The sequence below is a fragment of the Caulobacter sp. DWR2-3-1b2 genome (assembly GCF_049896345.1).
Taxonomy (GTDB): Bacteria; Pseudomonadota; Alphaproteobacteria; order Caulobacterales; family Caulobacteraceae; genus Caulobacter.
Map to the genome: position 1 here is coordinate 115,344 of NZ_JAFCUC010000002.1, position 55,030 is coordinate 170,373.

Below are 55,030 nucleotides of genomic sequence, written 5' to 3' on the forward strand. Positions count from 1 at the left end.
CCTCCAGATTGTGCGGCGCGACAGCGACGATGATCTCGCCCATCGGAGAGAACGGGCGGAGGTCTAGAGCGGGGACGAGCGACATAGGCACAGGTTAACGCGGAGCCTTCCCTCGCACACGGTCCGCATGGCCGACGGCGACAGATGAACGGGGATGTTTTGTGTATGTTCTGCGCTCGGCTTACGACAGGCCCGGACGCATGAGAAAGGCGCGGAGATCGCTCTCCGCGCCTTATGGATTGACCCTAGGTCAGCCTACCAGCTGTAGCTGAGGCGGCCATAGACCAGTCGCCCGTTGAAGCCATAGGGCGAGAAGTTGCTGTAGGGCCCCGCACCGCTGGTGTTGAGATTGGGCGGCACTTGGTTGGTGTAGGAGTCGAACAGATTGTCGGCGCCCACCGAGGCCGTCAACCCGATCGGGAAGGTGTAACGGGCTTCGGCGTCGATGACGCCGCTCTTGCCGGTGTGCCAGTCGGTGCTGCCGTCATTGGCGGTGCCGGGGGCCAGCACGTCACCATAGAAGGTCGAGCGCAGGGTCGCTCCCCACTGGTTCTTGCTCCAGTCGCCCTGCAGGGTGACCTTCTGGCGCGGCGTGCCCTTTTCGAAGCGCAGGGTGGCTTGGCGGGCGAACAGCGATTGCGGCTTGGCCAGGGTGGTGGTGACCGGCGTCTTGTCGACGCTGAAGTCGTTGAGATTGCCCGCCAGGGTCAGGTCGAACGTGCCGGCCTGTTCGTCATTGATCCGGTAACGCGCCACCACGTCGATCCCCTGGGTCGAGGTGTCGACGCCGTTGATGAAGATCCGGGCTGCGGTCGTGCCATAGCGCGCGAGCAGGGCGCCGATCTGGGCGGCGTTGGGGTTGGACGCGCTGGCGGCGTTCGAGAACAGTTCCGACAGCACGATGCGGTCACGCACGTCGATCTTGTAGCTGTCGATCGTCAGCTCGAAGGCGCCCTTGCGATAGACCGCGCCGAGCGAATAGTTGGTCGATTTCTCGGCCTCAAGCGGCTTGCCGCCCAGCGCCAGGCCCACCGGGCTGACCGACGGATAGGTGCCGGATTCGAACGGCACCAACACCGTGCCGCCGCCGCCCGGCAGAGCCTGGGCCACATAGGTGATCGAGGTGGCGGTGTAGTACTGCTGCTGCAGGCTCGGGGCGCGGAAGCCGGTCGAGACCCCGCCGCGCAGCGCGAAGGCGGGGGTAAAGTCATAGCGCGCCGTGAACTTGCCCGTCGTGCTGGAGCCGAAGTCCGAATAGTCCTCGTAGCGGCCCGCGACGCCGACGGTCAGCTTGTCGGCGACCTTGCCTTCCAGGTCGATATAGACCCCGACCTCGTGGCGATCGACATCGACAGCGTTGCTCGGCGCGAAGCCGGTGAAGCCGCGTGAGCCGAAGGCCAGAGTCGGCGAGACCGTACCGCGGGCATAGGAAGCGACCTCGCCTGCATTGATCTGGAAGCCTTCGCGGCGGGCTTCCAGACCAAAGGCGACGTTCAGCGGAGCGGCCAGGCCCACCTCGACCTCGCGGCTGGCGTCCAGGCCGAAGGTCAACTGGTCATAGGTCAGGCCGCCGGCCTTGAAGCTGTGCGGCGAGGTCGGGCCATAGGACGGGTTGATCGTGTTCTCGACACCAAAGTCGATGTCGTTGCGGCCATAGACCAGGTTGGTGTCGATCTTGAAGCTGCCCAGTTCGCCGCGCAGGCCGCCGGCTGCCGTGACGTCCTCGGTGTCGGTGGTCACCAGCGGCAGGTAGCCGCTCGGATAGACCGACGGGATGTTCTGGCTGGCGTCGGTGGGCAGGCGGAAGCTGGCGGCGGAGTTGGCGTCGCGCTGCTGATAACCATACCAGCCATAGGCTTCCCAGCCGGCCGCCAGGGGCTTGGCGGCGTTCAGATAGACCGAGACGTCCTCGGTCTTCGGATCGCCGGTGCGGCCGGTGACGCGGGCGGGACTGACGCGCGGGTCGAAATCGGCGCGATTGGTCGGGTCGAGGTCGCGGTACTGGGCCGAGACGGTCAGGAAGCCGTCGCTGCCCAGCTTGAAGCCCTGCCAGCCAGACACGGTGGCCGAGGCGCCGTCGGTGATGTCGCGCTTGCCGCCGTAGAACCCATTCAGCTGGGTCACGTACTCGCCGTAGGTCACGGTTAGGCCGCCGCCGTGATCGGCCTCGCGCAGGCGCAGATTGACGACGCCGGCGATGGCGTCCGAACCGTATTGGGCCGAGGCGCCGTCGCGCAGCACCTCGATGCGGTCGATGGCGCTAGTGGGGATGGCGTTCAGATCGACGGCGGCCGAGCCGCGCCCGACCGAGCCGTTGACATTGATCAGGGCCGAGGTGTGACGGCGCGCGCCGTTGACCAGCACCAGGGTCTGGTCGGGACCCATGCCGCGCAGCACCACGGGACGGATGGCGTCGGTGCCGTCGGTGTTGGACGGTCGCGGGAAGGTGATTGAAGGCACGGTGGCGGCCAGGGCGGTGGCGATGTCGGTGGCGCCGCGCTGTTGCAGGGCCTTGGCGGTGACCACATCGACGGGCGCCAAGGTGTCGAGGCGCGAACGGCCAGTGGTGCGGGTGCCGGTGACGACCACCTCTTCGACTGCGGTCTGTTCATCCGGGTTCGGCGCCGTGGATTGGGCTTGGGCGACGCCGGCGAAAGCGGCCACGGACGTGGCGGTCAACAGGAAGCTCTTGAAACGCATGACAGTATTCCCCTCTGGAAGCTCCGGGGGCGTCTCGCGCCTTTTTTCCCGAGGCGGGGAGTTCAGTCTCCCCTGGCTAGAGGATGGGTATCGCGGCGTTCGCCTACAAGCTGAGCATTTCTATGTAATTGCACAGAAAAAAACGGCGCGGATTGCTCCGCGCCGTTTTTCAGGTTTCTCAAGGCGCTACGAGCCGATCAGGACTCGTAGTGGTCGCCTTCGAACGAACCGGCGCCACCGGCGGCCATGTCCGAAGCGGCTTCGGCCTCAGCGGCGCGATCCTCTTCGAACTGGGCGGCGACGACGTTTTCGCCGCGCGCTTGGCGATCGGCTTCATCCTGGCTGCGCGCGATGTTGAGGGTAACCGTGATGGTCACCTCGGCGTGCAGCTTCACCTTCACTTCGTGAAGACCCAGGTTCTTGATCGGCTTGTCGAGGACGATCATCGAGCGATCGATCTTGCCGCCGCCGCCCTTGATGGCGTCGGCGACGTCGCGCCCCGCGACCGAACCGTACAGCTGGCCGCTTTCGCCGGCTTGACGGATCATCACATAGGTCGTGCCGTCCAGACCTTCGCCGGCCTTGCCGGCGTTTTCGCGGTTCTTGACGTTGCGAGCTTCGATTTCAGCGCGCTGAACCTCGAAGTTCTTCAGGTTGGCCGAGTTGGCGCGCAGCGCCTTGGAACGCGGCAGCAGGAAGTTACGGGCGAAGCCGTCCTTCACCGTGACCACGTCGCCGAGGACGCCAGTGCCTTCGACGCGTTCGAGCAGGATAACTTTCATCGTGGTGTCTCCCTTACTTCACGACGTAGGGGAGCAGAGCCAGGAAGCGGGCGCGCTTGATGGCCTTGGCCAGTTCGCGTTGCTTCTTGGCCGACACCGCGGTGATGCGCGACGGCACGATCTTGCCGCGTTCGGAAACGTAACGCTGCAGCAGCTTCACGTCCTTGTAGTCGATCTTCGGCGCGTTGGCGCCCGAGAACGGGCAGACCTTGCGGCGGCGGAAGAACGGGCGGCGGGCGCCGGCGCCGGCGGCCGGAGCGGCGGCTTCGGGAGCGGTTGTATCGGTCATGATCTCTCTTCTCCCTTACGCGGCCGGCGCGAATTCGTCGCGCGGGCGCTCAGTGCGCTCGCCACGTTCGCGGTCGCGACGGGCCAGAACCGGCGACAGTTCCAGGTCCAGCTCTTCGACGCGGATGGTCATGAAGCGCAGCACGTCTTCATTGATCAGCAGCTGACGTTCCATCTCCTTGACGGCCGCAGCCGGAGCGTCGATGGCGAGCAGGGAATAGTGGCCCTTGCGGTTCTTCTTGATGCGATAGGTGAGGTTACGCAGGCCCCAGTATTCGATCTTGGCGATGTGACCGCCATTTTCTTCCAGGAGGGCCTTGAGTTGCTCATTCAGAGCTTCGGCCTGTTGCGGCGAGATATCCTGCCGCGCGATGACCACGTGTTCGTAGAACGACATGTTTTCCTTCTTCCGGCTTGGACAGCGGCGTGAGCGACGGCGGAAGTCCGTCGATCACGATGGATCCTGCATGCCGAGCGGGAAATCCCGACCCATAGGGCTGCGTGCAAGACCGCCATCCGTGAGAGGGCGCGCTATTACAGGAAAGCCGGCGGATAGGCAAGGAAGCCGTTGGTCGCCCGGTTTAAAGGCCGTCGTGGCAATATCATACAAATGTGCAGCCTGGCCCCTTCGGTCTGGTGCTAGCGCGTGGTATCGGGCGAACATGGGGTTTCGACCGTCTTCCTTGATCATGGCCGTCTCGGTCGCCCTGGCCGCCGCCGCGCCGGCTGTGGCGGGCGACGTGGTGAAAAAGCCCGACCTGTCGGTCTGGGGCAGTGACGGCCACTTCCGAGGCTATTCGGCCGCCTTGCCGCTGGATCTGTCAACCGACGCCGAGAGCGCTCGGGTGACCGCCAAGGTGGCCGGCGCGATCGATGACCCGACCTACAATCTCGACCTCAATCTCAGCCAGAAGCCCGACGAGCACGGCCAGGCCAATCGGTCGCTCTCGGCCGGCGCTTCGTGGAACGCGCGCGAAGCGGCGATCCGCTCGTCTCTGGCGCGATCGTTCGGCTTCGGCATTCTGCCCAAGACCAACTATGTGCGGCTGTCGATGGACATGAACGCCACCCAGCCGGTGTATCTACGGGGCCGCACGCCGGTGACCCGGGCCAGTCTTCGCTCCGAACTGACCCTGGATGGCCGGCCGGTGGCCTCCATCGCCGTGGGCGGCGGCACGATGGGCGAGGAGGGCTTCGACGTCAGCCTGACCCGGCCTTTCGACATCCCCGCCGAGTTCACCGTCAGCCTGCGCGCCGCCGACGAGAGGGTCCAGGACGGCCGGGTGATGGTCAAGCTGGTCCGGACGAGCTGGTAGGGTCCGGTACCGAGCGCGCCGGACCGAAGTCCGACGCTCCCAATGCTACTTCTTGGCCGCCTTGTAGGCCTTCACGGCGTCCATGGTCTGGGTGACGTGGCCGGCGAAATTGCCGTCGCTGTAGGCCATCAGGATCTTGCCGTTCGGCGCGATGACGTAGGAGGTGCGGTTTGACAGGCCGCCCGGCATCGGCACGCCGACCGCCTTCAAAGCCACGTCGTAGGACTTGATCAGGCCGTTGGGGGCGGCGGCCACTGCGAACTTGTCGCGGCAGTGTTCCTTGGAAAAGTCCTTGATGCGGTCGACGGCGCCGGCCGTGACACCGATCACCGTGGCGCCCAGCTTTTCGAATTCCGGCGTCGCCTCGGCGAACTCATGGGCCTCGGCCGTGCAGCCCGAGGTGTAGGCGGCGGGGAAGAAATAGAGGACCACGGGGCCCTTCTTCAGCGCCTTGGACAGGGTGAACTTGAAATCCTTGCCGGCCAGGGCGGCGGGGGCGGTGAAGTCGGGCGCCTTGTCGCCGACCTTGAGGGCGGCCAGGGCGGGCGAGGCGGCGGCCAAGGCGCCGCAGAGGGCGAGGCTGGCGAACAGGCGTTGCATGCTTTGGGCTCCAGAGACCTTAGATCACCCGAGCTACGGGTCGGGCGGCAATTTGGACGCCCTGCAACGGAAAGCAAGAGAAGTCGGCGACCGCTGTCTCGCTTGCCCGTCGGCGGGCTTTCCCCTAACCCTCCGCGCCTGCAATCTATAAAAGAGAGGCGCGAGCTTCCATGAGCATCGCTTTCATTTTTCCCGGCCAAGGCAGCCAGACGGTCGGCATGGGCGCCGACCTGGCCCAGGCCTTCGCCTCCGCCCGCGAGGTCTTCCAGGAGGTCGACGACGCCCTTGGCCAGAAGCTGTTCAAGCTGATGGTCGAGGGGCCTGAGACCGACCTGACCCTGACCGAGAACGCCCAGCCCGCCCTGATGGCGGTCAGCCTGGCGGTCGCCCGCGTGCTGGAGAAGGAATTTGGCGTCGGCGTCGATCGCGCCGCCTTCGTGGCCGGTCACAGCCTGGGCGAATACAGCGCCCTGGCCGCCGCGGGCGCGATCACCCTGTCCGATACGGCCCGCCTGCTGAAGCTGCGCGGCCAGGCCATGCAGCGCGCCGTGCCGGTGGGCGAGGGGGCCATGGCCTCCTTGATCGGTCCCAAGACCGACCTGGCCCTGGCGGAAGCCGCCGCGGCGGCCGGCTCTGAAGTCGGCGTCTGCGTCGTGGCCAATGACAACAACAACGGCAATGTGGTGATCTCCGGCGAGAAGGCCGCCGTGGACAAGGCCATTGAGAAGGCCAAGGAACTGGGCGCGCGGGCCATTCCGCTGAACGTCTCGGCGCCGTTCCACTGCCCGTTGATGCGGCCCGCCGCCGACGAGATGGAGGAGGCCCTGGCCAACACCCTGATCGTCGCGCCCCGTGCGCCGCTGGTGGCCAATGTCACCGCCTCGCCGGTCCATGATCCCGATGTCATCCGCCGTCTGCTGGTCGAGCAGATCACGGGCCGGGTACGCTGGCGCGAGAGCATGACCTGGCTAGCGGGCGAGGGCGGCGTCACCCGTTTCGCCGAGGCCGGGGCCGGCAAGGTGTTGTCGGGCATGGCCAAGCGGATCGCTCCGGATGCGCAAGCCGTTCCCCTGAACAGCCCGGCCGACCTCGAAGCCTTCGCAAAGTCGCTCTAGACCAGGAAATCAGATCATGTTCGATCTCACGGGCAAGACCGCCCTTGTCACCGGCGCCACGGGCGGCATCGGCGGCGCCATCGCCAAGGCTCTGCATGAGCAGGGCGCCCATGTCGTTCTGTCTGGCACCCGCGAATCAGCTTTGTCGGAGCTGGCCGCCCAGTTCGGCGAGCGCGTGTCGTTCGTCGCCGCGAATCTGTCGGACGCCGCCGCCGTCGATGGCCTGGTCGCCAAGGCCGAGGAGGCCGCCGGCGCGCCGCTCGACATCCTGATCGCCAACGCCGGGATCACCCGCGACGGCCTCCTGGTGCGGATGAAGGACGAGGACTGGGACACCGTGATCAAGGTGAATCTGGAAGGCTATTTCCGCCTGTCACGCGCCGCCGCTAAGGGCATGATGAAGCGCCGCGCGGGCCGGATCATCGGCATCACCTCGATCGTCGGCGTCACCGGCAATCCCGGCCAGACCAACTACGCCGCCTCCAAGGCCGGCATGATCGGCTTCTCCAAGGCTCTGGCTCAGGAACTGGCCAGCCGAGGCGTCACGGTCAATTGCGTGGCCCCCGGCTTTATCGCCAGCCCGATGACCGACGCCCTCAACGACGCCCAGAAGATGAGCATTCTGTCGACGATTCCGGCCGGTCGTCTGGGCGAGGGGAGCGATATCGCGGCGGCGTGCGTTTATCTCGCCAGTGACCAGGGCGGCTATGTCACGGGTCAGACCTTGCACGTCAACGGCGGCATGGCCATGATCTGACCAAGTCGTCTTTCCGGGGTTTCACGCCTTTCCGCTTTGAAAGGCCCAGGCCCTGATTTCTAAAGAGTACAGCCGCTAGTCACCCGAAAAAGAACGTGATAGGCGGTGGCCCGACAATTCCCGTGGGGGGTTAGGTTCGCCGAAACCGCCTGCGGAACTGCAAGATTTAAAACGAGGGACTAACAGAATGTCCGACATTCTCGAGCGCGTGCGCAAGATCGTCATCGAGCACCTGGATGCCGACCCGGAAAAGGTCACCGAGAAGGCCAGCTTCATCGACGACTTGGGCGCCGACAGCCTCGACAACGTCGAGCTGGTGATGGCTTTCGAAGAAGAATTCGACATCGAAATTCCGGATGACGCCGCCGAGCACATCCAGACCGTCGGTGACGCCGTGAAGTTCATCACGGAAAAGACCGGCGCCTAAGGCGTCGGGTTCGCAAGGCTCGCGAACAGGACTATCAACCGCCGCGTCGCACGGGCCCTTGCCATCGTGCGCGCGGCGGTTTTCGTATGTGGCCGAGATTCGCGAGCCGGGGGGCGCTGGATTTGTCCGAAATCCCCATATGTCCGCGATGCGAAGGTTGGGAGTGATCCATGCGTAGAGTCGTCGTCACCGGGCTTGGCCTTCTGACCCCTCTGGGTCAGGGCGTCGATGTGACCTGGAAGAATATCCTGGCCGGCAAGTCTGGCGCCAACAGGATCTCGGCCTTTGATCCGACCGAATACGCCTGCCAGGTGGCCTGCGAGGTCCCGCGCGTCGATGGCCGCGGCGGCGGCGGCCCGGATGTCGAGGGGGCCTTCAATCCCGACCTGACGATGAGCCCGCGCGATCAGAAGCGCGTCGACGACTTCATTCTGTACGGGATCGCTGCGGCGGACGAGGCCGTGAAGGACTCCGGCTGGGTCCCGGAAACCGACGAGGACAAGTATCGCACCGGCGTGATCATGGGTTCCGGCATTGGCGGCCTGTCGACCATCGCCGACACCGCCCTGGAACTGGAAGCCAAGGGCCCGCGCCGGATCAGCCCGTTCTTCATCTCCTCGGCTCTGATCAACCTGATCTCGGGCCAAGTCTCGATCCGTTATGGCTTCAAGGGTCCCAACCACTCGGTGGTTACGGCCTGCGCCACGGGCGCCCACGCCATCGGGGACGCCTGCCGCCTGATAAAGTATGGCGACGCCGACGTGATGGTGGCTGGCGGCGCCGAGGCGGCCGTCTGCAAGGTCGGCATGGCCGGCTTCATCGCTTGCCGCGCCGTTTCCACCGATTTCAATGACACCCCTGAGAAGGCCTCGCGTCCCTACGACAAGGATCGCGACGGCTTCGTGATGGGCGAGGGCGCTGGCGCCCTGGTGCTTGAAGAATACGAACACGCCAAGGCGCGCGGCGCCAAGATCTATGCCGAGGTCATCGGCTATGGCCTGTCGGGCGACGCCTATCATATCACCGCCCCGGCCGAGGACGGCGACGGCGGCTTCCGCGCCCTGTCGGCGGCGGTCAAGGACGCGGGCCTGCAGCCTTCGGACATCGACTATATCAACGCCCACGGCACCTCCACCATGGCCGACGGCATCGAGGCCGGCGCGGTCGAGCGGTTCCTGGGCGATCACGCCAAGAACGTGGTGATGTCGTCGACCAAGTCGATGACCGGCCACCTGCTGGGCGCGGCCGGCGCCATCGAGGGGATCTTTTCGATCCTGGCCATCCGCGACCAGATCGCGCCGCCGACCATCAACCTGGATAACCCGAACGTGACGGTCGCGATGAACCTGGCGCCCAACAAGGCCGTGCCGATGAAGATCGAGGTGGCGGTGTCCAACAGCTTCGGCTTTGGCGGCACCAACGCCTCCGTCGTGTTCCGCAAAGTCTCGTGAGCCGCAAGCCCGCACCGCTCCGCAAGGCCCCCGCGCCGCGCAAGGCCCCCAAGAAGACCGGGGCGCGCCGGCGCGAGACCGCCTCAATCGGCCGCCGCCTGATCGCCATGGGCGTGGGCGGGCTGACCATACTGGGCGTCGTCGCCATGCTGGCCGTGTTGGGTGGCCTGTGGGTTTATCAGGGTCCGGGTCCCGCCGCCAAGTCGGGTGAGGCGACCAATGTCGTCCTGCGGCGCGGCGCCAGCCTGCCAGAGATCGCCTCGACCCTTGAACAGGCGGGCGTGATCCGCTCGTCCTCGCTGTTCCTGACCGCCGCCCAGACCACCGGCGCGGCGCGACGCTTGAAGGCCGGTGAGTACGAATTTCCGACCCACGCCTCGCTGCGCGAGGTGCTGGCCAAGATCCGCGACGGCAAGATCGTCCGCCACCACGTGACCGTCGCTGAGGGCCTGACCTCCGACATGGTGGTCGACATCCTGATGCGCGCCCCGGAACTGACAGGCACCGTGCCTACCCCGCCGGAGGGCTCGATCCTGCCCGAGACTTACCAAGTCGTGCGCGGCGAGGACCGGGCGGCGGTGCTGCAGCGGATGATGGACGACCGCGACGCCTTGCTCGACAAGCTGTGGGCCGACCGCCAGCCGGGCCTGCCCTTCGCGACCAAGGACCAGGCCGTGACCATGGCCTCGATCGTCGAAAAGGAAACCGGCCTGGCCAGCGAGCGCCCGCACGTGGCGGCGGTGTTCATCAACCGCCTGCGCCAGGGCGTCCGCCTGGGTAGCGACCCGACGATCATCTATGGCCTGACCCGCGGACGGCCGCTGGGCCGGGGCATCCTGCTGTCTGAACTGCAACGCCAGACTCCCTACAACACCTATCTGATCGACGGCCTGCCGCCGACCCCGATCGCCAATCCTGGCAAGGCCGCCCTGGCCGCCGTGCTCAATCCGATGAACAGCGACGACCTCTACTTCGTCGCCGACGGCACGGGCGGGCACGTGTTCGCCTCGACCTATGAGGAACACGAGCGCAATGTCGCCAAATGGCGCCAGGTGGAGCGGTCGAAAGCGGCCGCCACACCCCAGAAGACGCCGCTGAGCGGAGGCTAGGATGGCGCTATCGGGCATGACCGGCTTCGCCCGCGTCGAGGGCGCGCACGGGGCCTGGTCGTGGGCGGTGGAGGCGCGCAGCGTCAACGGCCGCAATCTGGAGACCCGGTTTCGGGGCCCGCCGGGCTTCGAGAGCCTCGACAAGGCCGCCCGCGACGGCGCCCAGGCCCGGTTTCAGCGCGGCCAACTGACCGTGAACCTGCAGGCCAAGCGCGCCGAGACCGCTGGGACCACCCAGGTCAATGTCGAGGTGCTGGAGCGGTATCTGAAGGCCGGCGGTCCCTATGTCGCCACCGGCATGGTCGGCAAGCCGTCACTGGACGGATTGTTGGCGCTGCGCGGGGTCATTGACGCTCGCGAAGAGGAAGACGCCGCCGAGGACCGCGCCATGGTCGAGGCCGCCATGGCCGCATCGATCGGCCAGGCCCTGGACGGCCTGAAGGCCGCGCGGCTGGAGGAGGGCGCCGCCCTGACCCCGATCCTGGCCGGCGCCGTCGATCGCATCGACAACCTGACCAGCCTGGCAGATCAGGAGGCCGCCGGCCAACCGGCGGTGCTCAAGGAGCGCTACGCCCGGCGCCTGACCGACCTGATCGGCGAATCGGCCTCCGAAGAGCGCATCGTCCAGGAAGCCGCAGCCATGGCGATCAAGGCCGACGTCCGCGAGGAGCTCGACCGCCTGGCCAGCCACGTGGTCGCCGCCCGCGCCCTGATGAACGGCGAGGCCGCCGCCGGCCGCCGCCTGGACTTCCTCAGCCAGGAATTCATGCGCGAGGCCAACACCCTGTGCAGCAAGTCGGCGCTGACGGCGCTGACCACGCATGGTCTCGATCTGAAGGCGACGATCGAGCAATTCCGAGAACAGGTCCAGAATGTCGAATAACCCGCACGGACGCACGCGCGGCCTGCTGCTGATGGTCGTGGCCCCCTCGGGCGTCGGCAAGACCTCGCTGACCCGCCGCCTGGTCGCCGACCACAACGACCTTCACCTGTCGATCAGCGCCACCACCCGCGACGCGCGGCCGGGCGAGCACGACGGGCGCGACTATCACTTCGTCACCCAAGGTGCGTTCCAGGTGATGATCCAGGACGACGCCTTCCTGGAATGGGCCGAGGTTTACGGCAACCACTATGGCAGCCCGCGCGGCCCGATCATGGACGCCTTGGAGCGCGGCGAGAGCGTGTTGTTCGACATCGACTTCCAGGGCGCGATGAAGGTCCACGCCCAACTGCCGGACGACTCGGTGCTGATCTATGTGTTGCCGCCGTCCCTGGCCGAGATGAGCCGCCGCCTGCACGCCCGCAGCCAGGACAGCGAAGAGGTGATCGCCAAGCGCCTGGCGCGCGCCAAGGACGAGGTCGCCGACTGGCAGCGCTTCGACTATGTGATCCTCAACGAGGACTTCGACCGCGCCTATTCCGACCTCGCCCACATCTACCACGCCGAACGCCAGAAGCGCGTTCGCAACCCGTGGATCGGCGGGCTGGTGGCGGATCTGCTGAAGGAAGAGATTTAGAGTAACCAGTTCGATCATCGGGATCGCCGATTGTCATGGGCTGGCCGTCCGGCCTAGCGCGGAAACGGGACGCCCGCCTCTGACGGCGCTCGCAACTTGCGGTGCGACAAGCCAAATCTAACCAGCCCTCGCGGAGTCGCGCTCCGCGCGATCCTTGATGATGGTCAGCACGTTCTCTTCGACGTCCCCCATCAAGAATTCACCCCACAGCTTGGCGTACAGGTTGACGTGGGTCTTGGCGACGTAGCGGGTCGTCAAGGTAAGTCGCGTCGTGTTGGCCGAGACTGTCCGCAGGACATAATCGCCGGAGTCGATCTTCAGGAACTGGCCATCCGGCGCGATATGCTTGTCGGTGTAATCTTGGACCGTGCTGTTAGTGAAATTGAAACGCCACCCAAGCTTGCGACCCGGCTCCCAGGCGACAATGTGTTCCTGGAAGTTGACATGCTCGCCCCAGTAGGCTGTCCGGACCGCGCCCACGCCGGTCCCGACGACGACGGAATCCCGGGGGCGCGGCATGCCGATGATGTTGTGGGTTATCGTCCAGCGTCCCTCCTGCGCGCCAATGTCGCGACTGGAGACGGCATAGCGCCAGATCTCCTCCGGAGCCGCCTTCACCAGGACGCTGCGGGTGAGCGTGACCGTTTCGTGCGGAATGGGTATCTGCGCCTCCAGCAGCGCCGCGACCAGCGGGATGATCAGGAAGCTGGACTCCAGGGCGCGACCTCGACGCCCGCGCTGTGAGCGCATCGCAAACGCCCCGGCCCAGCCGCTGGCCAGCCAGACCGGCGACAGCATCACCAGGCAGATCACACCCTCGTGCAATAGGAAGATCGAGGCCAAGCAAACCATGGCGCAGAGCGCGAGCGGAACTTGCCAGTAGAAGTTCGATGACCGGGTCTGATCGGGATCGCCGATGTAGCAGATCAGGGCGCAGAGCAGGGCGGGCAGCAGAGCCAAAAACCAGAGACTGGCGAACCAGGCTGATCCGGAGCGCGAGGCCGAGAGCAAGAGGAAGGCGCTGAGCGCGAGAACGAGCGCCAGCGCGAAGCCGGAGAGAAGGCGACGATTCAGGCGTCCGCGGGCGTTCGTGGCCGATGGTGGCTGCTCAGTCATGACATCCTCGTTCATTCTTATCGGTTAGTTCTGTATCGAGAGAAATGTGCAGGCAAAACCATGATCAGGGTCTGCGGTCCTTGCCGCCGACGAATTTCAACAGGCCCACGACCTTGGACCCCATGCGGATCAACCGCATCAAGGTATCGGGCGGCACGTCGAGCATCTGCTGATACCAAGCGTCGACCGTGTTGACGAAAGCGTGCATCCGCTTCAGCCGCGCCTTGACCTCGGGGCTGATGCCGGAGCCCTGCGTGTCGACGCCAGCCACCGCTTCGTTGATCGCGGCCACCATCGGATCGATCTCACGAGCCTTGCGCCCTTGAGCGACCTTTGTGGCCATCTGCCAGAGGTCGGTTTCGGCCTGATAGTGGTCGCGTCGGTCTCCAAGGACCGGAACCCTGTGGATCAGTTTCCAGGCCAACAGTTCCTTGAGGCTGTTGGAGACGTTGGAGCGCGCAAGGCCCAGCGTTAGGGCGATTTCTTCGGCGGTCAGCGGGTTCTCGCTGAGAAAGAGCAAGGCCTGGATCTGGGCCACCGAGCGGTTCACGCCCCATTGCCCGCCCAAATCCCCCCAGCGGAGCACGATCTGCTCCACGGCGAGAGGAAGCGATCTGTCATTCATTTCTGTCATAACAGAATTAAGTGACGAGACGATCGAAGAGTCAAGAGCCTTGCGCCGCGATCCGCGCGGCCGCCGCCTTCCCGCGGGCCAGCTTATGAGCCCGCCACCACCACCCGCGCCAGCGCCTGAAACCCCTCGACCGGGATCGTCTCGGCCCGCGCGTCCGGATTGATCCCGGCTTTCTCGCACAGCGCCGCGCCGCCCAGGCCCTTGAGGCTGGAGCGCAGCATCTTGCGGCGTTGGCCGAAGGCGGCGGCGGTGACCTTCTCGAGGGCGGCGACCATGGCCTTGTCCGGCGCGGGCGTCAGCGGGACCAGCCTCACCACGGCCGAGGCCACCTTGGGCGGCGGGGTGAAGGCGCGGGCCGGCAGGTCCATGATGACCTTGGCGGTGCAGACGGTCTGGGAGACCACGGCCAGGCGGCCATAGGCGTCGTCGTCGACGGCGGCGGCGATGCGGTCGGCGACTTCCTTCTGGAACATCAGGGTCATCGACAGCGGGCGAAACGGGCCGGTCAGCCAGTTGATCAGCAGCGGCGTGCCAACATTATAGGGCAGGTTGCTGACCACATGGGCCGAACCGCCGGCGATGACGGCCATGTCGACCTTCAGGGCGTCTCCCTGGACGATCTCCAGCCGGCCGTCGGCGGCGACGGCTAGGTCTTCCAGAAGCGGGATGAAGCGCTTGTCCATTTCCACCGCGATCACCCGCGCGCCGGTTTCCAGCAAGGCGCGCGTCAGGCCGCCCGGACCGGGACCGACCTCGATCACCGTGTCGCCTTCGCCCACCCCGGCCAGGCGGGCGATCTTGCGGGTGATGTTGAGGTCCAGCAGGAAGTGCTGGCCAAAGCTCTTGTTGGCCAACAGGTCATGCTCGGCGAGGACCTCGCGGAGCGGCGGCAGATCGGCGAGGGACATGGTCTTGGGAACTCAGGCGGCGGCGCGGCGGGCGGCGATCTCGGCGGCCAGGCGAATGGCGGCGATCAGGCTGTCGGCCCGGGCCAGGCCCCGACCGGCGATGTCGAAACCCGTACCATGGTCGGGCGAGGTGCGCACGATCGGCAGGCCCAGGGTGATGTTCACGCCGGCCCAGAAGTCGAGCATCTTGACCGGGATCAGGGCCTGGTCGTGATACATGCACAACACTGCGTCGTAGGTCGCGCGGGCCTCGGCGTGGAACAGGCTGTCGGCCGGGGCCGGTCCTCTGACGTCGATGCCCAGTTCGCGCAGCACGCGGACCGCCGGTTCGATGACCGCGGCCTCCTCGCCGCCCAAGGCGCCGCCTTCGCCCGCGTGAGGGTTCAGGGCCGCGACGGCAAGGCGCGGCGCCTGGATACCGAAATCCTTGCGCAAGGCCGCGACGGTGACCACGGCGGCGTTGACGATCAACTCGACAGTCAGCGCGGCGGGCACCGCAGACAGCGGCTTGTGGATGGTCACCAGAGTGGCGCGCAGGTCGCGGACGGCCAGCATCATGATCGGCCCGTGCGGCGGCTTCTGCTCGCCGACATGGGTCAGCTCGGCGAGGAATTCAGTGTGGCCCGGAAAGGCGAAGCCGGCGTCATAGAGCGGCGCCTTGGCGATCGGCGCGGTCACCAGGCCCGTTACCGCGCCCGACAGGGCCAAGCCGGCGCCGGTCTCGATCCAGCGGATGACCTGGGCGGCATGGGCGCTGGAGGGCTTGCCCGAGACCACGGGCGCCTGGAGCGGAATGTCGAGGACGGGAAGGGCCTGGGCGAACACCCGGACCGCCTCGGCGGGTCCGGTCACCGCACGGACCTTGACCCCGCCGCCGGCCGAGGCCAGCAGTTGAGCATCACCCACCACCATGAACGGCGGTCCATCCTGGCGCAGCGCCGCCCAGGCCTTGGCGATGATTTCCGGGCCGATGCCGGCCGGATCGCCTGCGCTCAGGGCGAGGGCGGCCGTCTTCACCGGGTCTCGATGGTGGCCTGATTGCGCAGGTCGCGCAGATAACGTTTGGAGATCAGCGCAAGCTGCTGACCGCGCAGACGATTTTCGATCTGATCGTGGGTCGGGGCCTGGGCGCCCGACTGGCGCTTGCCGCACACCGCGATCAGGTGCAGGCCGGCGTCGGTGCGGATCGGATCGGACAGTTGGCCAACCTTGAGCGTGGTGGCGGCCTGCTGGAAGGCGGGGGCCAGGTCGGCGATCTCGGCTTCGCCCAGGTCGCCGGCCACGACGCCCTCGACCTTGCCGGCCGTGGCTTCCAGGGTCTGGCAATTGGCGATCTGCGGCTTCAAGGCCATCAGGGTCCGGTTGGCGGCGTCGATCTGGTCCTGGGTGGCGTCCTTGGCCAGCGGAACGGCGATCTGCTTGAGATCGACCAGGGCCGCCTTCGCGCCCGAGCGCTTCTCACGCAGATAAATGATGTAGACGCCATCGCGCACCGGGATCGGGGCCGACATCTGACCGGGACGCAGCTGCTCGAGCGCGGCGTCGACCTCGGGCGGCATCTCGCCCGGGCTGATCCAGCCAGCGTCGCCGCCATTGGCCGCGGTCGGCGAGGCCGAGAACTGGCGGGCTACGGCCGGGAAAGGCGCGCCCTGCTGCATCTGGGTGACCAGTTGCTTGGCGCCGTTCTGCGCCGTCTCCATGCCGCCGACCCGGACGGCGTCGATGAACACTTCACTGACCTGATATTGTGGCTTGCTGGCGGCCTCGGCCTGACGGCGCTCGAAGGCCTTGATCTGGCCGTCGCCGATCCGCAGGCGCGAGCCGTAGCGACCGCTGATCCAGGCCTGCCAGCTGCTGTCAGCGCGGATCTGGGCTTTCCAGGTCTCCACGCCGACGCCCTGAGCCGCCAACTGCTGGGCCAGTTGGGCCCCGGTCATGTTGTTGCCCTTGGCGATGTCCTCGATCTGCTCGTCGACTTCCTTGTCGGTCGATATGATCGTGATCTTCTGCGCCTTCTCGACCCGATGCAGTTCCTGCATCTGGACGTGTTCGTCGATCAGGGAGCGCAAGGCTTCCTGCTCGAGCTGGGGCAGATTCTCCTGGGTCGGCTGCAGGCCCGAGGTCACCATCAGCAGACGCATGCGCTGCATCAGGTCGTAGCTGGAGACGATGTCGTCATTGACGACCGCCGCCACGCTCTCCGACAGCGGATTGACGGGCGGCGCGGGCGCGGCTTGAGTCGCAGGAGCCTGGACTGCGGGCACGGCGTCTTGCGCCAGGGCCGGCAGGCCGAGGCTCGCCACGGTCAAGGCGAGGATGGAAGCGGTGCAGACCGCCAGTTTCGTCACGCTACGCGCAGACCGCATCGGTATTGTCGTTCCTCTAGACGCGTCCAAAGGAAGGCGCGCGTTTTACCGCGCGTCCCCCGACGCGATGACGTTTAATTGGCTTTACCTTGTGTCGCCCAATGTGGCGAGCGTTAGGCGCAGCATGACGGATTCATCCGACTTCAGGCGCAGGCCCGTGGCCGTCTGAGTGTAGCGATCTTCGTTCTGATAGATCACATCGATACGGATGCAATCGTCTTTGTAGTAGACGCCCAGGTCGCGGCGGGTCCAAGACCACTGGCTTTCAGACTCGGGCTGACCAAAAGCGCGTGCGTCCTGATAAGACAGACGGCCCAGGGCTGTCACGCCCCAGTTCTTCCAAACTGTATAGTCAATATTGAAGTCCAGGTTCTCTTGGCGCAGGCCCGAGGTATCCCTGTTGTCACGCAGATAGCGGAGTGACGTGTAGCCACGCGCCGATGATGCGTCGATGCCGCCCTCGATGCGGTTGAGCTTTCCGGTGTCGTTGTCGAAGCGCGCGCGGCTGAAGGCCGTCACGCCCCGGATCGGCGTTATGCTGCCCGCGACGATCCAATCGGAGGCCTTCTGATCGAGCCCGGCGCGGGTAGGCAGCAGGGGATCGACCTTCGTCCGCAGGCTGCGACCGATCAGCAGATTGCCGCTGCGGCCGTCGGCGAGATCAACCGTGGCCCGGCCGCCAATGTTCATCCGCTTGCCGCCTTCATAGAGGTCGAAACCCGGCGACTTGTTGACGTCGAACAGGTTGGTCTCGTCGAGCTCGAAGTTGGTGCTGTCCTCGTTGAAATAGATCGGCGCACCCAAGGCGTCGCGAGCAACCACGATGGGAACCCGTGAGCTGTTGGATCCCGCAGCGAACTGAACCAGGGGTTCGAGGACTATGCTGCCGCCGCCTTTCAGGCTGCGGTACAACGGGAGACTCAGATCCAGGCCCGCCACGCCAAGGGCGCGGCGATAGTTGATGCTTGAAATGTCGCCGGCGACAAGCGCCGCGCTCGGCAGAAAGACGTCGCTGACCCGGTAGGCGTCGCCTCGCGCCTGGGCGAACGGCTGGATGCGCACGCCGGGGCCCGTCACAATGCTGGCCCGCCAGTCGCCTTGGAAAGAGCCGCGGATGCTATCTACGCCGTCTTGGCCTTTATAATCATTGCCGGGGGCGATGAAATTATAGGGCGGTTCGCCGAATTGCGACTCCGAGCGGGTCAGGGCCACGCCCGAGCCCTGCACCCGCAGGCGCCCGCCCAGGACGTGTGATTCAGGCTCCCAACGCCCCTCGATCAAGGGCCCGATCGTCGGGAAGGCTCCGCTGTTTTCGAACTTGTTGCCCAGACCTGTCGAAGGGTCCAGACCGCCCACGCGGAGGCCCTGCATCGAGATCACCGATGCGGAGAAATAGGACCGCTTGTCCTGGCGCTTCGTGTAAAGTTGCGACATCAGGCGATGGTCGTCGCCGGTGAACATGCCGCGCTGCTGGTAGACGTCGTTGACGTCGTAATCGTCGAAGATCAGCGGATCTGACGCCCGTTCGGCCGTGAAACCCCACTTCCACTTTTCGTCGACGTCGAACTGGCCCTTGGCCAGGATGTAGCTTTTGGCGGTCGCTTCGCCGAAGCGGTGGCCGTGATTGTCGAAGTCCTTTTCGTAGGTCCCACCGGCCCGAACCTCGACCGCGCCGGAATAGAAGCGCTTGCGATAATTCAGGTTCACGAAAGGGTTGATTTTCCCATTGATCTGAGGACTTACGATCAGATCCTGAGACGGCGACAGCACCAGGAGATAGGGCTGGGTATACGAAACGCCGCGCCGCTTGGAGACCCCGATCTTGGGCGTCAGAAAGCCCGAGCTACGCTCGGTCTGAGGATCGGGATGCCAGAACACCGGCAGGTACATGAGCGGTGCGCCGAACACCCGGATGGTCGCGCCATGATAATAGACCAGATGGCGGTTCTTATCCTGCACAACCTTGTCGGCCTCTATGCTCCAGGTAGGCTTCGGCTTGGCCGCGCATATCTCGCACGGGGTATAGATCGCCTTGTTGAGCTCGGTGATCTGCTCATTGCGACGAATGGCGGTGTCGGCGGCGATCTTGATGTTCTTGTCCAGGCGAGCCGAGAAGCCTTGGGCGAAGCCGGCCTTCAGTTCCTTGTCCATCGTCATGTCGTCGGCGAACTGGGCCGTGCCGTCGGCATTGATCAGAGTGACGTGGCCGTGGGCGGTCACCACCTCGGAATTGGTGTCGTAGACCACCTCGTCGGCGCGCAGCGTGCGGCCCTGGTAGCGCGCCTCGACGTCGCCCTTGGCGATCATCTTCTGATTGACGTCGTCGCGGATCAGGAGGTCGGACTCCAGATAGTAGCCGCCGTCCCCCAGGCCGTCGTCAACGGCTGGCGACGGCGCGGGCGCGGCGGGAATCGTGGCGAACGATTGCTGCGCGAACGCCGCGCCGGACAGCACCAGCCATGCGGCGCCAGCCAGCAGGACCGCGCGGCCCTTCTCGTTCGCCCCCCAGCGAAGCTCCATCATCAACGACCTCGATCCCGGTGACACAGACTCAACCATCCTCGGTATAGCAAAGCAGCGTCAAACCCGCCAAAAACGCGACCAAGGGCGGCGTCCAGGCGGCCATGGCGGGCGTCAACACAGCCGCCTTGCCCAAAGCGCCGCATAACTCGTTAAAGAAGAAGAAACCAAACCCCAAGGTCACGCCAGCGCCGGCCAGGCCCGCGAGACCACCCAGCCGCATCAACCGCAGCGAAAACGCGGCCGCCAGCACCGACATCGCCACGAACAGCAGCGGCGTGGCCAGCACCTGATGCAGGCGCAGGCGCAGCGAGACCGACGAGAAGCCGGCCGCATCGGTGCGCCTGATGGTCTCGGGCAGGCGCCATATGGCGATCGCCTGGGGGTTGTTGAACCGCTCGGAGGCCGAGCGGTCGTCGAGGTTCGACGGCACGGTCTGGCTGTCGGAACGGATAGCCCCCGTACCCGGCGCGGCCTCGCGCACGCCCGTCAGCTGCCAAAAACCGGGCTCGAGCTTGGCCTCTGCCGCTTCCATGCGCCGCGAGAACTGCAGACTGCCATTGGGCGCGATCTTGTAGATGAAGAACGACACGCCGCGCAGGCGCACGGCGCCGTCTGCGGCTTGGTCGCGGGCCCTGGCCCGTATGACGATCTGGGTCTTGTCGTCGCCCTGACGCAGCCACAGCCCCTTGGGCGCTGACTTCAGGTAGTTTTCCATCATCGCGTTGCGCGAGGTTTCGAATTGCGCGCTCATCGCCGAGGTCAGCGGATTGAGCAGGGTGACGGTCAGCAGGCCCATCACGAAGGCGGCGACGGCGGCGGGCATGATGAACCGCCAGGCCGAGACCCCCGCCGCGCGCATGGCGATCAACTCGCTGCGCCGGTTCAGGCCGACGAAGGCCGACAGCGTGCCAAACAGGAAGATGAACGGCGTCAACACCAGGATCGTCGCCGGGGCCTGCAGAACCGTCAGGAAAAGAAGCTGGACAAAACTGACATCGGCCCGGCTGCCGACGTTCTTGGAGATATCGACGAAGGCGATCAGCATCACCAGCGTGCCGACCACCGCCAGCGCGCCGGCCAGGGCGCCCAGGGTCTTTTTGAGCACATAGCGCTCGATGATCCCGACGCCGATCATCGCGCCCCCAAGGGTGTCATGAGGTCATGATGGCCGATGGCGATATAGCGATTGACCTTTTGGCGGAAAATTTGGGCCAATCCCCACCAGATGGCGCCCAGCGGCACGGCGTATTGCAGCAGATTGAGCCAGACGTCGTTGTCGCAGGCGGCCTTGACGCCAAAGCCCAGGATCTGGACCACGGCCGCCGCAGCGCCGACTGCGGCGATCCGCTTGCCATAGCCCATCCGGCTGAACGGCCCGCCGATCACCGCCGCCAGGGCCATGGACATCATGGCGAGGTTGTAGAGCGGGCTGGCCAGCCGCCAGTGGCCTTCCGACAGCAGCTTCACGCGGTTGTGCTGTTCCCACTCCTGGGTCAGGTCGGGGAAGAACAGCTCGTGCGGATAGCGGTCGCCGATCTTGTAGTGCAGCAGCTCGTCGCTCTGGAACAGCGCGCTGAGGTCAAAGGTGTATTCGTCCCAGGACAGGTATTGCAGCACGCCGGCGCTGGAGAATTCCTGATTGGAGCCCTTGCGCAGGATCAGCACCGGCAAGCCCTTGCGCTGGACGATCACGCCTTCGCGGGCCGTGTAGGTGATCGCGCCGCCGTTGGCCTTTTCCTGGTGGATGAACAGGTTGTGGATGACCTCGTCGCGGTCGATCGTCTGGGCGTAGACAGTCAAGCCGGGACCGGGCTCGGTGAACTCGCCCGGACGGACCAAGGTCGAGGCGAGATCGGACTTGATGTCGAAGAAGGTCTCGCGAATCGCCCGTGAGCTCCAGGGCGCGACCCATAGGCTCATGCCCAGCGAGATCAGGGTGGCCACTACGGCCAGGCGGACCGCCGGCGAAATCACCCGCCAGCGACTCATGCCGCCCGCGAAGCAGACGACGATTTCCTGCTCGGTGTGCAGCCGGTTCAGCGCCACCAGGGTGGCCACGAACAGCGCGATCGGCAGGATCATGCCCAGCAGCTGGGGCAGGGCCAGGGCGATGATCTTGAAGAACACCATCGCCGTCTGGCGCTGTTCGATCAGCACGTCGAATTCCGACAGGCTGCGGGCCAGCAAGGCGAGCGCGATCAAGGCCAACGTCGCCAGTAGCGTCGGACCGAGGAACTGGCGGAAAAGATAGCGTTCGATCAGGCGCATCGACGACGGATAACGGGGAAAGCGGAGTCGCGCGGCGAACCCCCGGAAGGGCTTCCTTCTACACGGCGTGTTCGCATGCGCACAACCGCTCAAGTCAGGCCGCAAAGTGGCCATCCCCAACATTGGGGGGAGAGCCTCGCCGCCGACCTCGTCGATTGGTCCTTTTCTTCGTGTCTGGTTTGCGCCAATCCAACGGGTGGAAGGTCCTCCAAGGGCTCCACAGGTTTGCAGGAGCGCGTCATGCGTATCGAGTTCGTCCCCGCCGACACCCTGGCCGGCGCCAACGCCGCCCTCGCGGTCCTGGCCTATGAGGCCGCCGCCCTGTCGCCCGAGGCCAAGGCCGTCAACGAGGCCAGCCACGGCGCCCTGGCGCGCGCCGTGGCCGGCGGCCGGTTCACCGGCGCCAAGGGCCAGAGCCTCGACCTCGTCGCGCCCGCCGGCCTGGAGGCCGCGCGCGTTGTGTTGATCGGCGTCGACGGCGACGGCGCGGTCGAGCCGGAGACGATCGAACTCGCCGCCGCCCATGCCTTCAAGGCCGTGGCGACCTCGGGAGTCACTGAACTGGTCTTGAAGCTGGGCAACGACGCCGAGACCGCCGCCCGCGCCGCCTTCGGCGTCAAGCTGGCGGCCTACCGGTTCGACAGATACCGCACCACCGAGAAGGCCGAGAAGAAGCCCTCGGTGACCGTGGTCAAGATCGCCGCCGCCGACCCCGCCAAGGCTCAGAAGGCCTTCGTCGCTCTGGAAGCCGTGGCCGACGGCATACTGTTCGCGCGCGACCTGGTGTCCGAGCCGGCCAATATCCTGCATCCCGAGGAATTCGCGGCCCGCGTCAAGGGTCTCGAGCGACTGGGCCTGGAGGTCGAGATCCTCGGCGAGGCGCAGATGGCCGAGCTGGGCATGGGATCCTTGCTCGGCGTCGGCCAGGGCAGCGTCCGCGAGAGCCAGCTGGCGGTGATCAAGTGGTACGGCGCGGCCGACAAGTCGGCCCAGCCCATCGCCTTCGTCGGCAAGGGCGTCTGTTTCGACACCGGCGGCATCTCGATCAAGGGCGCCGAGGGCATGGAGGACATGAAGTGGGACATGGGCGGCGCCGCTGCGGTGTCCGGCCTCATGCACGCCTTGGCCGGCCGCAAGGCCAGGGTCAACGCCATTGGCATACTGGGCCTGGTCGAGAACATGCCCGACGGCAACGCCCAGCGTCCTGGCGATGTGGTCACCTCGATGAGCGGCCAGACGATCGAGGTCATCAATACCGACGCCGAGGGCCGCCTCGTGCTGGCCGACGCGCTCTGGTACTGCCAGGAGCGCTTCAAGCCAAAGTTCATGATCGACCTGGCCACCCTGACCGGGGCGATCATCATTTCTCTGGGTCATGACTTGGGCGGTTTGTTCAGCAATAACGACGGCTTGTCGGAAAAACTTCTGGCCGCCGGCAAGGCCGAGCGCGAGCCGCTGTGGCGCATGCCGATGCCCGCCGCCTATGAGAAGCAGATCGAGAGCCCGATCGCCGACCTGAAGAACATCGGGGGACGCCCGGCCGGTTCCATAACCGCGGCCCTGTTCCTGCAGAAGTTCGTCAACGGTGTGCCGTGGGCGCATCTGGACATCGCCTCGGTGGCCTGGCGCAAGCCCTCGACCGATCCGACCGTGCCGGACGGCGCCGTCGGCTTCGGCGTTCGGCTGCTGAACCGGCTGGTCGCGGACGCCTACGAGGCCTAGCCCCTTGACCGCCGCGCCCTGCGACATCTGGTTCTACCACCTGGAGCGCACCGCGACGGAGCAGGTGCTGCCCGAGCTGCTGGAAAAGACCCTGGGGCGCGGCTGGCGGGCGCTGGTGCGCGGTGGCGATCCGGCGCGGTTGCGGGCGCTGGACGCTCACCTGTGGACCTTCAGGGACGACAGCTTCCTGCCCCACGGGCTGGACGACGAGCCGATGGCCGACCGCCAGCCGGTGCTGCTGACCGACAAGCTCGACAACCCGAACGGTGGTCAGGCGTTGTTCCTGCTCGACGGCGCCGAGCCAGGCGATCTGACGGGGTTCGAGCGGTGTATCCTGCTATTCGACGGCCGCGACGAGGAAGCCCTGCGTTTGGCGCGGGGTCGATGGAAAGCTTTCAAGGGCGCGGGCCACCCCGTGTCCTACTGGCGCCAAGGCGCCGAACGGGGATGGGAGAAACAGGCATGAAGCGTTTCCTGCTGGCGGGCGCCGTCTTGGTGCTGGCCTCGTGCTCCAGCGCGCCCGAACCTGCGCCGATGCCGCCGCCGTCTACGCCGACCGCCCCGCCGGCCATCGCCTTGCCCGCGGGCCCGACGGCCGAGAAGGACCAGTGCGGCGTCAAGGAGGCCCAGGCCTTCGTTGGCAAGAACCGCACGTCGCTGCCCGCGCCGGTCGATCCCTCGCGCTGGCGCGTGGCCTGCACCACCTGCCCAGTGACCATGGACTACCGCGCCGACCGGCTGAACATCCTGTTCAATCCCGACACCGGCGTGGTGCAGCAGGTGAAGTGCGGCTAGAGCGTTTCCCGACCTGACTGCGTCAGGCCGTGAGCTCTAATCTTTTGTTTTGGCGCATTTTTCTTCACGCGAACCGGAACCACTTCGCTCGAAAAATGCTCTGGGCCGCGCCGTCTAGTGATGATGGGCGGCGGCGACGTCCAATTCCCGCAACCGCCGCCGCCAACGGGGGTCGCGCTCTTCCGTCAAGCCGAAAATCTGCAGGAACCCGACCACCGCCATCGGCGGTGGCGGAGCGCGGGGCGCGGCTAGCACGGCCAGCGGCGCGGGCGGCGCCGTGGCCTGAACCATCAGCGGCGCCACCATCCAGCGCTCTGGCCAGGCCATGACTTCAACGCCGGGATGAGCGCGCAGGTGAGGACAGTGCTCCAGCGAGCGCTTGACGCAGGCGTCGTGCAGCGGGGCAATCGAGCCGGCGTCGATCATGATCTGATCGTTGGGCAGGGCGGCCGGCAAGGCCCCGTCCAGACCCTTGGCGCGCAGCAGGCCGGCAGGGACCCGCTTGGCGATCTGGGTCCAGCGGTCGCCGGACGCCGTGGGCTGGCCACACATCGGGCACAGCATCTTGGCGACCGTCTCGCGCTGGCGGCGAAAGTGGTTCATCGAATATTGCGGTCGGCCCAGGCCGGGCCGCTCGGCCTGGCAAATGGCCAGGCGGCCGCCGATGCTGGGGCAGGGGCGAACGCCCAGGTCTTCCTCGTCGCTCCAACTGGTCACCCAAGGCACATCGACCCCGACCTTCAACCTGGATTCTTGAGCGGGCATGGAGCGTCTCGTCACGAACGGTCCAGCCATTATCGACCAGGTTCGGTGCGGACGTAAGCCCTTGACGCGCTAACGGGTTCCGACGCCCGGGAACAAGGCCGGCTCGCCATCGAACACGCCCAGATAACCCAGCTCGCCCAGCAGCGGCGTGACCGTGTCGGCATAGTCGCCAGAGGGCTGCGAGGCGTGGAGGGGCAGGGTCGCAGGGCGGCCGGTTTGATCCTGCAGGCGATAAACGGTCCACTGCTTGCCCTTGGGCGCCGGGGCGCCGGCGCTCAGATAGCGGTGCTCCCAACCCACCAGGGCTGGCTTGCGACCGATCTCGACATCGAACGGCCGGTCCCTGAACGCCAGGTCCATGTCCAGCCGCATGGCCTCGGCCAGCCGCTGATCCAGCCATTCGCCGAACGCCAGAAGCACCGACGCGGCCGACAGGCCTTCGGGGTTGGCGACGATGTGGTTACGGGAGGCGGGTCCTGAGCTCATGGGAACAGGGGTAGCGGCATCCTGTCACAGAAGGCCTAAAGGACGTGGTTTAACGGTGTTTACCACATTGAGTTGAACCCTCTCCCCTCTGGGAGAGGGTTTCTTTCTTCTATCGCCCTAGGCCTGCGCCTCGGCCAGTTCTTCGGCCAGGCCCATCCAGGTCGCCTCGGCGTCCGTCAGCTTGGTCTTCGCCGCATCCAGCCGCTTGGTGAGCTCGGCGACCTTGGCCGGGTTCTTGTAGAGTTGTGGGTCGGCCAGTTGCGCCTCGAGCTCGCCGAGCTGGCGCGTGGTACGGGTGACGACCTGTTCGGCGGCTTCGATCTTGCGCTTCAGCGGTTCGATGGCGACGGTCTTCTTGGCGGGCGTCGCGGCGGCGGCGGGCGCAGCCTTGGCCTCCTCGCGGGCCACTTGGCTGGGCTTCACCGACTGCTTGGCGCGATCGAGCACGAACTTGGCGTATTCGTCCATGTCGCCGTCGAAGGGCTTCACGGTGCCATCGGCGGCCAGCCACAGGCGGTCGGCGACCAGCTCCATCAAGGATCGGTCGTGGGTGATCAGGATCACCGCGCCCTCGTAGTCGTTCAAGGCGTCCAGCAGGGCGCGGCGGCTGTCGATGTCCAGGTGGTTGGTCGGTTCATCGAGGATCAGCATGTGCGGCGCGTCCATCGCCACCATGTTGAGGAGCAGCCGGGCCCGCTCGCCGCCCGACAGGTTGGCCACCGTGGTCTCCTGCTTCTCGAAGCCGAGGCCAAACTGGGCCAGTTTCGAGCGGCGCGAGCTTTCCGAGGCGTCCGGCAAGGCCCGGCGGATGATCTCCAGCGGGGTGTCGTCGGGGTCCATCGCCTCGATCTGGTGCTGGTGGAACCAGCCGACCTTCATCTTGCGGTCGCGGTGAAGTTCGCCCGACTGAATCTTCAGCGCCCCGGCGATCATCTTGGCGAAGGTCGACTTGCCCGCGCCATTGACGCCCAGCAGGCCGATCCGGTCGTCCAGATCCATGCGCAGGTTGAGGTTCTTGAGGATCGGACGCTCGGCCTCGTAGCCGACATAGGCATGTTCCAGCCGGATCAGCGGCGGAGCCAGAGGGCGGGGCGGCGAGGGCAGGGTGAAGGGCGCGACGCGCTCCTCGATCGTGGTGGCCACCGGCTGCATCTTGGCCAGGCGCTTCATGCGAGACTGCGCCTGGGCAGCCTTGGAGGCCTTGGCTTTGAAGCGGTCGACGAAGGCTTGCAGGTGGGCGCGCTCGGCGTCCTGCTTGGCCTTGGCCGACAACTGCAGACGAGCCTTCTCGGCGCGGCGTTCCTCGAAGTCGTCGTAGCCGCCGGTGTAGAGCTCCAGCTTGCCGCCAGCCAGGTGCAGCATGTGGGTGCAGCTGTTGTTGAGCAGCTCGCGGTCGTGGCTGACGATCAGGGCGGTATGCGGGTACTTCTGGAGCCTGGCTTCAAGCCACAGGGCGCCTTCCAGGTCGAGATAGTTGGTCGGCTCATCCAGCAGCAGCATGTCGGGCTCGGCGAACAGCGCCGCGGCCAGGGCCACGCGCATGCGCCAGCCGCCGGAGAACTCGGCCATCGGCCGGGCCAGGTCTTCTTGGGAAAAGCCCAGGCCTACCAGGATTTCCGAAGCCTTGGCGGGCGCGGCGTCGGCGTCGATCTCAATCAACCGGGCCCAGATCTCGCCCATGTCCTCGGGTTCGGCGGTGTCCAGGCTGGTCAACAGCTTGTGGCGCTCCTCGTCGGCCTCCAGCACGGTCTCCAGCAGGGTGAAGGGGGTGGCCGGGTGCTCCTGGTCGACGGAGCCGATCCGCGCGCTCTTGGGCAGGCTGATCTCGTCCTCGCTGGCCTGCAGCTGGCCGAGGATCAGCTTGAACAGCGTGGACTTGCCCACGCCGTTGCGCCCGATCAGGCCAACCTTGGCGCCGGGGGGCAGACTCACGCTGGCGTGGTCGAAGAACTTCCGACCCCAGGCGATGAAGGTCAGGTCTTTGATCTGGAGCATATGATTTGAAGGTACGCGGCGGGTTGGCGGGGAGGGAGCGCCCGGCTATAAGCCCGCAACCTCCCAATCCACAAACTTTCTGTGTGAGATAATTCGGACCATGACCGAACGCACCTTCTCGATCATCAAGCCTGACGCCACGCGTCGCAACCTGACGGGCAAGATCAACGCCGTCATCGAAGAGGCCGGTCTGCGCATCGTGGCCCAGCGCCGCGTCAAGCTGACCGACGCTCAAGCCAAGACGTTTTATGAAGTCCACGCCGAGCGCCCGTTCTACGGCGAACTGGTCGAGCAGATGACCGCCGAGCCGGTCGTCGTCCAGGTGCTGGAAGGCGAAAACGCCGTCCTGAAGTACCGCGAAGTGATGGGCGCGACCAACCCGGACAATGCCGACGAAGGCACGATCCGCAAGCTGTTCGCCCTGTCGATCGGCGAGAACTCGGTCCACGGCTCGGACAGCCAGGAGAACGCGGCGATCGAGATTGCCCAGTTCTTCAAGGACGAAGACATCGTCGGCTAAGGCTTTCAGCCTCGGCGAGGTTCGCCGGTCCAAGCGATACTGGAAAGCGGCGCGGCCTATGGTCGCGCCGCTTTTCGTATGCGCGCACACACGCGGTCGCGTATAAAAGTCGCCTCTCGCTCTCCCGCGCCGTTTGGGGAGCGTGAAGGCGGAGAGTAGACACGTGAGTGAAAACAGCGAGCAGATGGATCATCTGCTCAACACGCCCGATCTCGCCAACGTGCTGGAGAGTGACGGCTTCCGGCAATTTCTGGATCAGGCGCCGATCGCGATCGCCGTCTCCGAATTGCACCCTGTCGAACGCATCGTCTATGCGAATCTGGAGTTCGAGCGGCTGAGTAGCCACTTGAGCGCGGACCTCGAAGGCAAGTCCTGGGGCGCCTTGCTGGGGCGCTCGGCGAAATCGGACGACGACGACGCGCTCGGTAGAGCTGTGGTCGAGGATCAGGACTATATCGGCGTCTTTTCGTTCACCCACGGCGATGGCGGGCAGGCCGTCGACGCTTGGTCGAACATCATCCTGGACGACTCCGGTGCCCCGGTGTTTCGCATGCTGGCGCTGGTGGCCGCCACCGGCCGCGATTCCATCGAACAGCGCATACTCGACAAGGATGTCTTGCTGCGCGAACTGCAGCATCGGGTAGCCAATAATCTGCAAATGATCACGGCGCTGATCCGCATCGAGGCGCGCAATGCGCCCGAGGACGCCCAGGACGAGCGCTTCAGCCGGCTCGCGGGCCGCGTCGAAGCGTTGGGCCTGCTCTACCGCGCCCTGTCAGAGGAAGGTTTGGCGGAGACCGTCGATCTGGGGGTGTATCTCAGCGAGATCGCCTCGGCGGTGATGCGGGCGCACGCGGTCGAAGGCATCCATCTGGACCTCCAGGTCGACACCTGGCCAGTCTCGATCAACGTCGCGATGCCGACGGGCCTCGTTGTCAATGAACTGCTGACCAACGCGCTGAAGCACGCTTTCAAGAACCGCGACGGCGGCACGATCAGCTTGCACAGTCTCGTGGACCACGAAGGATGCAGGGTGGTGGTCTCCGACGACGGCGATGGCTTGGAGCCGGGCTATGTCTGGCCTCGGCCTGGCAAGCTCAGCAACATGATCGTTCAGTCCTTGCGCCAGAACGCGAACGCTCGGGTCGAGGTTGACGCCGCGCCCAACGGCGGCATGCGCGTCACCATGGTGTTCAGCCGAGCCGACGCCTTGCCAGCGATGGCCACCGCGACGGCTTCCGCCAGCCCGTCCCGATCACGGGACTAGACGCCGGCAAGATCCCGGCAGAAGGCCGCCAGGACCGCCACATAGAGCCGATGCTCCTGCTCCAGCACCCGGTCGCTGAGGCTATGCTCGGTGTCGCCCGGCAGGATCGACACGCGGGCCTGGCCCAGGACGGGACCCTCGTCGACGCCGGCGGTGACCAGATGGACCGTGCAGCCGGCCTCGACCTCGCCGGCCTGAAGGGCGCGGCCGTGCGTGTCCAGGCCGGGATATTTCGGCAGCAGGGAGGGGTGGATGTTGAGCATTCTGCCTTCCCAGGCGTTCACGAGGAACGGGGTCAGGATGCGCATGTAGCCGGCCAGGGCCACGACCTGGATCCTGCGCGCACGCAAGACGGCGTTGATGGCGCGTTCGTGCGCCTCGCGATTCTTGGCAAACTCGCGCTGATCGATGGCGATCGCCTCGACGCCGGCCGCCTGGGCCGTGGCCAGTCCGCCAGCCTCGGGCTTGTTGGACACCACCAGGACGATCTCGAACGGACAGGCGGGGTCCCGGGCGGCGCGGACCAGGGCCTCCATGTTGGACCCTCGGCCGGAGATCAGGACGGCGACCTTGGTTTTCGTCATCAGTGTGTCCCAATCCTTCTCCCCTTGGGGGAGAAGGAAGCTAGGCTTGAACAAGCTGCCCGCAGACAAACGCGTCCTCGTCCGCGTTGAGCAACGCCGCCAGCACCGGCTCGGCGTCGGACGCGGCGACGATCAGGATGAAGCCCACCCCGCAGTTGAAGGTCCGGCGCAGCTCATGATCTGAAATGCCGCCCTCGCGCTGCAGCCAGTCGAAGACCGGCGGCAGGGGCCAGGCGCTCCAGTCGAACAGCGGGACCAGGCCCTCGGCGATACAGCGCGGCGGGTTCTCGATCAGGCCACCGCCGGTGATGTGGGCGCCGCCCTTGACCCGGCCCGACTGCAGCAGGGGCAGGATCGACTTCACATAGATGCGGGTCGGGGCCATCAGGGCCTCGGCCAGGGTCTTGCCCTCCTCGCCAGGAACGGGGAACGGGCAGGGCGCGTCCCAGGCCAGGCCCGAGCGCTCGACCACCCGGCGCACCAGGCTGTAGCCGTTGGAGTGCGGGCCCGACGAGCCGATGCCGATGATCAGGTCGCCGGCCCGTTGCTTGTCCAGCTTGGGCAACACGTCGTCGCGATCGACCGCCCCCACCGAGAAGCCGGCCAGGTCATATTCGCCGTCGCTGTACATGCCCGGCATCTCCGCCGTTTCGCCGCCCACCAGGGCCGCGCCGGCTAGCTTGCAGCCCTCGGCGATGCCGGCCACCACGCTCTTGGCGACCTCGAGGTCCAGCTTGCCGGTGGCGTAGTAGTCGAGGAACAGCAGAGGCTCGGCGCCTTGGGCCAGCAGGTCGTTGACGCACATGGCCACCAGGTCGATCCCGACCGTGGCGTGCATCTTGGCGTCGATGGCGATGCGCAGCTTGGTGCCGACCCCGTCGGTGGTGGAGACCAGCAGCGGGTCGTCATAGCCGGCGGCCCTGAGGTCGAACAGCGCGCCAAAACCGCCCAGGCTCCCGTCGGCGCCGGGCCGGCGGGTGGCCTTGGCCAGGGGCTTGATGGCCTCGACCAGGGCAGCGCCTGCGTCGATGTCCACGCCGGCCTGGGCGTAGGTTAGGCCGTTCTGCTGGTCGCTCATGGGTTCGCTCTGGGTCGAGGTTGGCCCAAAGGGCCAATTTGGAAAGGAATATTGCCGCTCACCCCAAGCTTGTGCTTGCAGACTCGGGGGTGCGCGAGGCTATTAGCAGCCGATGACGACGATCACCACCACCGCCGCGCTGGCGGAGTTCTGTAATGAGTTGAAGGGCGCCCCCTTCATCGCCGTGGACACCGAGTTCATGCGCGAAACCACCTACTGGCCCAAGCTGTGCTTGATCCAGGTGGCCTCTCCGGAAACCGAGGCGTGTATCGACCCGCTGGCCGAGGGCCTTGACCTCTCGCCCTTGCTCGACATCCTGCGCGATCCCGCAGTGATGAAGGTCTTCCACGCGGCCCGCCAGGACGTCGAGATCTTCAACAATCTGGGCGCCATGCCCACGCCGCTGTTCGACACTCAGGTGGCTGGCATGGCTGCGGGCTTTGGCGAGCAGATCGCCTATGACGCCCTGGTGCGCCAGATGCTGAAGATCGAGCTCGACAAGTCCAGCCGCTTCACCGACTGGGCCCGGCGTCCACTGAGCGACGCCCAGCTGACCTATGCCGTCGCCGACGTGACGCACCTGGCCACCCTGTTCCCGATCCTGCGCGACCGCCTCGACAATGCCGGCCGCCTGGCCTGGGTTGAAGAGGAGATGAAGGCGCTGAACGATCCGGCGGCCTATGACGTCGATCCCGAAAAAGCCTGGCGTCGCCTGCGTCCGCGCAAGACCGCCCCGAAATATCTCGCCGTGTTCAAGGCCGTCGCGGCCTGGCGCGAGCGCACCGCCCAGACCCGCGACCAGCCGCGCGGCCGGATCCTGAAGGATGAGGCCATCGACGAACTGGCCACCCAGGCCCCGACCTCGCTGGAGGGGCTCAATACCCTGCGCAGCGTACCCAAGGGTTTTGGCGGCTCCAAGTTCGGCCCCGACCTGCTGGCCGCGATCAAGGCGGCCCTGGCCGATCCCGAGGGCTACGCTCCGGTTCTCGACAAGGCCGGCCCGCCGCCGCCCGCCTCGGCCGGCGCCGTCGTCGAACTGCTGAAGGTTCTGCTGAAGGCCCGAGCCGAGGAAGCCGGCGTGGCCTCCAAGCTGATCGCCACCGTCTCGGACCTGGAAAAGATCGCCGCCGACGACGAGGCCAACACCCCGGCCCTGCAAGGCTGGCGGCTGGAGGCCTTTGGGTCCGACGCCCTGAAGATCAAACGCGGCGAACTGGCCCTGGTGCTGGACGGCGCGCGCGTGCGGGTCGTGGAAGTGCGCCGGGCGCCGAAAGCGGACCTGTAAGCCTTCGCTGAGTCGTATTTACCACAGCCCTTCACGCCGCCTTCATTGGCCCGGCGCGAGGGTGCTGATGCAATGAAGATTTCTCAGATTTCGTCGGCGGGCGCGGGTCAGCCCGCCGCTATCGATTTCCCGGGCGGCGCGTGGGCGGCCGCCGCTGCGCTCAATGACACGACCGGCGCGGCCAGCCTTGACCAACAGCTGGGCGCCTATCACGCGCTGTCGAACCGCTGGGCGGCAGCGAGCCATGGCGAGCGCGCGGCCCTGGGCCAGGCTCTCACCGAGTCGCCCTTCGCCAAGACCGTGCAGTCGGCTCTCAACACTTTCACCCGCGCCGCCTGGGCCGGGTCCGGCGCCGCGCCGCCTGCGCCGCAGCGGCAGGCCAAGGCTGCGTTCGAGGGCCTGTCGGAAACCGACCAGACGATCGTCGCGTCTCTGCAGGTCGGCGTGCAAGGCTCGCCCCCGCCCGCCTCGGTGGACGACTATCGCGCGCGGCTGCAGAGCGACCTCGACGCCGCCCAGACGACCGACGCACGCCCGCAGGACACCGTCACGCTATCGGCCGAGGCCCTGGCGCGCCTGGCCGGCGGGAACGCGGCGGACCCGACTCCGGTCCCCGCAGACGCCACGCCGGAAATGGCCGTGGCGCTCGCGGCCTACGGCAAGGCCGCGCGCTAGGCGTCGATCCGCCCTGGCCGGCGAGACCCCTACAGCGCCAGGATCTTCAGCTTCATCCCCAGCAGCGTCGCCAGGGTGTTGGCCCGCTTGGCGGTCTGTTCGCCCAGCAGCAGGTCGGCATAGCCGGGCTCGGCGGCCAAGGTCAGGTCGCCCCGGTGGATCGTCAGGCGCGATCGGGCCAGCAAGGGGGCGCTGCGGCCCGACAGGTCGCAGCCCAGGCGGATGGCCGCGCCCAAGGCTCTGGCGCGCTTCAGGCGAACCGGCGAAAGCAGGCGCTCCAGCACGCCTATCTCCGGCGGGTTGAAGGCCGTGGCGTGGCGGGCGAAGGCGGCGGCGGCCAGGAAGGCGCGCTCGGCGTGGGTCTGGCCGGCGATCGGCGCGCGCAGCACCTGCTCGAACACCAGGTCGGCGCGGTGGTCCGGGTGGAGGCGCGCGCCCAGGTCGGCCAGGCGGCAGGCCGATGAGATCAGAACCCGGTCGCGCACGTCGCCAAAACACGGCGGCAGCGCGGCGAGGGCGGGGGACAGCCAAGTATCCAGCGCCGCGCCCAGCTCGTCGGCCAGGCCCTGCCGAGCGCCCAGCGAAGCGCAGCCTTCGATCAGAGGGTCTAGCCGGCGCACGCCGGGCGGCATGGCCTCGAACAGCAGGCCCTCGCGTACGCCATAGGCGGAGATTTCGATGTGCTTGAAATCCAGGCTCTCGATCAGTTGCTCCAGCACCACGGCGGCATAGGGCAGGGTTTCCGAGCGCTTCTTGCTCATGCCCTCGATGCGGTCGAGCGAGCTGCGCGACTGGTGCGCGACCAGGCGGGCGGCGTCGAGCGCCTCGCTGCGGCTGATGCTGTACTGGTGGACCATGTGCAGCGGATAGTCGCTAAGCCGCATGTGCAGCAAGGCGAGGTTTCGCCAGGCGCCGCCGACCGCGTGGAAGGTGTCGGTCTTGAAGGCCTGGGCCACCGGGGCCAGGCGCTGGGCGGTCAGCTTGCGCACCCGCTCCAGGTCGAAGCCGTCGCTGAGGCCCAGGCTGAACGGGCCCAGCGGCAGGGTGACGCCCAGACCCGCGCCGGTCGGCTCCAGCCGGATCAGCTCCAGGCTGGCGCCGCCCAGGTCGCCGACCACGCCGGTGGCGTCGGGGGCGCCCGCCAGCACGCCCAGGGCGGCGTAGCGGGCCTCTTCCTCGCCCGACAGCACCCGCATGGTCAGGCCCGTCTCGGCCTGGACCAGCCCGACGAAGGCCGCGCCGTCCTTGGCCTCGCGCACGGCGGCGGTGGCGACGACGAAGGTCTCGGCGGGCTTGACGGCTTCGAGCACGGCGCGGAAGCGCTTCAGCGCCGCGAGGGTCTGTGCCATGCCCTCGGGGTGCAGCCGGCCGCCGACGCCCAGGTCACGGCCCAGCCCCGCCAACACCTTCTCGTTGAAGACGGTCCAGATGGCGCGGCCTTCCAGTCGATACACCACCAGGCGCACCGAGTTGGACCCGATATCGATAACGGCCGCGTCGCGCGGCGCCGCAAAAGGCATGGGAGGGGTTTAGCCTATTGGACGGGGAGGGAAAGGTGGCATGGGCAAAAAGCTCGCGCCGCTCCCCAGGGGATCGACGACTAGGACGCGGGGGGCTTGGCGGTCTTGAACGGAACCAGCGGCACGGGATCGTTCAAGGTTTTTCGGCAGGCCCGCAAACGCCAGCCGGCCTCGCCCTTCTGGTAATAACAGGCGCCGAAGCTGGTCGGGTGACCGTTCGCCCGCCGTCCGCCCTTGGTCATGGCGTAGCCGTGGTCGGGGCTGATCAGCAGATGCTCGATCGGCTTGGCGCGGACTGGGCAGCGGCCCCAGGAGTGACCGTGGCTCAAGACCTGCCAGCCGGGCCCGTAGATCGCCCCCGACTTGAACAGGGCGCGCTCACCCGCCTTGGCCCAGGCCAGGTCATAGGCGTCGCCGACCTGGCTGTCGCCGGGCACGCCGGGCAGGGCGAAGATCGCGCAAATCCGCGCCTGCTCGGCGGGCTTGGGTCCGCAGGAGGCGAGGGTCAGGGCGGCGAGGACAACGAGAACTCGCCTCAAGAACGGCGCGGTCCGACGTGGTCGAAGGCCTGCGGCAGGTCCTTCACCTTGTGGCCGCGGCCCGACAGGCTGGGATTGGTCATGAAATACTCGTGGGCCGAGAAGGCGCCCTTGCGATCCCAGGCGGGGTCGCGGGTGTAACGTCCTTCAGCATCGAGGGTCCAGCTCTGGGCCTCGTCATTGAGGTTGGCGACCATGATCTGGTTGAGGATCTGCTGGTGCACGGTGGGGTTCTCGACCGGCACCAGGCTCTCGACCCGGCGGTCCAGGTTACGCGGCATCCAGTCGGCCGAGCTGATGAACACCCGGGTCTGCGGGCTGGGCATGGCCCCGCCATTGGCGAAGGCGACGATGCGGCTGTGCTCCAGGAAGCGGCCGACGATGCTCTTGACACGGATGTTCTCCGACAGACCCTTGATGCCCGGCCGCAGGCAGCAGATGCCGCGCACCACCAGGTCGATCTGCACCCCGGCCTGGCTGGCGCTGTAGAGGGCGTCGATGATCTGCGGATCGACCACGGCGTTCATCTTGGCCCAGATCGCCGCCGGCCTGCCTTCGCGAGCGTTGTGGGCCTCGTGGGCGATCATTCGCAGCAAATCCGGCTTCAGCGTCTCGGGCGAGAAGCTTAGCTTCTCCAGCCCGTGCGGCTGGGCGTAGCCGGTGATGAAGTTGAACAGCTTGCCGCCGTCGCGCCCCAGGGCCGGGTCGCAGGTGAACAGCGAAAGGTCGGTATAGACCCGCGCCGTCTGCGGATGGTAATTGCCGGTGCCGAAGTGGCAATAGGTGCGCAGGGCGTCGCCCTCGCGCCGCACCACCACCGACAGCTTGGCGTGGGTCTTCCAGTCGACGAAGCCGAACACCACGTGCACGCCGGCCCGCTCCAGGTCGCGCGCCCATTTCAGGTTATTCTCTTCGTCAAACCGCGCCTTGATCTCGACCAGGGCCGTGACGTTCTTGCCGTTGTCGGCCGCCTCGATCAGGGCCGCGACGATCGGACTGTCCTTGGACGTCCGGTACAGGGTCTGCTTGATGGCCAGCACGCTAGGATCGCGGGCCGCCTGGCGGATGAACTGCACCACCACGTCGAAGCTCTCGAACGGGTGGTGAACCAGGATGTCCTTCTCGCGGATCGCCGCGAAACAGTCGCCGCCATGGTCGCGCACGCGCTCGGGGAAGCGGGCGTTGTAGGGCTTGAACTTCAGGTCCGGACGGTCGGGCGGGATCAGTTCGGCCATCTGGGCCAGGCCCAGCTTGCCGTCGACCATGATCACGTCCTCGGGCGCGGCGCGCAGGCCCTCGATGATGAAGTCGCGCAAGTCTTCGGGCATGGTGGTCTGGATCTTGACCCGCACCACGCGCCCCAGCCGCCGCTTCTTCAGTCGCGCCTCGAACTCGCGCACCAGGTCCTCGGCCTCTTCCTCGATTTCCAGGTCGCTGTCGCGGATCAGGCGGAACAGGCCCCGACCCTCGACCTCGTAGCCGGGGAACAGGTGACCCAGGAACAGGATGATGAAGCTTTCCAGGGCCACGATCCGCCGCTCGCGCTTGCGGGTCTTGGTCCCGGCCGCCTGGCTCAGCTCCCAGAACCGCTGCACCTGGCTGGGCACCGGCACCAAAGCATAGAGGTGCTTGTCGTCGGCGATCCGCCGCAGCTTGAGCGCAAGGCAAAAGCCGAGGTTGGGGATGAACGGGAACGGGTGGGCCGGGTCGATGGCCAGGGGCGTCAGCACCGGGAACATCCGCGACAGGAACAGCTCCTCGGCCCGCTCCCGGTCGGCGTCCTCGATGTCCTTGGCGTCCAGCAGCTTGAGACCCTCGTCCCACAGCTGGATGCGCAGGTCGCGCCAAATCCGCTGGTGCTCGGCCATCAGCTCGGCGGCCGCGGTGTTGATCCGCGACAGCTGCTCGCCCGGCGTCAGCCCGTCCTGGCTGACCACCCGCACGCCCTCGCGCACCTGGCCCTTCAGGCCGGCCACCCGGACCATGTAGAACTCGTCCAGGTTATTGGCCGAGATCGACAGGAACCGCAGCCGCTCCAGCAGCGGATGGCGGCGATTGGCGCTCTCCTCCAGCACCCGCTCATTGAAGGCCAGCCACGAGGTCTCGCGGTTGAAGAACCGCTCGGGTGAGGCCAGCAGATCCTCGTCCAGCCGCAACCCCGCGAGGTCCGGCGCGGCCGGGGTCGGCGCGGCGGGCAGGTCGAGGGCGACGGCGTCGGTCATGGGGGGCTCCGGTTACTGTGTACAGAGTGAAGGAGGGTGGTGACAGGAGCAAGACATTGGCGACGGTGGCTCACCCGCTTGCCCCCTACGGACCGCTTCGCGGTCGTCTTCCCCCATAGGGGGAAGAGCTCAGTCGCCGGCGCCGTACTTAAGGCTCCGCCCCCTGTGGGGGCGGACAGACCGCGAAGCGGTCAGGTGGGGGCAAGTGAGTGAGCCTCAGTCCTCGTCACCCGGAACATCCCCAAAATCCAGCACCGCCAGCGCCAGCGCCTTGTTCACCTCACGCCCCTGATCACTGGCCGCCTCGTCCAACGCCGCCACCGCCGCCAGGGCCGCCGGCGCGGAGCGGGGCAGTCTCGCCATCAGATACGGATAAAGATCCGCCGCTGGCCGGATGCCCGCCGCCTCGAAGCCGCGCCGCAGCACCGCCGCCAGCACCAGGTCGTCGGGTTCCTCGATCCGGGCCACGCTCAGCGCGTTGAGCCGCGAGCGCAGGTCGGGCACGCCGGCCTCCCAGGCCACGGGCGCCAGGCGGCCGGTCAGGAGCAAGCTGCCGCCGTCGACCCCGGCCATGTTGATCAGGTGGAACAGGGTCTCGTCGTCGACCAGGTCGCCCTCCGCCCGGCGATCGACATCCTCGACCAGCAACGGCCGGCCGCGCAGGGCCGCCAGGTCGAGCGGCTCGCCGCCCCCGATGGTGTTTGGGGAGGCCGCCGCGATCACCACGGCCCCGCAGCGCCGCGCCCAGTCGCGCGCCAGGTGCGTCTTGCCCGTCCCCGCCGGCCCCACCAGGGCCAGCCGCCCCTCGGGCCAGCCCGGCCAGCCGTCCAGCGCCGCCAGGGCCTGGCCATTGGTCGGCGACGCCGCGAACGACTCCCGGTCCCAGCGAGGCGGGGCGGTCAGCGGCAGTCGCAACTGTCGGGGCAAGGCGGCGTCCGGTTGGGGTTTACTCTGGTGGCGGACATATAGGGCGCGTTGTCGGGGAGGGCGAGGTGCGGGGGTGGTTTGGCTGGGGATGAGGGGCGGGGAGGTGTGGATGGGAGGGAGATTAACATCATCAGCGCTGGAGTAAGACCGCGCCCTCGCCTAGGTTGTGTAGCTCACAGAGCCTATAAGTCGGGCCATATGGAACGGCGGAATTCGCATATTATGTGGCGAAAGAAGAAAACTAAATTGGGGAAGAGATGCCTGCACCTGTACTTGCTATTTTGAACATGAAGGGCGGGGTCGGAAAGACAACAATTTCCGCTCATATGCCGCGTGAAATATTTACTGCCAAAGGAAAGTCTATACTTCTGGTTGATCTTGACCCTCAGTACAATCTAAGCCAGCAATTGCTCGAACCTAGCAGCTATGATGCAGCAATAGGTAAGGGAATGTCAGCCCTAAGGATGTTTGAGCCTGCGCCTGTTTCAGACTTTTTCGACATAAACGTAAACGGCAATGATCCACCTCCGACCAAAGATATATCAGTTATGTTGAGATATTTTATTCAGAAGCCAGAAATTACTATATCAATAGTTCCTGGAACATTTGAGCTGACAAAATATAGTTTTATAGCAGATCATGCCAAATTGGGTCACGCCAGAGAGTATTTTAAACGCGCCATTAGTGCCGCTCGGAATCACTTTGACCTCGTTGTCCTTGACATGAATCCGAGCTCTTCATTTTTGACCTTTTGTGGGCTGTCCGTAGCGACCGACATCCTCTCTCCGGTCCGCCCGGACAAATTTTCTGTTTTAGGGCTGGAGCTTGTCAAGAAGCTGATCGATCATCCGTCGGTTGGTGGAAAGCCCAACATGCATATCGTAATGAATGGCGTGAAGCGGTCAGAGGGAATTACGCAGACAGAAAAAGATATCAGAAGTGCGGAGTTCTTCAAAGACAGGCTTCTTGCAAGTCGCGTCTATCATTCTGGCGTACTATCTGCGAGGGCAGATTATACGGGATTTATCCAGGATAGGAAGGTTTCAAATAAGAAATTGGTCAGCTCTGATCTTAGATCGGTTGGATTAGAGATTGCTGGAAGGATAGGGCTATGATTCAAAGTCCTCTAGAAAGATTACTTGTTCTGGCTGCAGCGTCCGAGATGAGCGCGTCAGAATTCAAAAATGTGGTGAGCATTGTTCAATCTGTTCCAGCGGCAGATATTGAGAGCCTGTATAGGCAAATCAGAAATAGAATTCGACACCTAGACATTATACTTGAAGATGATGATAGAGGGCTCTCTCATATCTCGCCGATCAGCCGCGATATCGTTGAACTTATTCGCGATGCTGCGATTCCTCCACGCGAAGCGGCTGAGCGGATACGATTTGAGCTTCTCAATGCCGAGATGGAGGGTAGCGGCAAAATTACTCCCTTCAACCAGAAGGAGGGGCTAGCTCGCTGGCTGGAACGGGTAAGCAAGGCTGTGGGAGGCGGAGCATTACTCAATGCCGCTATCGCTGCGCTAGACTCCGCAGATCGGAATGAGCGCGGTTGGACCCTTAATAGGTCATGACCGTCTTTTCTGAAATCGCCGCCCGAGTTGCCGCAAATTTGGAGGGACTGGAGGACGCGCTGGGTGAATTTTCCGCAAGCCTTCCCCTTTCCAAAGAGTGGATCCAGAGGGAGGTGCCTCTCGCTTCTTCAAATCCTGCAAACCCTCTATTGAGCGGAACGAAGATTGCGCTTCTTGAAGCCGGCGCCGCCTGGGCGATTGGTGCCAACCGCGGAGCAGCGTCATCGATTAGGGCTTACATAGAAAATGCCTTTGCATGGCTTTATTACAAAGACCACCCAGTTGAGTTCCGTGTAGTTGACATCGGCCGATCCGAACTGACCATGCCTAAGGGGGTGCAATCATACTTAAAGCAAGTCGATGGTGGATTTGAAAAATCCTATTCGGTTTTGGCGAAATGCTCAATGCGAGGAATGGAAAATGAATATTTCTATTCTAACGTTTCGCAATTTCTTCATGCTCACCCCGCATTTTCGTCACTGGCAATAAAGATTGAAGAATATGCGATCTCATCGCCTAGAGATATGTCGTTCTTGAAAATATGTAGGAACGTAGACGAGTTCATTTCGGACAATTTTACAGCTTATTACAGATCATCTTGGGATGATGTTCCCGGAATAGTTCAAAAAGACGTCAGCAGTCGTTTGGATAAGAAATTAAAGGAATTTTTATCGATCGTTTAGGGGGGGGCAGTTTGTGATCTCTGAAACCGATCGTAAAGACCTCGCCGCCTGGCGCGCCCGCATCACCCGCCCCGCCGGCCCCCTCGGCGCGGCGTCGCGCGCCGTCCAGCGGCGGATCAACACCCTCATCCCGGTGAAGGTCCACGCCGCCATCACCGCCGCCATGTCGGGGATGACCAAGGCGATCCTGACCGGGGCCGACTTCACCACGGCGTCGCCGCTCCAGAACGCCAGCCTGGAGGACCGCGAGGCCAAGGTCGTGGCCGCCATCGACGGCTGGAAGACCGCCGCGGGGGCCGAGGGCGGGGCGGCGGGGCTGGGCGGGTTCGCCCTGGCCCTGGCCGATTTCCCGCTGCTGATGAGCTTCAAGTTCAAGCTGCTGGCGCAGATCGCCGCCCTCTACGGCCATGACGGCCGCGTGCTGAGCGAGCGGCTCTACATGCTGCATATCTTCGAGCTGGCCTTTTCGGACGTCGAGCACCGGATCAAGGTGCTGGCGGCCATGGACGACTGGGACGCAGCCGAGCATCCCGCAGACCTGAAGGGCTTCGACTGGCGGTCGTTCCAGCAGCAGTATCGCGACCACATCGACCTGGCCAAGTTGGCCCAGATGCTGCCCGTGGTCGGCGCGCCGGTCGGGGCCGTGGTCAACTGGCGGCTGACGGCGCATCTGGGGAAGACGGCGATGATGGCCTACCGGATGCGGTGGCTGGCCTCTGAAAACCCTCTCCCAGAGGGCTAGCAGATTCACACATGTCTGAGGGCGGCCTGTAAGTTAGCCAGGGTCCAGCCGCATTTGCGGTCCTGGAGGCTGCGCCAACCGCGTAGCATGACGATGGGGCCGGGCTTGCCGTAGTAGCCGGTCCAGCCGCCCAGTCGGGCGCAGACCCAGGCGGCATAGGCCATGGTTTTCGGGGGATGGGGGTTTTTCTGGCGCTGGGTCTTGCCTTCGAGTTCGGCGCAGCAGGCCTCGATGAGCGGGATGTCGCCGGGATCGAAGGCGTCGAGGATGGGACGGGGAACCTGGCCTGGGACCGGGTCGCGGGCATGGACCAGTTGCTGGACGATGACGGCGGCGATCAACAGCAGGGTGACCAGCTTCTGGCGGGGCAGATCGTGGGCCTGGCGCAGGGCTTCGATGTGGAAGCCCTCGGTCTTAAGGGCCCGGAACAACTGCTCGATGGCCCAGCGGCGGCGATAGAGGTCGACCACGGCGAAAGCCTCCTGGGCGGTCTGGACGGGCGCGGTGGTGATCAGCCGCCAGTGCAAAGGCGGCTCGCCCTGCGGAGCGTCGACCTCGCGGGCGTCGACCACCGTGACAGCCACCCTGGCGGCCAGGGCGCAACCCGCGCCGCGGTTGGCCGGCCGCGCCAGCTCGACGGGGGCCAGCCGCACCGCCAGCGTCGCCTCGCGCGCCTTGCGGCCGCCCCGGGCCGGCAGTTTCACGACCTGCCGCCCGGCCTCGGCCAGGGCGTCGAGGGTGGAGAACAGCTTGCCGCCGTCGCCCAGCGCCCGGTCCTGCGCCGCCCGCACCAGCATCTCCACCCCGGCCGGGGCCTCGGCGAAGGCCTCATAGATGTCGCTCTCGCGGTCGGCGATCACCGTCACCCGCTCAGCCCCGCCGCAGATCAGGTCCGCCGCCTGCGCCGCCGCTTGCCAGCGCGCGCTCTCCTTGTCCTCGTAGGCCCTCGCCTTGCGCTGCCCACGCCGCCCTTGCTCTCGCACCAGGTAGCGCGCCTCGATCAGCCCCAGCAGCGCGCCGTCGGCGGCGTCCACCGCGATCATCGCATGCAAATAGAGCCCGCCGCCGCCTGCCGGGTCCGAGCGCGCCGCCGTGGTGTCCTGGATGGCCAGTACGTGCCGGCCCGCCGAGGCCTGCGCCGTGCGGATCGCCGCCTGCGCCACCATCTCGTTGACCTCGACCGCAGCGTTCTCCAGGAAGCGCCTCAGCCGCATCTCGCCGGCCCGGTCGCCGCCAAGCCCGCTGACCGAGGCCTTGCAGCCAGCCCGCGCCACCGCCCGCTCCAGAGCCCAGGCCCCCCTTTTTCCAGGCGGCGGTCGCCAAACCGCCCCAGCAGCAGATCCATCGCCATCTCCCGTCAGATGAACCCAATGAATCAGAGCTCGTCCACTCGCTCAATCGAGATGTGTGAACCTGCTAGCCCAAAGGGAGAGGGTCAAAGAAAATGCGCCGCGCGTCTCCCGGCGTGTTTCTCCAGCGAATTCAACGCTCGAAAAAGACTTATCCTCCGTGACTCCCGGCGCCCTTATCCTGATCCCACCTCGTCGCACCGGAAAGGGCGCATGGCCAGCGACCGATGCGGCGGCGGGGGGCGATCGAGCGGGACTGGGCGTGAGGGGGTTACTCACGTGTGTCCGGGGAGCCTGGCGTTGCAGGCCCCGCCCGCCGTCGGCGTCAGCTGGGGAATCGGCGTGCGTGTCTTCTGGATCCGCGTCCCCCGGCGCCGGAGCTCGTCGGAAACGGCGAACCGGTCATCCGGCTAGGCCTTAACAGGGCCGCCTACCGGACGCGGACGGATAACGATGGCGCGGAGCGATCGGCTTCGTCGAAACGGTACACACTAGAAAACACTCCGGACGATGTCCGGCGCTCCGCGACCCTTTCCACCTCTTCAGCGGCCGTCCGCGTGAAGTCCTCCCCCCGTGGCGGAGATGTCGGCGAAGCCGACGGTGGGAGGAGTAGTCGGACGATGGCCAGACCCGATCATCAGCCGCAAACCTCCCCCCACCGGTCGCTGCGCGACCGCCTCCCCCACGGGGGGAGGACTTCCGACCCAGCCCAGAATCCTTGACATCGCCGCCCCCCCATGTCCCTTTCCGCGCCTCGCAAATCGCCCCTTCGAAGACCCTTTTCCATGACGACGATGCACGCCTACCGCTCCCACACCTGCGGCGCCCTGCGCGCCAGCGACACCGGCGCCGGTGTGCGCCTGTCGGGCTGGATCCACCGCAAGCGCGACCACGGCGGCCTGGTGTTCATCGACCTGCGTGACCATTACGGCCTGACCCAGCTGGTGCTGCACCCCGAGACCCCGGGCTTCGCCATCGTCGAGCGTCTGCGGGCCGAGAGCGTCATCAAGATCGACGGCGAGGTCGTGGCCCGCGACGCCGCCGCCGTGAACCCGGGCCTGCCGACCGGCGAGGTCGAGATCCGCGTCACCGCCGTCGAGGTGCTGAGCGAGGCCGCCGAGCTGCCGCTGCCGGTGTTCGGCGAACCCGATTACCCCGAGGAAATCCGCCTCAAGCACCGGTATCTCGATCTGCGCCGCGAGACCCTGCACAGGAACATCGTGCTGCGCAGCAAGGTCATCCAGTCGATCCGCTCGCGGATGTTCGGCCAGGGCTTCAACGAGTTCCAGACCCCGATCCTGACCGCGTCGTCGCCGGAAGGGGCCCGCGACTTCCTGGTGCCGTCGCGCCTGCATCCGGGCAAGTTCTACGCGCTGCCCCAGGCCCCGCAGCAGTTCAAGCAGCTGCTGATGGTCAGCGGCTTCGACCGCTATTTCCAGATCGCCCCGTGCTTCCGCGACGAGGACCTGCGGGCCGACCGCAGCTTGGAATTCTACCAGCTCGACGTCGAGATGAGCTTCGTGACGCAAGAGGACGTGTTCGCGGCCATCGAGCCGGTGATGCACGGGGTTTTTGAAGAGTTCGCCAACGGCAAGCGGGTTTCGACCTATCCGTTCCAGCGCATCCCCTATCGGGAGTCGATGCAGAAATACGGCAGCGACAAGCCGGATCTGCGCAACCCCATCGAGATGCAGGACGTCTCGGAACACTTCCGGGGCGGCGGCTTTGGGCTGTTCGCCAAGATCCTTAGCGCCGATCCCAAGAACGCCATCTGGGCCATCCCGGCCCCGACGGGCGGCAACCGCGCCTTCTGCGACCGGATGAATTCCTGGGCGCAGGGCGAGGGCGCGGCGGGCCTGGGCTACATCTTCTGGCGGGCCGCTGACGAGCACGGCAATGAAGAGGGCGCGGCGGGGCCCATCGCCAAGAACATCGGCGGGGAGAAGGCCGCGGCCATCGCCGCGCAGCTGGGCCTGAAGACTGGCGACGCCGCCTTCTTCGTGGCCGGCGATCCCGCCGTCTTCGCCAAGTTCGCCGGCAGCGCCCGCACCCGGGTCGCGACCGAGCTGAAGCTGGTCGACGAGGACCAGTTCCGCTTCTGCTGGATCGTCGACTTCCCGATGTTCGAATGGAACGAGGACGAGAAGAAGGTCGATTTCTCGCACAACCCGTTCTCGATGCCGCAGGGCGAGATGGCGGCCCTGGAGAGCCAGGACCCGTTGTCGATCCTGGCCTACCAGTACGACATCGTCTGCAACGGCTACGAGCTGTGCTCGGGCGCGATCCGAAACCACAAGCCGGAGATCATGCTCAAGGCCTTCGAGGTGGCCGGCTATGGCGCCGAGGTGGTCGAGGAGCAGTTCGGCGGCATGCTCAACGCCTTCCGCTATGGCGCCCCGCCCCATGGAGGCTTGGCCCCCGGCATCGACCGGATCGTCATGCTGCTGGCTGAGCAGCAAGCTATCCGCGAAGTCATCGCCTTCCCGCTGAACCAGCAGGGCCAGGACCTGCTGATGAACGCCCCTGCCGAGGCCGCCGAGCGGCAATACAAGGAACTGCACATCCGCTCGGCCCCGCCGATCAAGGTGTAGCGGAATAAAAAAGCCCTCCGCTCCATCGGGATCGGAGGGCTTCCTGATTTTCAGGCCAGGTTGAGCCTAGTATTTCAGCTCTTTTGGCGGCTTCGGCGGACTAGGGGCCCGGGGCGGCTTGGGCGGCTTGCTCAGCGCGGCGGCGGCCGCGACCACGGCGCGATGGGCCTCGGCCTGGGCGCGCTGGAAGTCCTGGCTGACCCGGATGTTGCGGTGGTCGCCGGAACAGTTTCGAACGCTCAGCCCGGCCGGCAGGCGGGTGCCTTGGTCACCGCAGGTTTCGTCGAGCTGGTCCTGGTCCAGGCCCTTGGCGCCCGACAGATCAGCCCCGCCGAGATTGGCGCCCGACAGGTCGGCGCCGCGGAAGTCGGCTCCGTTGAAGATCGCGCCGCGCAGGCCCGAGCCGTTGAACTCGGCATTTCGAAACACCGCCCGCTCGAAATTGCCACCCATCAGATTGCTGGCGTTCAGCTCGGCCGAGGTGAAGTTCGCGCTGCGGGCGTTGACGCCCTGCAGATTGGCCCCGTTCAGCTCGCTGCTCGACAGGTTGGCGCGCTCCAGATTGGCCCCGACGAAATTGGCCCCTTGCAGCTCGGACGACGACAGGTCGACGCGGCCCAGGTCGGCGGCCTGGAAATTGGCGCCGCTGCTTTCGATGCCGGACATCTTGGCGTCGGTGAAGATGGCGTGGACGAAGTTGGCGCCGCGCATCTCGGCGCCGCGCAGGTCGGCCCGCGACAGGTCGGCGGCGACGAAGTTGGATCCGAAGAAGCTGGCGCCGCGCAGGTCGGCGCCCATCAGATTGGCCTTGGCGTAGTTGGCGCCGGTAAAGCGCGCGCCGGTCAGCTTGCGTCCCGCCAGTTCGCAGTTCACGCAGGTCCCGCCGAGCGAGATCATCCGCGGAACGTCCTTGTCCTCGACCCCGGCATGGGCTTGGGCGCCAAAGACGGACAGGGCCAGGGTCAGGGCGGCGATAGTGATCCCCAATCGGGACATCGAGACCTCCAACTCGGTCAAGAATAAGCGACCGTGTGAGTTACGATTTGGGGCCGCGAGGCGCCCAGCGCCACTTAAATCGCGGTAATGACGGAAGTTTAACGGCAGGTGGGCAGCGACAGGCCTCGCGGAAGGCGGGTCGAATCGTCGCCGCAGGCGCGGTTCAGTTGGAGCTGGGTGAGGCCTGCGGCGCGGTCCATCTCGGCGCCCGAGAAGTTGACCCCAGCCAGGGTGGCGCTCCTGAAATTGGCTCCTTCCAGATAGGCCCCGACGAAGCTGGCGTTGGTCAGGTTGGAGCCGGCGAAGCTGGCTCCGCCAAAGACGCCGCCGTAGAAATTGACGTCGCGCAGGTCGCCGCCGGCGAAATTGGTGCGGTTCATCTCGGCCAGGCTTAGATCGGCCTGCCGCAGCCGTGCGCCGGCCAGGTTTTTGCTCTTGAGCACCGTGTTGCTCAGGTCGGCCTGGAACAGGTTGCAATGCGGGCAGTTGGCGCCGGCCCGGACCTTGGCGATCTGGCTGGCGTTCTGGGCCGCAGCCGGGACCGCGAAAGCCAGGGCGGTGACGGCGAGGAGCGAGGCGATCGTTTTCATGCAGGCACGCGTCTTTCGGCGGGAAAGTCGATTAAGCATGGCCCTGTAAGCTTAAGGCCAAGCAAACGCGGGTTCCGACGGGGCGCCACCTTTGAAGGCGTTAGTTGATAATGCCGTCGCTGCCGCTCCGGCCGTTGGCCTGGGTTCCACAGCTGTCACAGACCACCAGCCCGCCCTTGCGGCTCAGCGCCAGGTCGCCGCAGGCGGGGCAAACCTCGCCGGAGGCTCCCGACGCCGGCGCTTCGTCGGTCCGGCGGCCGCCGAATGGCAGGAACACCAGGTTGTCGGGCGCCGCGCCGCGCGAGAAGCCCTTGGAGATGAATTTGCTGGCGGGCAAGGGCTCGGCCTCGCTCTCGGCGACGCCCTCGCCACGGCCCAGGCCGTCGGCGTTGAACTCGCCAGGGTCGGCATTGGCGAGGTCGTCCCGGTTCAGATAGGAAACCCCCAACTCGCGGAAGATATAGTCGAGGATCGAGGTCGCCGAACGGATGGAGTCATTGCCGGTGACCGGTCCGGCGGGCTCGAATTTCGTGAACACATAGGCGTCGACATATTCGTCCAGCGGCACGCCGTATTGCAGGCCGATCGAGATGGCGATGGCGAAATTGTTCATCAAACTGCGGAAGGCGGCGCCTTCCTTGTGCATGTCGATGAAGATCTCGCCGACCTCGCCATCCTCGTATTCGCCGGTATGCAGATAGACCTTGTGGCCGCCGACGGCCGCCTTCTGGATATAGCCCTTGCGACGGTCGGGCAGCTTGCGGCGGGCGGGGCCGCCGCGCTGCACGATCCGTTCCACCACGCGCTCGACGATGCGTTCCTTGACCACAGGCTTGGATTCGGGGGCGGTTTCCAGGGGACGCGTCGGCTTGGCCGCCTCGACCTCGGCCTCGGGCAGGGCCAGCGCGAAGCCGATGGGCGGCGCAAGGCGGTTCAGACGCAGGGCGCGGACTCCAGCCCGGGCGGCCGCGGCCTGCAGGCGCGCGGCGTCGGCGGGGCGAGCGTCGAACGGCAGGTCCAACGGGGCCGGGGCGGCCAGACAGGTGAAGGTCTCCACGGCGGCGGTCATCGCCAGGCGGTCGGCCAGGACGGGCGTCTCAATGGCGGCGAACAAGGCGCGGATGTCGCGGTCCAGGCCCTCGCAATCGGCCAGGCGGCGGGCGCCGAGGGCGTGGCGCTCTGCGGCGTCGATCTCGACGGGCGAAAAGCCCGCGAAGGCCAAGGTGTCGAAATTCGGATCAGCGAGCGCGCTGGCGGGCGCGCCAAGCACGTCGCCGAGGAAGCCCGCGCCGATCACTGCGGGGGCGAAGGCGGCGCGCAGGCCGTCGGCGTGGCGCAGGGCGTCCTCGGCCAACTCGATCTCGTGGGCGGTGAAGCCTCGGGCCTGCAGCGTCATATGGTCGATGGCCGGCGCCTCGGTCAGGGTCCCGTGGCCCATGGCGTGGCGCCGGGCGGCGTCGAAATCGGCCCCCGCGCCGGTCAGGCAGGCATGGGCGGCGGCGCTGAAGGTCGGGATCTGAAAGCCGTCATCGGTCTGGGCGGTGGCGATCGAGGCCGCGGCGGCGGCATGGCCCAGGGGCTTGCCGCCAAGGCGCAGGGCGGCTTCGGGGTCGCTGAAGGCGCTGATCAAGCGGGCCGAGCGCAGGCCGTGCTTGCGGGCCAGGCCATGGGCCACGGCCAGGGCGGCGGCGGCTTCGGCGGCCAGCGGCGAGCGCAGGGCGGCGGCGCGCACGCGGCGCTCGGCCAGGCTGCGCAACAGGGTCTGGCGCTCCTGGGCGAAGATCGGATCGACCCCCAGCAGCGCGGCCGCCTCGGCGCTCGCGCTCAGCGCCGCGCCGACGGCCAGGGCCCACAGGGCGGAGGCGGCGTCGCGGCCCGTGTCGGTCGCCACGGACAGGCCCTGGGCCAGCAGCCAATCGCCGACCCCCGCGAGCCCCAGTTCAGCCGGACGTTCGCCGCGTTCGAGCTCCAAGGCCGTGACCCACAGACCGACCACCTGGTTGAAGCCTTCGAAGTCGAAAGCTCCGTCGTGTTGGAAGGCGGTGACATCTATGGCGGCCCGGAGGGCGGCGCCCCGGGCCAGGCTTTCCGCGTCTTCCGGCGACATGGCCAGGACCAGGGCGCTGGTCTCCCAGCCGACCTGGGCCGCGAAGCTGGCCGCCTCGTCGACCGCCGCGACGGCCTGGCGCGAGGCCGAGGCGACCAGCGGGGCGGGGGGCGGGGTCTCGGGATCGATCAGGACGGTGGACGAAGCTCCGGCCAAGGCGATCGCGTCGAGGATCATGCGGTCGTCGGCGCCCAATTCACGAGCCCCGCGAGCGGCGCGGCCCAAGGCGGTGTTCTTGAGGGGATCGCCGCAGGCCTTGGCGTCGCCGTGGCAGCGCGCTACGGCGTCGCCGACCTGAGCCAGGGCCGTGTCCAGCCGCGCGGCGGCCCTGGCGGCTAGTTTCGTCGACCGGACCTTGGCCAGATGACCCTCGGCGAAGCGCTTGAACTCGATCTCGCTGATGTCGGCCACATGTTGCGAGGCCATCCGATCGCCGGCTGGCGTGGCGACCCCAGTCAGCATGGTGGCCAGCAAGGCCTCGCGGAAGGCCTGGGCGTCGGCCGCATCGCCAAACAGACCCTCGTCGAGGCCAGTCCGGGTCAGGCGATCAGCGTAGCGAGCGGGGCCGCCGCCCAATGGCAGGCCGAGGTCGACCGGTCCGTCCATCCAATCCAGCCAGGCCTCGACCCGGGCGTCGGTCCAGTCCCCGGGCGCGAGCACCTCGATGACGCAGTCGCTGCGTTCCAGGTCGCGCGGCTCCATCCTGGGGTCGGGGCCGGGATGTCGGGACTGAATGCGCATGAACGATTCCGCGACCTGAGCGCCAAGAATGGATCATCCTAGTTCGCTCCACAGGCGCCTTCAATAGATGTGGGGCGTCGCACCCCCTTGATCCACAAGATGTTGATGTCGCAGCGTTGCGCCCGATGCTGGACGCTGGCGGGCCGCCGACCTATAGTCCGGCCGCTTCGCCATGCTTCCCGCGTGGTGCGAGCCAGTCTGGAATTGGGTGCTGAAGCGGTGCTGAAAGCGATCTTCACGTGGTGGAACGGCGCGACCATCGGTCAGCGCTTCCACATTAGCCGTCGTGGCGTGTTCATTGGCCAGGACGACTACGGCAACCGCTATTTCGAGGCGCGTGACAACAGCGACAGCTATGACGCCCGCAAGCGCCGCTGGGTGATCTATGACGGCTATGCCGAGGCCTCCAAGGTGCCGCCCGAATGGAGCGGCTGGCTGCACTATACGTTCGACGAGCCGCCGACCACGGCGCCGCTGATGCGTCGCGCCTGGGAAAAGGATCACCATCCCAACCTGACTGGCACGATCTACGCCTGGCGTCCCAAGGGCTCGCTGGCCCGGGGCGGCGAGCGCTCGGCCGCCACCAGTGACTACAAGCCCTGGTCGCCGGAATAGGATGACCACGCTGCGGACATGGACGGGCGTCGCGGCGATGGCCGTGGCGGTTTCGCTGGCGGCTGGCGGAGCCAGGGCGTTGCAGAACGCCCCGCAGGCCCCAGTCGCTCAGCCCGCTCCCGCCGCCCCGGCGCCGATCGTCGTGCCGCCGGCCTCGCGCCCCGTGCCGACGCCGGCCCCCCAGGCCGCGCCACAAACACCAACGGCGGTGGGAACGACCGTCGCCACCCCCGCCGTACCCGCGCCGGCCCCGACCAAGGCTCCGACGCCAGTCGCCAAACCTCCGCCCGCGTCCGCAAAACCTGTAGAGCCGGTCAAGCGCGCCCGCTCGTCCGTCGCCATCATCCAGGCGCTGGACAAGGTCACCACCGAGACCATGAAGTTCGAGGCGCCTGTCGGCCAGCCGGTCCGCTACAAGACTCTGGTGTTCACGGTCCGCGCCTGCGAGACCACCACGCCCGACGAGGACGCCCCGGACTCGGTGGCCTATCTTACGGTCGACACCCAACCCAAGGCGCTGCCAGGTCGAGTGGCGCCGGCGGGGCGGCAGATCTACAAGGGCTGGATGTACGCCAATGCGCCGGGCCTCAACCCGCTGCAGCACCCCGTCTATGACGCCTGGCTGATCGCCTGCAAGACCTCGACCCCGGCGGCGCCCGCCGCCAGCCGGTAGAAGTCCGACTGAATGTTCCAGGCCCGGCCCAGCCGCCGGCGATAGTCGGCCCGGGTGATCTCGGTCGTGCCAAACTGTTCCAGATGGTCGGTGATGAACTGGGTGTCGAGCAGGCGGTAGTCGCCGACGATCAGGCGACCGACCAGGTGCACCAGCGCCACCTTGCTGGCGTCCCGGCGGGTCGAGAACATGCTCTCGCCGAAAAAACAGCCTCCATGAGCCACGCCATAGAGGCCGCCGACCATCTCGTCGTCGTCCCAACACTCGACGCTGTGGGCCAGGCCCCGCGCGAAAAGCTGGCTGTAGAGCCGCTGGATGGGGTTGTTGATCCAGGTCTCGATGCGGCCCGGCCCCGAGGCCGCGCAGGCCTCCACCACGGCGTCAAAGGCGCTGTCGATGCGGACCTCGAAGGGATCGGCGCGGACCGTGCGCGCCAGCCGCCGCGGCACATGCACGCCGCCCAGCGGTAGCACGCCCCGGCGCTCGGGATCGATCAGGAAGATGCTCTCGTCCTGACGCGCGTCGGCCATCGGAAAGACGCCGCGCTCGTAGCAGGCGATGAGATCATCGACTGTAAAGGCGTCGTCCATCCCGATCTCGCAGCCTAACCCTGCGCCTTGATCCAACGCTCCAGCCAGTGGATGTCGTAATCGCCGGCCAGGATGTCGGGTTGCACCAGCAGGTCCTGGAACAGCGGGATCGTGGTCTCGATGCCGCCAACCACCATCTCGCCCAGGCAGCGCTTCAGGCGCGCGATGCACTCCTGGCGGTCGCGGCCATGAACGATCAGCTTGCCGATCAGGCTGTCGTAATAGGGCGGGATCGTATAGCCGGTGTAGATCGCCGAATCCAGCCGCACGCCCAGGCCGCCGGGGGCGTGGAAGTCAGTGATGGTGCCCGGCGACGGCGTGAAGGTGCGGGCGTTCTCAGCATTGATACGGCACTCGATGGCGTGGCCTTCGAACACCACGTCGGCCTGGGTAAACGAGAGCGGCAGGCCGGCGGCGATGCGGATCTGCTCGCGCACCAGGTCGATGCCGGTGATGGCCTCGGTCACCGGATGCTCGACCTGCAGGCGGGTGTTCATCTCGATGAAGAAGAACTCGTCGTTCTCCCACAGGAACTCGATGGTGCCGACGCCCAGATAGCCAATGGCCTTGATCGCATCGACCACGACCTTGCCGATCTTCTCGCGACCGGCGGCCGGGAGGGCGGGCGAGGGGGCTTCTTCCAGCACCTTCTGGTGACGGCGCTGCAGCGAGCAGTCGCGTTCGCCCAGATGCACCACATTGCCGTGGCTGTCGGCGATGACCTGAATCTCGATGTGGCGCGGCTTCTGGAGGTAGCGCTCCATATAGACCGTGTCGTCGCCGAACGCGGCGCGGGCCTCGGCGCGGGCGGTTGAGACCGCCTCGGCGAGGTCCTCGCGGGTCTCGGCGACCTTCATGCCGCGACCGCCGCCGCCGGAAGCGGCCTTGATCAGCACGGGGAAGCCGATCAGCTCGGCCGCCGCATAGGCCTCTTCTTCGGTCGTGACGCCGCCGTCCGAGCCGGGAACGACAGGAATGCCCGCGTCCTTGACGGCCTGCTTGGCGGTGATCTTGTCGCCCATCATCCGGATGTGCTCGGGCTTGGGTCCGATGAAGGTGTAGCCGTGCGCGCCGACGATCTCGGCGAAGCGGGCGTTTTCCGACAGGAAGCCGTAGCCCGGATGGATCGCCTGGGCGCCAGTGATTTCGGCGGCCGCGATGATCGACGGGATGTTCAGATAGCTCTTGGCGGCCGAGGCCGGGCCGATACAGACGCTTTCGTCGGCCAGCCGCACCCACATGGAATTGGCGTCGGCCTCGGAATGGACCGCCACGGTGGCGATGCCCATTTCCTTGCAGGCGCGGTGAACCCGAAGCGCGATCTCGCCTCGGTTGGCGATGAGGATCTTGTCAAACATGCCGATTACTCGACGATGACGAGGGGCTCGCCGAACTCGACGGGCTGGGCGTCTGCCACCAGGATTTCGACGACCTTGCCAGCCTTGGTGGCGGCGATCGGGTTCATGGTCTTCATCGCCTCGACGATCAGCAGGGTCTGACCGGCGGTCACGGTGTCGCCCACCTTGATGAAGGCGTCGGCGCCGGGCTGGGACGACATGTAGACGGTGCCGACCATCGGCGACTTGACGATGTCGCCGGCGGCGCGGGCGGCGGGCGCCTCAGCCGCCGGCGTCGCAGCGGCTGGAGCGGGCGCAGAGGCCTGGGCGACGGGCGGGGGAACATAGGTGGCGGGCTGGGCGGCCAGGGTCAGCTCGCGGGCGACCCGGATCTTCAGGCCGGCGTGCTCGACCTCGATCTCCGACAGGCCCGTGTCCTTCAGGATGTCGGCCAGCTTGCGGACCAGGCGGACGTCGATCGACGGGGTCTCGACCGGATCGGCGGGGGCCTTGGGAATGGACATGGAAGCTTACCTTGCTGTCTTTTTCAGGAGCCGGGGTGGCCGGCTAGTTGGCGCCGACCAGGCCGGTGGCGGCCTCGATCGCCAGTTCATAACTCGCCGCGCCGAAGCCGGAGACTATTCCGGTCGCCGCGAGCGAAACATAGGTGTGGCGGCGGAAGTCTTCCCGCGCCGCCGGGTTAGACAGGTGGCACTCGATGATCGGGATGTTCAAGGCCTTCAAAGCATCAAGCAAGGCGATCGATGTGTGGCCGTATCCGGCCGGATTGATCACCAGCGCGCAGGCGTCCAATCGGGCCTCATGCACCCAATCGATCAGCACGCCTTCGTGATTGCTTTGCCTGAAGACAACGGAAAGGCCCCGAGCGGCCGCCCGCGCCTCGCAGCGCGCACGGACATCGTCGAGCGTGTCCTTGCCGTAGATCTCGGGCTCACGCGTTCCCAACAGGTTGAGGTTGGGTCCGCTCAGCACATGGATCGGTTTTAGCATTCGGCTCCCGCCGTCGATTCCGGGAGGTCTTGTATAGCCGGTTCCGCCAGGTCACAAGCAGGGCTCGCTTCGGAGGTGATATGCGGCTGCTGTTGAATGGTGAGGACCGGGCGTTCGAGGGCGTCTCGACGCTCGCGGATCTGGTGTCGGTCCTGGGCCTGGACGCCCGCAAGGTGGCTGTCGAGCGTAATCTCGAGATCGCCCCGCGCTCGACCTATGCCGCCACGGCGCTGACGGACGGCGACCGGATCGAGATCGTGACGTTCATAGGGGGTGGGTAGACGGCAGGGGCGTCCTGCGCGTTTGAAACCCGAGCCCCACAGGCGTAAACCCACCCCATGAACGCGCACGTCCCCCCCGAATCCGCCGCCGCCGTCGCTGACGCCGATACCTGGACCGTCGCCGGCCGCACCTTCACCTCGCGGCTGATCGTCGGCACCGGCAAGTACAAGGACTACGCCACCAACGCCGCCGCGGCCAAGGCTGCGGGCGCCGAGATCGTGACGGTGGCCGTGCGCCGGGTGAACTTGACCGACCCCACCCAGCCGCTGCTGGTCGACTACGTCAAGCCGACCGAATTCACGTTCCTGCCGAATACAGCGGGCTGCTTTACCGGCGAGGACGCCGTGCGCACCCTGCGCCTAGCCCGCGAGGCCGGCGGCTGGGACCTGGTCAAGCTGGAGGTGCTGTCCGACCCCAAGACCTTGTATCCGGACATGGAAGAGACCCTGCGCTCGCTGAAGCTGCTGGTCTCCGAGGGCTTCCAGGTGATGGTCTATTGCTCGGACGACCCCGTTTATTGCCGCAAGCTGGAAGAGGCGGGCGCGGTCGCGATCATGCCTCTGGGCGCGCCGATCGGCTCGGGTCTGGGCATTCAGAACCGGGTCAACCTGCGGATCATCATCGAGAACGCTGGGGTGCCGGTGTTGGTCGACGCCGGGGTCGGCACGGCGTCGGATGCGGCCATCGGCATGGAGCTGGGCTGCGACGCCATCCTGATGAACACCGCCATCGCCGAGGCCAAGGATCCGATCCGCATGGCGCGGGCCATGAAGCACGCGGTGATCGCCGGTCGCGAGGCCTATCTGGCCGGCCGGATGCAGAAGCGGCTCTATGCCGATCCCAGCTCGCCGCTGGCGGGGCTGATCTAGAGCATTTTTCGAGCGAAGTGG

The 55,030-nt window shown here is 66.4% G+C and carries 55 protein-coding genes (1 of these 55 running past the window's edge); 24 read left to right on the forward strand and 31 right to left on the reverse strand.

The window, feature by feature from the left end; all coding sequences use genetic code 11:
- From ACP694_RS06880 to rpsF, 5 genes are all read right to left on the reverse strand, one after another.
- Positions 1-91: the beginning of a replicative DNA helicase gene (locus ACP694_RS06880; protein WP_426011394.1), read on the reverse strand. The gene continues 1,433 nt to the left of window position 1, outside the view; 91 of the gene's 1,524 nt are visible here — the first part of the coding sequence; it begins with the start codon at positions 89-91; its stop codon lies beyond the left edge, outside the window.
- A gap of 164 nt (positions 92-255) precedes the next feature.
- Positions 256-2,700: a TonB-dependent receptor plug domain-containing protein gene (locus tag ACP694_RS06885; protein ID WP_426011395.1), complete on the reverse strand. Its 2,445-nt coding sequence runs from the start codon at positions 2,698-2,700 to the stop codon at positions 256-258.
- A gap of 197 nt (positions 2,701-2,897) precedes the next feature.
- Positions 2,898-3,482, reverse strand: coding sequence for a 50S ribosomal protein L9 (gene rplI, locus ACP694_RS06890; RefSeq protein WP_426011396.1), 585 nt, complete (start codon positions 3,480-3,482; stop codon positions 2,898-2,900).
- Positions 3,483-3,495: 13 nt separating this feature from the next.
- On the reverse strand, positions 3,496-3,771 hold the full coding sequence (rpsR, locus tag ACP694_RS06895) for a 30S ribosomal protein S18 (protein ID WP_426011397.1): 276 nt from the start codon (positions 3,769-3,771) through the stop codon (positions 3,496-3,498).
- Between the two features lie 15 nt (positions 3,772-3,786).
- Positions 3,787-4,167 (reverse strand): 30S ribosomal protein S6, encoded by a 381-nt coding sequence (rpsF, locus tag ACP694_RS06900; RefSeq protein ID WP_426011398.1) that lies wholly within the window; start codon positions 4,165-4,167, stop codon positions 3,787-3,789.
- A 265-nt stretch (positions 4,168-4,432) separates the two neighbouring features.
- Between rpsF and ACP694_RS06905 the strand changes: the two genes are divergently transcribed.
- On the forward strand, positions 4,433-5,086 hold the full coding sequence (locus ACP694_RS06905; protein WP_426011399.1) for a hypothetical protein: 654 nt from the start codon (positions 4,433-4,435) through the stop codon (positions 5,084-5,086).
- A 45-nt stretch (positions 5,087-5,131) separates the two neighbouring features.
- Here ACP694_RS06905 and ACP694_RS06910 read toward each other — a convergent pair whose 3' ends face one another.
- Positions 5,132-5,686 carry a peroxiredoxin gene (locus ACP694_RS06910; RefSeq protein WP_426011400.1) on the reverse strand — a complete coding sequence of 185 codons (555 nt, stop codon included), beginning with the start codon at positions 5,684-5,686 and terminating at the stop codon, positions 5,132-5,134.
- Positions 5,687-5,856: 170 nt separating this feature from the next.
- On the opposite strand from ACP694_RS06910, the gene fabD reads away from it, so the two are divergent.
- The 7 genes from fabD (at position 5,857) to gmk (ending at position 12,062) form a co-directional block, all read left to right on the forward strand.
- A complete protein-coding gene (gene fabD, locus ACP694_RS06915; RefSeq protein WP_426011401.1) occupies positions 5,857-6,801 on the forward strand; it encodes an ACP S-malonyltransferase in 945 nt (314 codons plus the stop codon).
- Positions 6,802-6,817: 16 nt separating this feature from the next.
- Positions 6,818-7,558 (forward strand): 3-oxoacyl-[acyl-carrier-protein] reductase, encoded by a 741-nt coding sequence (gene fabG / locus ACP694_RS06920; protein WP_426011402.1) that lies wholly within the window; start codon positions 6,818-6,820, stop codon positions 7,556-7,558.
- 187 nt (positions 7,559-7,745) lie between these two features.
- Entirely contained in the window at positions 7,746-7,985 is a 240-nt protein-coding gene (locus ACP694_RS06925) for an acyl carrier protein (protein WP_007672577.1), read from the forward strand.
- A gap of 170 nt (positions 7,986-8,155) precedes the next feature.
- Positions 8,156-9,436 carry a beta-ketoacyl-ACP synthase II gene (gene fabF, locus ACP694_RS06930; protein ID WP_426011403.1) on the forward strand — a complete coding sequence of 427 codons (1,281 nt, stop codon included), beginning with the start codon at positions 8,156-8,158 and terminating at the stop codon, positions 9,434-9,436.
- Positions 9,433-10,545 (forward strand): endolytic transglycosylase MltG, encoded by a 1,113-nt coding sequence (gene mltG, locus ACP694_RS06935; RefSeq protein ID WP_426011404.1) that lies wholly within the window; start codon positions 9,433-9,435, stop codon positions 10,543-10,545. The genes fabF and mltG overlap by 4 nt, the downstream gene beginning before the upstream one ends.
- 1 nt (position 10,546) lies before the next feature.
- Positions 10,547-11,428 (forward strand): YicC/YloC family endoribonuclease, encoded by an 882-nt coding sequence (locus tag ACP694_RS06940; protein WP_426011405.1) that lies wholly within the window; start codon positions 10,547-10,549, stop codon positions 11,426-11,428.
- Positions 11,418-12,062: a guanylate kinase gene (gene gmk / locus ACP694_RS06945; protein ID WP_426011406.1), complete on the forward strand. Its 645-nt coding sequence runs from the start codon at positions 11,418-11,420 to the stop codon at positions 12,060-12,062. The genes ACP694_RS06940 and gmk overlap by 11 nt, the downstream gene beginning before the upstream one ends.
- Positions 12,063-12,179: 117 nt before the next feature.
- On the opposite strand, the gene ACP694_RS06950 is transcribed toward gmk, so the two are convergent.
- From ACP694_RS06950 to lptF, 8 genes are all read right to left on the reverse strand, one after another.
- On the reverse strand, positions 12,180-13,178 hold the full coding sequence (locus ACP694_RS06950; protein ID WP_426011407.1) for an SRPBCC family protein: 999 nt from the start codon (positions 13,176-13,178) through the stop codon (positions 12,180-12,182).
- Between the two features lie 64 nt (positions 13,179-13,242).
- A complete protein-coding gene (locus tag ACP694_RS06955) occupies positions 13,243-13,764 on the reverse strand; it encodes a GbsR/MarR family transcriptional regulator (protein ID WP_426011408.1) in 522 nt (173 codons plus the stop codon).
- Between the two features lie 131 nt (positions 13,765-13,895).
- Positions 13,896-14,720 (reverse strand): 16S rRNA (adenine(1518)-N(6)/adenine(1519)-N(6))-dimethyltransferase RsmA, encoded by an 825-nt coding sequence (gene rsmA / locus ACP694_RS06960; RefSeq protein ID WP_426011409.1) that lies wholly within the window; start codon positions 14,718-14,720, stop codon positions 13,896-13,898.
- A gap of 12 nt (positions 14,721-14,732) precedes the next feature.
- Positions 14,733-15,737, reverse strand: coding sequence for a 4-hydroxythreonine-4-phosphate dehydrogenase PdxA (gene pdxA / locus ACP694_RS06965; RefSeq protein WP_426011410.1), 1,005 nt, complete (start codon positions 15,735-15,737; stop codon positions 14,733-14,735).
- On the reverse strand, positions 15,734-17,086 hold the full coding sequence (locus ACP694_RS06970; RefSeq protein WP_426011411.1) for a peptidylprolyl isomerase: 1,353 nt from the start codon (positions 17,084-17,086) through the stop codon (positions 15,734-15,736). The genes pdxA and ACP694_RS06970 overlap by 4 nt, the downstream gene beginning before the upstream one ends.
- Positions 17,087-17,170: 84 nt before the next feature.
- On the reverse strand, positions 17,171-19,609 hold the full coding sequence (locus ACP694_RS06975; protein ID WP_426011412.1) for an LPS-assembly protein LptD: 2,439 nt from the start codon (positions 19,607-19,609) through the stop codon (positions 17,171-17,173).
- A 28-nt stretch (positions 19,610-19,637) separates the two neighbouring features.
- Positions 19,638-20,744: an LPS export ABC transporter permease LptG gene (gene lptG / locus ACP694_RS06980; protein ID WP_426011413.1), complete on the reverse strand. Its 1,107-nt coding sequence runs from the start codon at positions 20,742-20,744 to the stop codon at positions 19,638-19,640.
- Positions 20,741-21,877, reverse strand: coding sequence for an LPS export ABC transporter permease LptF (lptF, locus tag ACP694_RS06985; RefSeq protein ID WP_426011414.1), 1,137 nt, complete (start codon positions 21,875-21,877; stop codon positions 20,741-20,743). The genes lptG and lptF overlap by 4 nt, the downstream gene beginning before the upstream one ends.
- 240 nt (positions 21,878-22,117) lie before the next feature.
- On the opposite strand from lptF, the gene ACP694_RS06990 reads away from it, so the two are divergent.
- Genes ACP694_RS06990 through ACP694_RS07000 form a run of 3 tightly spaced genes read left to right on the forward strand, consistent with a single transcriptional unit; the run spans position 22,118 to position 24,394 of the window.
- The gene (locus ACP694_RS06990; protein WP_426011415.1) at positions 22,118-23,599 is read left to right on the forward strand and encodes a leucyl aminopeptidase; all 1,482 of its coding nucleotides are present in this window, start codon (positions 22,118-22,120) and stop codon (positions 23,597-23,599) included.
- Positions 23,600-23,603: 4 nt separating this feature from the next.
- Entirely contained in the window at positions 23,604-24,065 is a 462-nt protein-coding gene (locus tag ACP694_RS06995; protein WP_426011416.1) for a DNA polymerase III subunit chi, read from the forward strand.
- Entirely contained in the window at positions 24,062-24,394 is a 333-nt protein-coding gene (locus ACP694_RS07000) for a peptidase inhibitor I78 (protein ID WP_426011417.1), read from the forward strand. The genes ACP694_RS06995 and ACP694_RS07000 overlap by 4 nt, the downstream gene beginning before the upstream one ends.
- A 114-nt stretch (positions 24,395-24,508) precedes the next feature.
- Here the strand turns inward: ACP694_RS07000 and ACP694_RS07005 are convergent, their stop codons facing one another.
- The 3 genes from ACP694_RS07005 to ACP694_RS07015 form a co-directional block, all read right to left on the reverse strand.
- The gene (locus ACP694_RS07005; protein WP_426011418.1) at positions 24,509-25,159 is read right to left on the reverse strand and encodes a hypothetical protein; all 651 of its coding nucleotides are present in this window, start codon (positions 25,157-25,159) and stop codon (positions 24,509-24,511) included.
- Positions 25,160-25,228: 69 nt separating this feature from the next.
- Positions 25,229-25,645, reverse strand: coding sequence for a hypothetical protein (locus tag ACP694_RS07010; RefSeq protein ID WP_426011419.1), 417 nt, complete (start codon positions 25,643-25,645; stop codon positions 25,229-25,231).
- A gap of 117 nt (positions 25,646-25,762) precedes the next feature.
- Complete coding sequence (locus ACP694_RS07015; RefSeq protein WP_426011420.1) at positions 25,763-27,640, reverse strand: ABC-F family ATP-binding cassette domain-containing protein; 1,878 nt, start codon at positions 27,638-27,640, stop codon at positions 25,763-25,765.
- A 100-nt stretch (positions 27,641-27,740) separates the two neighbouring features.
- Between ACP694_RS07015 and ndk the strand changes: the two genes are divergently transcribed.
- Both ndk and ACP694_RS07025 read left to right on the forward strand, forming a co-directional pair.
- On the forward strand, positions 27,741-28,160 hold the full coding sequence (gene ndk / locus ACP694_RS07020) for a nucleoside-diphosphate kinase (RefSeq protein WP_426011421.1): 420 nt from the start codon (positions 27,741-27,743) through the stop codon (positions 28,158-28,160).
- A gap of 163 nt (positions 28,161-28,323) precedes the next feature.
- Complete coding sequence (locus ACP694_RS07025; RefSeq protein ID WP_426011422.1) at positions 28,324-29,427, forward strand: sensor histidine kinase; 1,104 nt, start codon at positions 28,324-28,326, stop codon at positions 29,425-29,427.
- Here the strand turns inward: ACP694_RS07025 and purN are convergent.
- Both purN and purM read right to left on the reverse strand, forming a co-directional pair.
- The gene (gene purN, locus ACP694_RS07030) at positions 29,424-30,011 is read right to left on the reverse strand and encodes a phosphoribosylglycinamide formyltransferase (RefSeq protein WP_426011423.1); all 588 of its coding nucleotides are present in this window, start codon (positions 30,009-30,011) and stop codon (positions 29,424-29,426) included. The two genes, ACP694_RS07025 and purN, sit on opposite strands and share 4 nt — an antisense overlap.
- 40 nt (positions 30,012-30,051) lie before the next feature.
- Positions 30,052-31,089 (reverse strand): phosphoribosylformylglycinamidine cyclo-ligase, encoded by a 1,038-nt coding sequence (purM, locus tag ACP694_RS07035; RefSeq protein WP_426011424.1) that lies wholly within the window; start codon positions 31,087-31,089, stop codon positions 30,052-30,054.
- A gap of 112 nt (positions 31,090-31,201) precedes the next feature.
- Here purM and rnd point away from each other — a divergent pair, with 112 nt between their 5' ends.
- Together rnd and ACP694_RS07045 are read left to right on the forward strand one after the other, a co-directional pair.
- Positions 31,202-32,374 (forward strand): ribonuclease D, encoded by a 1,173-nt coding sequence (rnd, locus tag ACP694_RS07040; protein WP_426011425.1) that lies wholly within the window; start codon positions 31,202-31,204, stop codon positions 32,372-32,374.
- A gap of 72 nt (positions 32,375-32,446) precedes the next feature.
- Complete coding sequence (locus tag ACP694_RS07045) at positions 32,447-33,049, forward strand: hypothetical protein (protein ID WP_426011426.1); 603 nt, start codon at positions 32,447-32,449, stop codon at positions 33,047-33,049.
- A gap of 29 nt (positions 33,050-33,078) precedes the next feature.
- Here the strand turns inward: ACP694_RS07045 and ACP694_RS07050 are convergent, their stop codons facing one another.
- From ACP694_RS07050 to ACP694_RS07065, 4 genes are all read right to left on the reverse strand, one after another.
- Positions 33,079-34,569: a Ppx/GppA family phosphatase gene (locus ACP694_RS07050; protein ID WP_426011427.1), complete on the reverse strand. Its 1,491-nt coding sequence runs from the start codon at positions 34,567-34,569 to the stop codon at positions 33,079-33,081.
- An 80-nt stretch (positions 34,570-34,649) separates the two neighbouring features.
- The gene (locus tag ACP694_RS07055) at positions 34,650-35,108 is read right to left on the reverse strand and encodes a hypothetical protein (RefSeq protein WP_426011428.1); all 459 of its coding nucleotides are present in this window, start codon (positions 35,106-35,108) and stop codon (positions 34,650-34,652) included.
- Positions 35,105-37,330, reverse strand: coding sequence for an RNA degradosome polyphosphate kinase (locus ACP694_RS07060; protein ID WP_426011429.1), 2,226 nt, complete (start codon positions 37,328-37,330; stop codon positions 35,105-35,107). The genes ACP694_RS07055 and ACP694_RS07060 overlap by 4 nt, the downstream gene beginning before the upstream one ends.
- 216 nt (positions 37,331-37,546) lie before the next feature.
- Positions 37,547-38,257 (reverse strand): chromosomal replication initiator DnaA, encoded by a 711-nt coding sequence (locus ACP694_RS07065; RefSeq protein ID WP_426011430.1) that lies wholly within the window; start codon positions 38,255-38,257, stop codon positions 37,547-37,549.
- 257 nt (positions 38,258-38,514) lie between these two features.
- Here ACP694_RS07065 and ACP694_RS07070 point away from each other — a divergent pair, with 257 nt between their 5' ends.
- Genes ACP694_RS07070 through ACP694_RS07085 form a run of 4 tightly spaced genes read left to right on the forward strand, consistent with a single transcriptional unit; the run spans position 38,515 to position 41,258 of the window.
- Complete coding sequence (locus ACP694_RS07070; RefSeq protein ID WP_426011431.1) at positions 38,515-39,372, forward strand: ParA family protein; 858 nt, start codon at positions 38,515-38,517, stop codon at positions 39,370-39,372.
- Positions 39,369-39,833 (forward strand): hypothetical protein, encoded by a 465-nt coding sequence (locus ACP694_RS07075; protein ID WP_426011432.1) that lies wholly within the window; start codon positions 39,369-39,371, stop codon positions 39,831-39,833. Before ACP694_RS07070 ends, ACP694_RS07075 begins: the two co-directional genes overlap by 4 nt.
- Positions 39,830-40,516, forward strand: a complete 687-nt coding sequence (locus tag ACP694_RS07080; RefSeq protein ID WP_426011433.1) for a hypothetical protein — start codon at positions 39,830-39,832, stop codon at positions 40,514-40,516. Before ACP694_RS07075 ends, ACP694_RS07080 begins: the two co-directional genes overlap by 4 nt.
- Positions 40,517-40,529: 13 nt before the next feature.
- Positions 40,530-41,258: an EcsC family protein gene (locus ACP694_RS07085; protein ID WP_426011434.1), complete on the forward strand. Its 729-nt coding sequence runs from the start codon at positions 40,530-40,532 to the stop codon at positions 41,256-41,258.
- A 5-nt stretch (positions 41,259-41,263) separates the two neighbouring features.
- Here ACP694_RS07085 and ACP694_RS07090 read toward each other — a convergent pair whose 3' ends face one another.
- Positions 41,264-42,532 carry an IS4 family transposase gene (locus ACP694_RS07090; protein WP_426011435.1) on the reverse strand — a complete coding sequence of 423 codons (1,269 nt, stop codon included), beginning with the start codon at positions 42,530-42,532 and terminating at the stop codon, positions 41,264-41,266.
- Between the two features lie 860 nt (positions 42,533-43,392).
- On the opposite strand from ACP694_RS07090, the gene aspS reads away from it, so the two are divergent.
- A complete protein-coding gene (aspS, locus tag ACP694_RS07095) occupies positions 43,393-45,198 on the forward strand; it encodes an aspartate--tRNA ligase (RefSeq protein WP_426011436.1) in 1,806 nt (601 codons plus the stop codon).
- A gap of 66 nt (positions 45,199-45,264) precedes the next feature.
- Here aspS and ACP694_RS07100 read toward each other — a convergent pair whose 3' ends face one another.
- From ACP694_RS07100 to ACP694_RS07110, 3 genes are all read right to left on the reverse strand, one after another.
- A complete protein-coding gene (locus tag ACP694_RS07100; protein WP_426011437.1) occupies positions 45,265-46,194 on the reverse strand; it encodes a pentapeptide repeat-containing protein in 930 nt (309 codons plus the stop codon).
- A 98-nt stretch (positions 46,195-46,292) separates the two neighbouring features.
- Positions 46,293-46,784: a pentapeptide repeat-containing protein gene (locus ACP694_RS07105; protein WP_426011438.1), complete on the reverse strand. Its 492-nt coding sequence runs from the start codon at positions 46,782-46,784 to the stop codon at positions 46,293-46,295.
- A 100-nt stretch (positions 46,785-46,884) separates the two neighbouring features.
- Positions 46,885-49,632, reverse strand: coding sequence for a ribonucleotide reductase (locus ACP694_RS07110; protein WP_426011439.1), 2,748 nt, complete (start codon positions 49,630-49,632; stop codon positions 46,885-46,887).
- Positions 49,633-49,851: 219 nt separating this feature from the next.
- Between ACP694_RS07110 and ACP694_RS07115 the strand changes: the two genes are divergently transcribed.
- A complete protein-coding gene (locus ACP694_RS07115; protein WP_426011440.1) occupies positions 49,852-50,247 on the forward strand; it encodes an NADH:ubiquinone oxidoreductase subunit NDUFA12 in 396 nt (131 codons plus the stop codon).
- A 1-nt stretch (position 50,248) separates the two neighbouring features.
- A complete protein-coding gene (locus ACP694_RS07120; RefSeq protein ID WP_426011441.1) occupies positions 50,249-50,920 on the forward strand; it encodes a DUF2155 domain-containing protein in 672 nt (223 codons plus the stop codon).
- Here the strand turns inward: ACP694_RS07120 and aat are convergent.
- From aat to ACP694_RS07140, 4 genes are read right to left on the reverse strand one after another with little or no spacing between them, the layout of a single operon-like run.
- On the reverse strand, positions 50,857-51,510 hold the full coding sequence (gene aat / locus ACP694_RS07125) for a leucyl/phenylalanyl-tRNA--protein transferase (protein WP_426011442.1): 654 nt from the start codon (positions 51,508-51,510) through the stop codon (positions 50,857-50,859). The two genes, ACP694_RS07120 and aat, sit on opposite strands and share 64 nt — an antisense overlap.
- Before the next feature lie 14 nt (positions 51,511-51,524).
- Positions 51,525-52,868 (reverse strand): acetyl-CoA carboxylase biotin carboxylase subunit, encoded by a 1,344-nt coding sequence (accC, locus tag ACP694_RS07130; protein WP_426011443.1) that lies wholly within the window; start codon positions 52,866-52,868, stop codon positions 51,525-51,527.
- A gap of 5 nt (positions 52,869-52,873) precedes the next feature.
- Positions 52,874-53,371: an acetyl-CoA carboxylase biotin carboxyl carrier protein gene (gene accB, locus ACP694_RS07135; RefSeq protein ID WP_426011444.1), complete on the reverse strand. Its 498-nt coding sequence runs from the start codon at positions 53,369-53,371 to the stop codon at positions 52,874-52,876.
- Between the two features lie 43 nt (positions 53,372-53,414).
- Entirely contained in the window at positions 53,415-53,858 is a 444-nt protein-coding gene (locus ACP694_RS07140) for a type II 3-dehydroquinate dehydratase (protein WP_426011445.1), read from the reverse strand.
- Positions 53,859-53,938: 80 nt separating this feature from the next.
- Between ACP694_RS07140 and thiS the strand changes: the two genes are divergently transcribed.
- Both thiS and ACP694_RS07150 read left to right on the forward strand, forming a co-directional pair.
- Positions 53,939-54,139: a sulfur carrier protein ThiS gene (gene thiS, locus ACP694_RS07145; RefSeq protein WP_426011446.1), complete on the forward strand. Its 201-nt coding sequence runs from the start codon at positions 53,939-53,941 to the stop codon at positions 54,137-54,139.
- Positions 54,140-54,196: 57 nt separating this feature from the next.
- Entirely contained in the window at positions 54,197-55,009 is an 813-nt protein-coding gene (locus ACP694_RS07150) for a thiazole synthase (RefSeq protein WP_426011447.1), read from the forward strand.
- Positions 55,010-55,030 lie beyond the last annotated feature (21 nt).

Bases quoted from the DNA above. Each gene is read 5' to 3' on its own strand.
- ACP694_RS06885 (WP_426011395.1), bottom strand. From the start codon at position 2,700: ATGCGTTTCAAGAGCTTCCTGTTGACCGCCACGTCCGTGGCCGCTTTC.
- rplI (WP_426011396.1), bottom strand. From the start codon at position 3,482: ATGAAAGTTATCCTGCTCGAACGCGTCGAAGGCACTGGCGTCCTCGGC.
- rpsR (WP_426011397.1), bottom strand. From the start codon at position 3,771: ATGACCGATACAACCGCTCCCGAAGCCGCCGCTCCGGCCGCCGGCGCC.
- rpsF (WP_426011398.1), bottom strand. From the start codon at position 4,167: ATGTCGTTCTACGAACACGTGGTCATCGCGCGGCAGGATATCTCGCCG.
- ACP694_RS06905 (WP_426011399.1), top strand. From the start codon at position 4,433: ATGGGGTTTCGACCGTCTTCCTTGATCATGGCCGTCTCGGTCGCCCTG.
- ACP694_RS06910 (WP_426011400.1), bottom strand. From the start codon at position 5,686: ATGCAACGCCTGTTCGCCAGCCTCGCCCTCTGCGGCGCCTTGGCCGCC.
- fabD (WP_426011401.1), top strand. From the start codon at position 5,857: ATGAGCATCGCTTTCATTTTTCCCGGCCAAGGCAGCCAGACGGTCGGC.
- fabG (WP_426011402.1), top strand. From the start codon at position 6,818: ATGTTCGATCTCACGGGCAAGACCGCCCTTGTCACCGGCGCCACGGGC.
- ACP694_RS06925 (WP_007672577.1), top strand. From the start codon at position 7,746: ATGTCCGACATTCTCGAGCGCGTGCGCAAGATCGTCATCGAGCACCTG.
- fabF (WP_426011403.1), top strand. From the start codon at position 8,156: ATGCGTAGAGTCGTCGTCACCGGGCTTGGCCTTCTGACCCCTCTGGGT.
- ACP694_RS06940 (WP_426011405.1), top strand. From the start codon at position 10,547: ATGGCGCTATCGGGCATGACCGGCTTCGCCCGCGTCGAGGGCGCGCAC.
- gmk (WP_426011406.1), top strand. From the start codon at position 11,418: ATGTCGAATAACCCGCACGGACGCACGCGCGGCCTGCTGCTGATGGTC.
- ACP694_RS06950 (WP_426011407.1), bottom strand. From the start codon at position 13,178: ATGACTGAGCAGCCACCATCGGCCACGAACGCCCGCGGACGCCTGAAT.
- rsmA (WP_426011409.1), bottom strand. From the start codon at position 14,720: ATGTCCCTCGCCGATCTGCCGCCGCTCCGCGAGGTCCTCGCCGAGCAT.
- ACP694_RS06970 (WP_426011411.1), bottom strand. From the start codon at position 17,086: ATGCGGTCTGCGCGTAGCGTGACGAAACTGGCGGTCTGCACCGCTTCC.
- ACP694_RS06975 (WP_426011412.1), bottom strand. From the start codon at position 19,609: ATGATGGAGCTTCGCTGGGGGGCGAACGAGAAGGGCCGCGCGGTCCTG.
- lptG (WP_426011413.1), bottom strand. From the start codon at position 20,744: ATGATCGGCGTCGGGATCATCGAGCGCTATGTGCTCAAAAAGACCCTG.
- lptF (WP_426011414.1), bottom strand. From the start codon at position 21,877: ATGCGCCTGATCGAACGCTATCTTTTCCGCCAGTTCCTCGGTCCGACG.
- ACP694_RS06990 (WP_426011415.1), top strand. From the start codon at position 22,118: ATGCGTATCGAGTTCGTCCCCGCCGACACCCTGGCCGGCGCCAACGCC.
- ACP694_RS07000 (WP_426011417.1), top strand. From the start codon at position 24,062: ATGAAGCGTTTCCTGCTGGCGGGCGCCGTCTTGGTGCTGGCCTCGTGC.
- ACP694_RS07005 (WP_426011418.1), bottom strand. From the start codon at position 25,159: ATGCCCGCTCAAGAATCCAGGTTGAAGGTCGGGGTCGATGTGCCTTGG.
- ACP694_RS07010 (WP_426011419.1), bottom strand. From the start codon at position 25,645: ATGAGCTCAGGACCCGCCTCCCGTAACCACATCGTCGCCAACCCCGAA.
- ACP694_RS07015 (WP_426011420.1), bottom strand. From the start codon at position 27,640: ATGCTCCAGATCAAAGACCTGACCTTCATCGCCTGGGGTCGGAAGTTC.
- ndk (WP_426011421.1), top strand. From the start codon at position 27,741: ATGACCGAACGCACCTTCTCGATCATCAAGCCTGACGCCACGCGTCGC.
- purN (WP_426011423.1), bottom strand. From the start codon at position 30,011: ATGACGAAAACCAAGGTCGCCGTCCTGATCTCCGGCCGAGGGTCCAAC.
- purM (WP_426011424.1), bottom strand. From the start codon at position 31,089: ATGAGCGACCAGCAGAACGGCCTAACCTACGCCCAGGCCGGCGTGGAC.
- rnd (WP_426011425.1), top strand. From the start codon at position 31,202: ATGACGACGATCACCACCACCGCCGCGCTGGCGGAGTTCTGTAATGAG.
- ACP694_RS07045 (WP_426011426.1), top strand. From the start codon at position 32,447: ATGAAGATTTCTCAGATTTCGTCGGCGGGCGCGGGTCAGCCCGCCGCT.
- ACP694_RS07050 (WP_426011427.1), bottom strand. From the start codon at position 34,569: ATGCCTTTTGCGGCGCCGCGCGACGCGGCCGTTATCGATATCGGGTCC.
- ACP694_RS07060 (WP_426011429.1), bottom strand. From the start codon at position 37,330: ATGACCGACGCCGTCGCCCTCGACCTGCCCGCCGCGCCGACCCCGGCC.
- ACP694_RS07070 (WP_426011431.1), top strand. From the start codon at position 38,515: ATGCCTGCACCTGTACTTGCTATTTTGAACATGAAGGGCGGGGTCGGA.
- ACP694_RS07075 (WP_426011432.1), top strand. From the start codon at position 39,369: ATGATTCAAAGTCCTCTAGAAAGATTACTTGTTCTGGCTGCAGCGTCC.
- ACP694_RS07080 (WP_426011433.1), top strand. From the start codon at position 39,830: ATGACCGTCTTTTCTGAAATCGCCGCCCGAGTTGCCGCAAATTTGGAG.
- aspS (WP_426011436.1), top strand. From the start codon at position 43,393: ATGACGACGATGCACGCCTACCGCTCCCACACCTGCGGCGCCCTGCGC.
- ACP694_RS07100 (WP_426011437.1), bottom strand. From the start codon at position 46,194: ATGTCCCGATTGGGGATCACTATCGCCGCCCTGACCCTGGCCCTGTCC.
- ACP694_RS07105 (WP_426011438.1), bottom strand. From the start codon at position 46,784: ATGAAAACGATCGCCTCGCTCCTCGCCGTCACCGCCCTGGCTTTCGCG.
- ACP694_RS07110 (WP_426011439.1), bottom strand. From the start codon at position 49,632: ATGCGCATTCAGTCCCGACATCCCGGCCCCGACCCCAGGATGGAGCCG.
- ACP694_RS07120 (WP_426011441.1), top strand. From the start codon at position 50,249: ATGACCACGCTGCGGACATGGACGGGCGTCGCGGCGATGGCCGTGGCG.
- aat (WP_426011442.1), bottom strand. From the start codon at position 51,510: ATGGACGACGCCTTTACAGTCGATGATCTCATCGCCTGCTACGAGCGC.
- accC (WP_426011443.1), bottom strand. From the start codon at position 52,868: ATGTTTGACAAGATCCTCATCGCCAACCGAGGCGAGATCGCGCTTCGG.
- accB (WP_426011444.1), bottom strand. From the start codon at position 53,371: ATGTCCATTCCCAAGGCCCCCGCCGATCCGGTCGAGACCCCGTCGATC.
- ACP694_RS07140 (WP_426011445.1), bottom strand. From the start codon at position 53,858: ATGCTAAAACCGATCCATGTGCTGAGCGGACCCAACCTCAACCTGTTG.
- thiS (WP_426011446.1), top strand. From the start codon at position 53,939: ATGCGGCTGCTGTTGAATGGTGAGGACCGGGCGTTCGAGGGCGTCTCG.
- ACP694_RS07150 (WP_426011447.1), top strand. From the start codon at position 54,197: ATGAACGCGCACGTCCCCCCCGAATCCGCCGCCGCCGTCGCTGACGCC.